General features: G+C 70.5%; 53 protein-coding genes, 1 tRNA gene and 1 pseudogene (2 of these 55 running past the window's edge). 20 read left to right on the forward strand and 35 right to left on the reverse strand.

The window, feature by feature from the left end; translation table 11 throughout:
- The 11 genes from HDC93_RS10145 to HDC93_RS10195 all read right to left on the reverse strand — a co-directional run.
- A protein-coding gene (locus HDC93_RS10145; protein WP_185009342.1) for a diacylglycerol kinase crosses the window boundary here: on the reverse strand, window positions 1-49 show its start. Its footprint begins 839 nt before the window's first position; only the first 49 of its 888 coding nucleotides appear in the window; the start codon lies at window positions 47-49; its stop codon lies off the left edge, out of view.
- Between the two features lie 31 nt (window positions 50-80).
- The gene (gene tatC / locus HDC93_RS10150; RefSeq protein WP_185009344.1) at window positions 81-1043 is read right to left on the reverse strand and encodes a twin-arginine translocase subunit TatC; all 963 of its coding nucleotides are present in this window, start codon (window positions 1041-1043) and stop codon (window positions 81-83) included.
- A gap of 47 nt (window positions 1044-1090) precedes the next feature.
- Entirely contained in the window at window positions 1091-1372 is a 282-nt protein-coding gene (gene tatA / locus HDC93_RS10155; RefSeq protein WP_185009346.1) for a Sec-independent protein translocase subunit TatA, read from the reverse strand.
- A 258-nt stretch (window positions 1373-1630) separates the two neighbouring features.
- Window positions 1631-1825, reverse strand: a complete 195-nt coding sequence (locus HDC93_RS10160; protein WP_185009348.1) for a hypothetical protein — start codon at window positions 1823-1825, stop codon at window positions 1631-1633.
- A gap of 45 nt (window positions 1826-1870) precedes the next feature.
- Window positions 1871-2167, reverse strand: a complete 297-nt coding sequence (locus HDC93_RS10165) for a hypothetical protein (protein WP_185009349.1) — start codon at window positions 2165-2167, stop codon at window positions 1871-1873.
- 102 nt (window positions 2168-2269) lie between these two features.
- On the reverse strand, window positions 2270-3346 hold the full coding sequence (locus HDC93_RS10170; protein ID WP_311774528.1) for a WYL domain-containing protein: 1077 nt from the start codon (window positions 3344-3346) through the stop codon (window positions 2270-2272).
- Between the two features lie 17 nt (window positions 3347-3363).
- Complete coding sequence (locus HDC93_RS10175; RefSeq protein WP_185009353.1) at window positions 3364-4341, reverse strand: YafY family protein; 978 nt, start codon at window positions 4339-4341, stop codon at window positions 3364-3366.
- Window positions 4342-4469: 128 nt separating this feature from the next.
- Window positions 4470-4841 (reverse strand): FKBP-type peptidyl-prolyl cis-trans isomerase, encoded by a 372-nt coding sequence (locus tag HDC93_RS10180; RefSeq protein ID WP_102910350.1) that lies wholly within the window; start codon window positions 4839-4841, stop codon window positions 4470-4472.
- A gap of 56 nt (window positions 4842-4897) precedes the next feature.
- Window positions 4898-5878 (reverse strand): FKBP-type peptidyl-prolyl cis-trans isomerase, encoded by a 981-nt coding sequence (locus HDC93_RS10185; protein ID WP_185009355.1) that lies wholly within the window; start codon window positions 5876-5878, stop codon window positions 4898-4900.
- Window positions 5879-6068: 190 nt separating this feature from the next.
- Window positions 6069-7430, reverse strand: a complete 1362-nt coding sequence (gene pafA, locus HDC93_RS10190) for a Pup--protein ligase (RefSeq protein ID WP_184913310.1) — start codon at window positions 7428-7430, stop codon at window positions 6069-6071.
- Window positions 7431-7439: 9 nt separating this feature from the next.
- Window positions 7440-8699: an MFS transporter gene (locus HDC93_RS10195; RefSeq protein WP_185009357.1), complete on the reverse strand. Its 1260-nt coding sequence runs from the start codon at window positions 8697-8699 to the stop codon at window positions 7440-7442.
- A 55-nt stretch (window positions 8700-8754) separates the two neighbouring features.
- On the opposite strand from HDC93_RS10195, the gene HDC93_RS10200 reads away from it, so the two are divergent.
- Window positions 8755-9807 (forward strand): LacI family DNA-binding transcriptional regulator, encoded by a 1053-nt coding sequence (locus HDC93_RS10200; protein WP_185009359.1) that lies wholly within the window; start codon window positions 8755-8757, stop codon window positions 9805-9807.
- A gap of 490 nt (window positions 9808-10297) precedes the next feature.
- Here the strand turns inward: HDC93_RS10200 and prcA are convergent, their stop codons facing one another.
- The 6 genes from prcA to arc all read right to left on the reverse strand — a co-directional run bounded on the left by prcA (window position 10298) and on the right by arc (window position 16471).
- Window positions 10298-11041, reverse strand: a complete 744-nt coding sequence (gene prcA, locus HDC93_RS10205) for a proteasome subunit alpha (protein ID WP_185009361.1) — start codon at window positions 11039-11041, stop codon at window positions 10298-10300.
- Window positions 11042-11108: 67 nt separating this feature from the next.
- The gene (prcB, locus tag HDC93_RS10210) at window positions 11109-11954 is read right to left on the reverse strand and encodes a proteasome subunit beta (RefSeq protein ID WP_184913302.1); all 846 of its coding nucleotides are present in this window, start codon (window positions 11952-11954) and stop codon (window positions 11109-11111) included.
- The gene (locus HDC93_RS10215) at window positions 11906-12517 is read right to left on the reverse strand and encodes an endonuclease VII domain-containing protein (protein WP_185009363.1); all 612 of its coding nucleotides are present in this window, start codon (window positions 12515-12517) and stop codon (window positions 11906-11908) included. Before HDC93_RS10215 ends, prcB begins: the two co-directional genes overlap by 49 nt.
- A gap of 44 nt (window positions 12518-12561) precedes the next feature.
- Entirely contained in the window at window positions 12562-12780 is a 219-nt protein-coding gene (locus HDC93_RS10220) for a ubiquitin-like protein Pup (protein ID WP_185009365.1), read from the reverse strand.
- A 178-nt stretch (window positions 12781-12958) separates the two neighbouring features.
- Entirely contained in the window at window positions 12959-14470 is a 1512-nt protein-coding gene (gene dop, locus HDC93_RS10225) for a depupylase/deamidase Dop (RefSeq protein ID WP_398984491.1), read from the reverse strand.
- Window positions 14471-14704: 234 nt separating this feature from the next.
- On the reverse strand, window positions 14705-16471 hold the full coding sequence (arc, locus tag HDC93_RS10230) for a proteasome ATPase (RefSeq protein WP_185009367.1): 1767 nt from the start codon (window positions 16469-16471) through the stop codon (window positions 14705-14707).
- 245 nt (window positions 16472-16716) lie between these two features.
- On the opposite strand from arc, the gene HDC93_RS10235 reads away from it, so the two are divergent.
- Window positions 16717-17022, forward strand: coding sequence for a ferredoxin (locus HDC93_RS10235; protein WP_185009369.1), 306 nt, complete (start codon window positions 16717-16719; stop codon window positions 17020-17022).
- Between the two features lie 59 nt (window positions 17023-17081).
- Here the strand turns inward: HDC93_RS10235 and HDC93_RS10240 are convergent, their stop codons facing one another.
- From HDC93_RS10240 to HDC93_RS39280, 3 genes are all read right to left on the reverse strand, one after another.
- Window positions 17082-17660, reverse strand: a complete 579-nt coding sequence (locus HDC93_RS10240) for a hypothetical protein (protein ID WP_185009371.1) — start codon at window positions 17658-17660, stop codon at window positions 17082-17084.
- A 318-nt stretch (window positions 17661-17978) separates the two neighbouring features.
- A complete protein-coding gene (locus HDC93_RS10245) occupies window positions 17979-18881 on the reverse strand; it encodes a tRNA (adenine-N1)-methyltransferase (RefSeq protein ID WP_031108685.1) in 903 nt (300 codons plus the stop codon).
- Between the two features lie 38 nt (window positions 18882-18919).
- Window positions 18920-20926, reverse strand: coding sequence for a site-2 protease family protein (locus HDC93_RS39280; protein WP_185009373.1), 2007 nt, complete (start codon window positions 20924-20926; stop codon window positions 18920-18922).
- 187 nt (window positions 20927-21113) lie between these two features.
- Here HDC93_RS39280 and HDC93_RS10255 point away from each other — a divergent pair, with 187 nt between their 5' ends.
- A complete protein-coding gene (locus HDC93_RS10255) occupies window positions 21114-22139 on the forward strand; it encodes a RecB family exonuclease (protein WP_260419509.1) in 1026 nt (341 codons plus the stop codon).
- 54 nt (window positions 22140-22193) lie between these two features.
- Window positions 22194-22865: a response regulator transcription factor gene (locus HDC93_RS10260; RefSeq protein ID WP_097215673.1), complete on the forward strand. Its 672-nt coding sequence runs from the start codon at window positions 22194-22196 to the stop codon at window positions 22863-22865.
- A 69-nt stretch (window positions 22866-22934) separates the two neighbouring features.
- On the opposite strand, the gene HDC93_RS10265 is transcribed toward HDC93_RS10260, so the two are convergent.
- From HDC93_RS10265 to metH, 4 genes are all read right to left on the reverse strand, one after another.
- Complete coding sequence (locus tag HDC93_RS10265) at window positions 22935-24518, reverse strand: ABC transporter substrate-binding protein (RefSeq protein ID WP_185009377.1); 1584 nt, start codon at window positions 24516-24518, stop codon at window positions 22935-22937.
- 108 nt (window positions 24519-24626) lie between these two features.
- A complete protein-coding gene (locus tag HDC93_RS10270) occupies window positions 24627-26231 on the reverse strand; it encodes an ABC transporter substrate-binding protein (RefSeq protein ID WP_185009379.1) in 1605 nt (534 codons plus the stop codon).
- Between the two features lie 409 nt (window positions 26232-26640).
- On the reverse strand, window positions 26641-27381 hold the full coding sequence (locus HDC93_RS10275) for an HAD family phosphatase (protein WP_185009381.1): 741 nt from the start codon (window positions 27379-27381) through the stop codon (window positions 26641-26643).
- 125 nt (window positions 27382-27506) lie between these two features.
- Entirely contained in the window at window positions 27507-31022 is a 3516-nt protein-coding gene (gene metH / locus HDC93_RS10280; protein ID WP_185009383.1) for a methionine synthase, read from the reverse strand.
- Window positions 31023-31324: 302 nt separating this feature from the next.
- Between metH and HDC93_RS10285 the strand changes: the two genes are divergently transcribed.
- The 6 genes from HDC93_RS10285 (at window position 31325) to HDC93_RS10310 (ending at window position 38345) form a co-directional block, all read left to right on the forward strand.
- Window positions 31325-32098: an IclR family transcriptional regulator gene (locus HDC93_RS10285; RefSeq protein WP_185009385.1), complete on the forward strand. Its 774-nt coding sequence runs from the start codon at window positions 31325-31327 to the stop codon at window positions 32096-32098.
- Window positions 32099-32360: 262 nt separating this feature from the next.
- Window positions 32361-33155, forward strand: a complete 795-nt coding sequence (locus HDC93_RS10290; protein WP_185009387.1) for an MIP/aquaporin family protein — start codon at window positions 32361-32363, stop codon at window positions 33153-33155.
- Window positions 33156-33240: 85 nt separating this feature from the next.
- Complete coding sequence (gene glpK, locus HDC93_RS10295; RefSeq protein ID WP_185009389.1) at window positions 33241-34779, forward strand: glycerol kinase GlpK; 1539 nt, start codon at window positions 33241-33243, stop codon at window positions 34777-34779.
- 7 nt (window positions 34780-34786) lie between these two features.
- Complete coding sequence (locus HDC93_RS10300) at window positions 34787-36403, forward strand: glycerol-3-phosphate dehydrogenase/oxidase (protein WP_185009391.1); 1617 nt, start codon at window positions 34787-34789, stop codon at window positions 36401-36403.
- A gap of 128 nt (window positions 36404-36531) precedes the next feature.
- Window positions 36532-37203: a FadR/GntR family transcriptional regulator gene (locus tag HDC93_RS10305; protein ID WP_185009393.1), complete on the forward strand. Its 672-nt coding sequence runs from the start codon at window positions 36532-36534 to the stop codon at window positions 37201-37203.
- 158 nt (window positions 37204-37361) lie between these two features.
- Complete coding sequence (locus tag HDC93_RS10310; protein WP_185009395.1) at window positions 37362-38345, forward strand: PAC2 family protein; 984 nt, start codon at window positions 37362-37364, stop codon at window positions 38343-38345.
- A 71-nt stretch (window positions 38346-38416) separates the two neighbouring features.
- Here the strand turns inward: HDC93_RS10310 and mshC are convergent, their stop codons facing one another.
- From mshC to HDC93_RS10330, 4 genes are all read right to left on the reverse strand, one after another.
- Window positions 38417-39646 carry a cysteine--1-D-myo-inosityl 2-amino-2-deoxy-alpha-D-glucopyranoside ligase gene (gene mshC / locus HDC93_RS10315; protein ID WP_185009397.1) on the reverse strand — a complete coding sequence of 410 codons (1230 nt, stop codon included), beginning with the start codon at window positions 39644-39646 and terminating at the stop codon, window positions 38417-38419.
- 95 nt (window positions 39647-39741) lie between these two features.
- Entirely contained in the window at window positions 39742-40572 is an 831-nt protein-coding gene (locus HDC93_RS10320; RefSeq protein ID WP_185009399.1) for an SCO1664 family protein, read from the reverse strand.
- Window positions 40536-41123 (reverse strand): DUF3090 domain-containing protein, encoded by a 588-nt coding sequence (locus HDC93_RS10325; protein ID WP_031103749.1) that lies wholly within the window; start codon window positions 41121-41123, stop codon window positions 40536-40538. Before HDC93_RS10325 ends, HDC93_RS10320 begins: the two co-directional genes overlap by 37 nt.
- Before the next feature lie 78 nt (window positions 41124-41201).
- Window positions 41202-41888, reverse strand: coding sequence for a histidine phosphatase family protein (locus tag HDC93_RS10330; RefSeq protein ID WP_031103748.1), 687 nt, complete (start codon window positions 41886-41888; stop codon window positions 41202-41204).
- Between the two features lie 61 nt (window positions 41889-41949).
- On the opposite strand from HDC93_RS10330, the gene HDC93_RS10335 reads away from it, so the two are divergent.
- On the forward strand, window positions 41950-42945 hold the full coding sequence (locus HDC93_RS10335; protein ID WP_185009401.1) for a magnesium and cobalt transport protein CorA: 996 nt from the start codon (window positions 41950-41952) through the stop codon (window positions 42943-42945).
- A gap of 10 nt (window positions 42946-42955) precedes the next feature.
- Here the strand turns inward: HDC93_RS10335 and HDC93_RS10340 are convergent, their stop codons facing one another.
- Together HDC93_RS10340 and HDC93_RS10345 are read right to left on the reverse strand one after the other, a co-directional pair.
- Complete coding sequence (locus HDC93_RS10340; RefSeq protein WP_185009403.1) at window positions 42956-43744, reverse strand: ferritin-like domain-containing protein; 789 nt, start codon at window positions 43742-43744, stop codon at window positions 42956-42958.
- A 264-nt stretch (window positions 43745-44008) separates the two neighbouring features.
- A complete protein-coding gene (locus HDC93_RS10345) occupies window positions 44009-45064 on the reverse strand; it encodes an LLM class F420-dependent oxidoreductase (protein WP_185009404.1) in 1056 nt (351 codons plus the stop codon).
- Between the two features lie 225 nt (window positions 45065-45289).
- Here HDC93_RS10345 and HDC93_RS10350 point away from each other — a divergent pair.
- The 3 genes and pseudogenes from HDC93_RS10350 to HDC93_RS10360 form a co-directional block, all read left to right on the forward strand.
- Window positions 45290-46390: pseudogene (locus tag HDC93_RS10350) on the forward strand (polysaccharide lyase family 1 protein); the annotation flags it as partial.
- A 160-nt stretch (window positions 46391-46550) separates the two neighbouring features.
- The gene (locus HDC93_RS10355; protein WP_097215692.1) at window positions 46551-47537 is read left to right on the forward strand and encodes an aldo/keto reductase; all 987 of its coding nucleotides are present in this window, start codon (window positions 46551-46553) and stop codon (window positions 47535-47537) included.
- Entirely contained in the window at window positions 47534-49975 is a 2442-nt protein-coding gene (locus HDC93_RS10360) for a helix-hairpin-helix domain-containing protein (protein ID WP_185009408.1), read from the forward strand. Before HDC93_RS10355 ends, HDC93_RS10360 begins: the two co-directional genes overlap by 4 nt.
- 63 nt (window positions 49976-50038) lie before the next feature.
- Here HDC93_RS10360 and HDC93_RS10365 read toward each other — a convergent pair whose 3' ends face one another.
- A complete protein-coding gene (locus tag HDC93_RS10365) occupies window positions 50039-50752 on the reverse strand; it encodes a hypothetical protein (RefSeq protein WP_185009410.1) in 714 nt (237 codons plus the stop codon).
- 47 nt (window positions 50753-50799) lie between these two features.
- On the opposite strand from HDC93_RS10365, the gene HDC93_RS10370 reads away from it, so the two are divergent.
- Window positions 50800-50988, forward strand: coding sequence for a DUF5703 family protein (locus HDC93_RS10370; RefSeq protein ID WP_185009412.1), 189 nt, complete (start codon window positions 50800-50802; stop codon window positions 50986-50988).
- A 78-nt stretch (window positions 50989-51066) separates the two neighbouring features.
- Here the strand turns inward: HDC93_RS10370 and HDC93_RS39285 are convergent, their stop codons facing one another.
- The 3 genes from HDC93_RS39285 to HDC93_RS10385 all read right to left on the reverse strand — a co-directional run bounded on the left by HDC93_RS39285 (window position 51067) and on the right by HDC93_RS10385 (window position 53803).
- Window positions 51067-51948, reverse strand: coding sequence for a chaplin family protein (locus tag HDC93_RS39285; protein WP_185009414.1), 882 nt, complete (start codon window positions 51946-51948; stop codon window positions 51067-51069).
- Between the two features lie 131 nt (window positions 51949-52079).
- Complete coding sequence (gene chpH / locus HDC93_RS10380; protein WP_185009416.1) at window positions 52080-52313, reverse strand: chaplin ChpH; 234 nt, start codon at window positions 52311-52313, stop codon at window positions 52080-52082.
- Window positions 52314-52477: 164 nt separating this feature from the next.
- Entirely contained in the window at window positions 52478-53803 is a 1326-nt protein-coding gene (locus HDC93_RS10385; protein WP_185009418.1) for a M20/M25/M40 family metallo-hydrolase, read from the reverse strand.
- 196 nt (window positions 53804-53999) lie between these two features.
- Between HDC93_RS10385 and HDC93_RS10390 the strand changes: the two genes are divergently transcribed.
- A tRNA-Leu gene (locus tag HDC93_RS10390) sits at window positions 54000-54084 on the forward strand.
- Window positions 54085-54146: 62 nt separating this feature from the next.
- The gene (locus tag HDC93_RS10395; RefSeq protein WP_185009419.1) at window positions 54147-54521 is read left to right on the forward strand and encodes a YchJ family protein; all 375 of its coding nucleotides are present in this window, start codon (window positions 54147-54149) and stop codon (window positions 54519-54521) included.
- 44 nt (window positions 54522-54565) lie between these two features.
- On the opposite strand, the gene HDC93_RS10400 is transcribed toward HDC93_RS10395, so the two are convergent.
- A complete protein-coding gene (locus HDC93_RS10400; RefSeq protein WP_185009421.1) occupies window positions 54566-55267 on the reverse strand; it encodes a FadR/GntR family transcriptional regulator in 702 nt (233 codons plus the stop codon).
- Window positions 55268-55405: 138 nt separating this feature from the next.
- Here HDC93_RS10400 and HDC93_RS10405 point away from each other — a divergent pair, with 138 nt between their 5' ends.
- The 3 genes in view from HDC93_RS10405 to HDC93_RS10415 are tightly spaced (at most 56 nt apart) and all read left to right on the forward strand, a layout consistent with a single transcriptional unit that may run on beyond the window.
- Window positions 55406-55924 carry a gluconokinase gene (locus tag HDC93_RS10405; protein ID WP_185009423.1) on the forward strand — a complete coding sequence of 173 codons (519 nt, stop codon included), beginning with the start codon at window positions 55406-55408 and terminating at the stop codon, window positions 55922-55924.
- A 56-nt stretch (window positions 55925-55980) separates the two neighbouring features.
- The gene (locus HDC93_RS10410; protein WP_185009425.1) at window positions 55981-57378 is read left to right on the forward strand and encodes a gluconate:H+ symporter; all 1398 of its coding nucleotides are present in this window, start codon (window positions 55981-55983) and stop codon (window positions 57376-57378) included.
- Window positions 57379-57391: 13 nt separating this feature from the next.
- Window positions 57392-57449: the 5' portion of an SDR family oxidoreductase gene (locus tag HDC93_RS10415; RefSeq protein WP_185009427.1), read on the forward strand. It continues 707 nt past the right edge of the window; only the first 58 of its 765 coding nucleotides appear in the window; its start codon is at window positions 57392-57394; the stop codon falls past the right edge of the window.

Genomic DNA, 57449 nt, shown 5'->3' on the forward strand with positions numbered 1-57449 from the left:
GGCCGCGGCCCGCGGTGGGGTTGACGAAGAGGGTGATCTCGCTGGTCACGGGGCCGACCCTATGAGCTGTCCGTCGAACTTCAGGTCACGTCGTCATAACCGTTGACCCGGTCCGAGCGGTCCGAGTTCGCCTGCTCGGGCAGGGCGGCCCGGCTGGTGGTCACGGGCTCGATCTCGCCGATGTCGTCGGGGGTGAGATCCAGCTCGGAGGCCTCGTCGTCGGCGGGGCCGAGGGCGTCGCGTCGGGCCTTGCGGCGATCGTTGACCAGGGAGAAGGCGACGGCTGCGAAGTACAGGATCCAGATCGGCGCCGCAAGCGCCAGCATGGTCAGCGGGTCGGTGCTGGGCGTGGCGATGGCCGCGAAGACCGTGATGCCCATGATCATGCCGCGCCACCAGCCGAGCATGCGCTTGCCGGTCAGTACCCCGGTGAGGTTGAGCATGACCAGCAGCAGCGGCAGCTCGAAGGACAGGCCGAAGACGAGCACCATCCGCATGACCAGGTCGAGCAGATCGTCCAGCGGAAGGAGGTTGGACGTGCCGCCCGGGGTGAACTCCAGGAGCACCTTGGCCGTGGTGGGAAGCACCGTGTACGCGAAGTACGCGCCGACGATGAACAGCGGGGCGCCGGTGGCGACGAAGGCGTAGGCGTACTTCCTCTCGTGCCGGTGCAGGCCCGGCGCGACGAAGGCCCACAGCTGGTAGAGCCAGACCGGGGAGGCCAGGACGACGCCGGCCATCAGGGAGACCTTCAGCGCCAGCGTGAAGGGGGTGAGCAGACCGTTGATGGTGATCTGCGCACAGGGCTTCGCGCCGGGCTGCGACTGGGCCAGCTCCGCGAAGGTCTTGTCACAGCCGACCGAGTCGAGGATCGGCTTGGTGATCAAGTTGATGATGTCGTTGTAGAAGAAGGCGGCGAAGACCGTGACGACGACGATCGCCAGCATCGCCTTGGCGAGCCGGTTGCGGAGCTCGCGAAGGTGCTCTGCGAGGGGCATGCGCCCCTCGGGATCCCTCTCCTGCTTGCGGGCAGACTTCAGCAACCCACGTTCCCATCTCGTGCGGCGGGCCGGAGGGCACCGGCCCTGCGTCAGCGCTTGGTCGTGTCCGTGGGCTCGCTGACCGGGCGCGAGCTGGTCACGTCACCGGGCGCTGCCTGGATGGTGCGCTGCGAGGACTCGTCGGCGTTGGGCGGGCCCGCCGGGGTCGTGGAGGACTTGTTCTCGTCCTTCATCGCCTTGGCCTCGCTCTTGAGGATGCGGGCGGACTTGCCGAGCGACCGAGCCATGTCCGGAAGCTTCTTCGCGCCGAACAGCAGGATGATGACGACGAGGATGAGAATGATCTCGGGGGCTCCGAGCCTTCCGAACATAAGTCTTTACCTTCTCACCGAGGCGGCTGTGGTGGGGTGCTGTCCGACCGGTCGGACACATGTCCGAACGATCGTGTTGGCAGCGATCGTAACGCTCGGGGGTGAACGTGAGGCAATCCCTCTGCATCCCCTGTGCGTACTCCCGTCCGCGACCAGTGCCTCGTTAACCGGGCCGCGACCAGCAGCGTACCTGTACGAACCGCCGAGGTGACAGGGCGAAGTGTCCCAAAAGCAACTCATGGCCGACGCCCGGCCGGCTCACAGAGCGTCCACGGATCGGGCCGCGGTCTGCGCCGCCCGCTCCAGGTCCTCGGCGGCCCGGTTGATACGGCGCGCCGAGTCCGTGACCTGCCTGCCCAGCCGCTGCGCCTCCACGAAGACCCGCACGGCGAGCACCCCGAGCACGACGAGACCCACGAAACCCACAGCAACCGCGAACATCGGCCAGAACATGACGCCGAGCCTAGACCTTCCTGAACGGGCGAACGCCCCGCCCTTCTAGACGGTGGAGTGCAGCCGCAGGGTCCGCACACCGCCGCCGGTGAGCAGCTCCACGATCCGCTCCCCCGCCGGCTTGCGGACCGACGCACCGCACTGCGGGCAGGTGAAGGAGTAGAAGGTGGTGCGGTTCGTGGCGCCGATGGCCAGGCGCAGGGCGCCCGCGGCGAGCTCGAAGGACCTGCGGCAGTCGGGGCAGCCCGCCCTGAACACGACCGGGGTCACGCTTCTCATTCCGGCGAACGCGGACTCCACCGTCATGCCCCCGACACCACCGGACGTCGCCGACTCGTTCAAGCCCTCGCTCCTCTTTCTGGGTCGTTCGCCTCCGGGGCGCCATGCCCGGTGCCGCGGTCCGGCGGCCCTGCCCGGCCGTGGCCCCCCAGGGACGCCCGCGGCTCACTCGGGTCCGTCGCCCGGCCCGTCCGGAACCGCGTGCGCCGCGTGCGGCCCGCGTGCGTCATCCTCCACGACCCGCGTCGTCCGCGCCGCCTCGATCCCGTCGTACGCCGCCAGCGCCTCGCGGGCCGCCTGGCGGGCGCTGTCGGCGAGGTCCGGCGGCGAGACGATCCGGCCGTCCCGCCCGAGCCGCAGTGCCAGGCGCCGCAGCGACGCCGGGTCGGGGGTCCGCAGAGTGATACGGAGTCCGCCGTCCGGCAGCTCATCCGCACTGTCGTGCGGGTAGTACTCCGCGACCCAGCGGCCGCCGGGCCCGACCTCGACCACGACCTCCGGGTCCTCGGCCGCGGGCTGCACCAGCGCTTCCGACAGGTCCCGCAGCTCGATCTCGGGCGGTGCCGACGGCTCGTCCAGGATCTTGATCTCGGCGACCCGGTCGAGCCGGAAGGTACGGCGCGCCTCGGAGCGGCGGCACCAGGCCTCGACATAGGTGTGCCCGACGCTGACCAGGCGGATGGGGTCGATCTCCCGCTCGGTGACCTCGTCGCGCGCGGGCGAGTAGTAGCGGATCCACAGCCTGCGGCGCTCGGCGATGGCCCGGTCGACGTCCGCGAAGACGCCGCCCTCGGACTCGAAGGTCACCGACAGGCGCGAGCTGGCGCCCGCCGCCTCGCCGGCCGCGGTCTCCACCTTGGCCGTCGCCCGCAGCAGCGCCTGCCGGTCGCTCTCGCGCAGTCCGGGCAGCGTGGACACCGCCCGGGCGGCGACGAGCAGGGCGGTGGCCTCGTCGGCTGCGAGTCTGAGCGGCTCGGCCGCTTCCGCCGCCAGGGCGGCCGGGTTGTGCCACCAGATGCGCTCGCCGTCGGTGTCGATGTCGAGCAGGTCGCCGCCGCGGAAGCTGGTGCCGCACATGGGCAGCACGTCGAGGTCGGAGACCAGCTCGTCCTCACTGATGCCGAAGGCGCGCGCGACGTCCTCGACCCGGGCTCCGGGGCGCTCCTTCAGATATGTCACCAGCGAGAGCATCCGCCGGGTCTGGTCGATGGCGTTCACGGGCCTGACCGGTTTGCCTGCCACTGTCTTTGCGCTCCCCCTCAGCCCTTGGCCACGGCCCGCAGCCGGTCCACCACGTCGGCCCGCAGCTCGGCGGGCTCCAGGACGACCACGTCCGGCCCGAACTCCACCAGCCAGGCGTCCAGCCCGTGGCCGTACGGAATCTCCAACTCGTCCCAGCCCTCGCCGAGTTCCCGGACGGAGGTGGCCTTCGCCCGAAGGGGGTACCCCGCGCCGGCACGCAGCCGGATCCGCGCCGAGCGGTCGGCGACCTCGCCTGCCCAGCTCGCCACGGTCTCCCGGACGGTGACGACGTCCGGTACGGGAGCGGTGTACCGGCCACCGCGCGAGCGGACCTTGCCGGTGATCCGCGACAGCCGGAAGACCCGCTCGGCGCCCCGGTCGCGGTCCCAGCCCGCCAGGTACCAGTGACCCCGCCAGCACTCCAGCGCCCACGGCTCCACGTGCCGCTGCTCGGGGTGGGCCGCGGTGGCCTTGCGGTAGTCGAAGGCGACGGGCCGGCGGTCCCGGCAGGCCAGCATCAGCGGCTCGAACGCGGCCTCGTGCACGGGGATGCGCGGCTCCAGCGCGCCGTGCGACCCGTACGGGTCGACGTCCTCGGGGAGTCCGGCCGCGCGCAGCTTCTGCAGGGCGCCGCTGGCCGCTCCGGCGAGCCGGGCCTGCTGCCACACCTTGGCGGCGAGCCCGAGGGCGGCGGCCTCCTCGGCGTCCAGGGTGATGGGCGGGAGGCGGTTGCTGTCACGGCGGGCCAGGTAGCCGACCTCGCCGTCGAGGTTCTCGACGGTCTCGATGACCAGCCCGAGTTCGCGCAGGTCGTCCTTGTCGCGCTCGAACATGCGGTTGAAGGAATCATCGGAGCCGGTCGCGCCGTTGCCCGGCCCGAAGGCCTCGACGTAGGCCTCGATGGAGTCGCGCAGCTCACGCTTGCTGAGCGGCCGGCGTGTCCCGAGCAGACACAGTGCCAGGTTCATCAGCCGCTCGGCCTTGGCAATGGCCATCGACGCGCTTCGCCTCCCTATGGTGCTTACGAGCGATGACCGTACCGCCACACGGTGGCACGGCAAAAGCCGAGGGCCCATGCCCGAACAGGCATGGGCCCGACATGATCGAGTCTGTCTGAGCTTGCTCAGACCCCGAGCAGGTCGACCACGAAGATCAGCGTCTCGCCGGGCTTGATCAGAGGGGTCGGGCTCTGGTTGCCGTAGGCGAGGTGGGCGGGGATGGTCAGCTGGCGTCGGCCGCCGACCTTCATGCCCTGCACGCCCTGGTCCCAGCCCTTGATGACGCGGCCGCCGCCCAGCGGGAAGCGGAACGGGGTGCCGCGGTTCCAGCTGGCGTCGAACTCCTCGCCCGTGCTGAAGGAGACACCCACGTAGTGCACGGTGACGGTCTGGCCGGCCTGCGCGACCGGACCGTCGCCCTCCCAGATGTCCTTGATCTCGAGGTCCGCCGGGGGCTCGCCGCCCGGGAAGTCGATCTCGGGCTTGTCGATGCTCACTTCATCTCTCCTTGTTACGTGACCTGCGTCGGGGACAGTCTCACAGACCGGACGGGTCAGACCGTGCCGAGGATGTCCACCGTGAAGACCAGTGTGTTCTTGGCCAGCTCGCTCTGGGGGCTCGCGCCGTAGCCCAGCGAGGGCGGGATCACCAGCAGCACCCGGTCGCCCACGTGCTTGCCGACGAGGCCCTTGTCCCAGCCTGCCACCACGGAGCCGTTGCCGATCTGGAAGGCGGTGGCGCCACCGTGGTCCCAGGAGGAGTCGAACTTCTTGCCGTCCTCCCACTTGACGCCGGTGTACTGGGCGATGAGTCCCTGGCCGGCCTCGACCTTCTTGCCGTCGCCCTTGATCAGCACCTGCTCCTTGAGGTCCTTCGGAGCCTTCTCGCCCTTGGGGACGGTGAGGACCGCGGCCTTCTGCGACGGGGACTTCACCTCGGGCATGCCCGGCTCGGAGGTCGCCTGCTCACCCTTGGCATCGGCCTTGGCGTCGACACTCGCGGCACCGACCGGGTCGACCACCCAGATCAGCACGTCCTTGGCGGAGATCCCGGAGGAGGTGTTCAGGCTCTGGCCGATCAGATCGCCCGCGGTGCCCTGCACCAGGATGCGGCTGCCGGGCTTCTTGCCCTTCACCGCGCCGAGGACCTTTTCGGGGAGCTGCTGGCTCGGCTTGCCGATCTGCTCGATGGACTGCCGGCGGGGCGCCTTGTCACCCGTAGCCCCCGCGGCCCAGGTGCCGCCGAGTTCCTGGTCACCGCCCCACTTCTCGACGGTCCAGTCCAGCCGGACGAAGTCGGAGCCCTTGATCGGGGTCCCGCTGCCCGCCGAGACCGTCTTGACCACGGTCTTGTCGGACGGCTTGCCGTCCTTGGGCACGGAGATCTCGGGCTTCGCCCCGACCTTCCCCTTGATCTCGGCGACGCCTCCGGCCGCTTCACCGTTGTTCCCGTCGTCCGATCCGCACGCGGCGGTGAACAACAGGGCGGGAACGGCCAGCAGCGCGGCCACGAGTCGTTTCGTGTTGTAGTTCATCAGTCCAACTGGGATCGGGAGTGGGGGGCAATGTCCGCCACTCTACGGCGTACACGCTCCGCGCTCGCCTCACCCCGCGACACGACGCCGTCCGGGCCGCTCCCCGCGGCCGGAGCCGGTCCGGAAAATGCCGATGCCCGAAGGTGTGAAAACCTCCGGACATCGGCATTTCGGAAGGGCCGGAGCAGGCTCACATTCCGGCGATCAGCTTCTCCACCCGCTCGTCCACGGAACGGAACGGGTCCTTGCACAGCACGGTCCGCTGGGCCTGGTCGTTGAGCTTGAGGTGGACCCAGTCGACCGTGAAGTCACGGCGCTGTTCCTGGGCCCGCCGGATGAAGTCGCCGCGCAGCCGGGCCCGAGTGGTCTGCGGCGGAACGGACTTGCCCTCGAAGATCTTCAAGTCGTTGCAGATACGGGCCGCCTGGCCCTTCTTCTCGAGCAGGTAGTACAGGCCACGACGCCGGTGGATGTCGTGGTAGGCGAGGTCTATCTGCGCGACCCGCGGGTGCGACATGGTCATGTTGTGCTTGGCCCGGTACCGCTCGATGAGCTTGTACTTCATGACCCAGTCGATCTCGGTGCCGATGCGGTCGAGGTCCTCGGCCTCGATCGCGTCCAGTGTGCGGCCCCACAGCTCCAGGACCTGCTCGACGGTGCCGGTGCGGATGCCCCGGCGCTCGCAGAAGTCCAGGGCCTTCTCGTAGTACTCGCGCTGTACCTCCAGGGCGGAGGCCTCGCGTCCGCTGGCCAGGCGCACCTTGCGGCGACCCGTGATGTCGTGGCTGACCTCGCGGATCGCCCGGATCGGGTTCTCCAGGGTCAGGTCGCGCATCACGGTGCCCGCCTCGATCATGCGCAGCACCAGGTCGGTGGCCCCGACCTTGAGCAGCATGGTCGTCTCGGACATGTTGGAGTCGCCCACGATGACGTGCAGGCGGCGATAGCGCTCGGCGTCCGCGTGCGGCTCGTCACGCGTGTTGATGATGGGCCGGGAGCGGGTCGTCGCCGAGGAGACGCCCTCCCAGATGTGTTCGGCCCGCTGGCTCACGCAGTACACGGCGCCGCGCGGCGTCTGCAGCACCTTGCCGGCACCGCACAGCAGTTGCCGGGTGACCAGGAACGGAATCAGAATGTCCGCGAGTCGGGAGAACTCCCCGTGCCGGGCGACCAGATAGTTCTCGTGGCAGCCGTAGGAGTTGCCCGCCGAGTCGGTGTTGTTCTTGAAGAGGTAGACGTCGCCCGCGATTCCCTCCTCGTGCAGGCGTCGTTCGGCGTCCACCAGGAGTCCTTCGAGAATGCGCTCGCCTGCTTTGTCGTGGGTGACCAGTTCGGTCACGTTGTCGCATTCCGGTGTCGCGTATTCCGGATGCGATCCCACGTCGAGATAGAGGCGGGCGCCGTTTCGCAGAAAGACATTGCTGCTGCGGCCCCATGACACGACACGGCGGAAGAGGTACCGCGCCACCTCGTCAGGAGACAGGCGGCGCTGTCCCCTGAACGTGCACGTGACGCCGTACTCGTTCTCCAGCCCGAAAATGCGGCGGTCCATGAGGGAACATTACGCCCGATCCCCTGAACTGAAACGGGGTTCGGGGGCACGGTTTGGATCATTTTCCGAACCGGACACAACAACCGCTCCCTGGCCGGGAGCTGCGACTACCCGTCCTGTGACGGTCAAAACCAGCAGAGACACGCCACCGGCGATGCCCGGCACTGCGAAGCCCCACAGGGCCCCGCCCGCCTCGACGACGGGCCCCGCGACGCCCGCTCCGACCGAGTGGCCCACGGTGAACGTCGTCACCAGCCAGGAGAACGCCTCGGTGACGGTGCCCCGCGGGGCATGACGGTCGACCAGGACGAACGCGCAGGCGATGGCGGGCGCGAGGAAGACCCCGGCGAGCGCGGTGAGCGCCACCATGGGCACCGCGTCCGGCATGAGCATCAGCGGGAGGTAACACACCACCAGAAGGCCCACCAGCACCTGGAGTCGCCGCGCGGGCTCACCGGCCCACTGCCGGGCCCCGTAGAGGGTGCCGCCGACCAGCGCACCGAATCCCAGGGCCGCCATCAGCCAGCCGTACACGACGTCGCCCCCGTGGGCGTCCGCGTAGGGCACCGAGGCGACCGTGATGGATCCGAGCGCCATCCCGATGAACAGGAACGCCGCCAGCAGCGCGAGCAGTCCCGCCGAGCGCAGCGCGCCGAGCCAGTGCGCCTCCCGTGGCGCGGACCGCCAGGCACGCGAGGGCGGCGACACGACGACGGACAGCGCCCCCAGCACCCCGATCACGTTCAGCACGAGCAGCGCGGCCTGGGCCGACCACAGGGACGTGCACAGCGTCACGAGCAGCGGCCCGACGGTGAACATCACCTCCTGGGCCACGGCGTCCATGGCGTACGCCGTGTGCACCTGGTCCTCCCGGCGCAGCACGGAGGGCCACAGCGCCCGCAGCCCGCCCTCCAGCGGCGGCGTGAAGAGCCCGGCTCCGGCGACGGCCGCGTAGGCGAGCGGCAGCGACCCGATGCCGGAGAAGGCGAAGAGGGCCATCGCGAGCGCGGAGAGGACGGCCGCCGGCAGCTGCACACGCGGCTGCCCGCGCAGGTCCACGATCCTGCCCAGCACGGGCTGCCCGACGGCGTTGGCGACGCCGTAGACGGCCGCCAGCGCCCCCGCCAGGCTGTACGTGCCGCCCTCCGCCCGGACGAACAGCACGATCGCGATGGCGGCTGTGGCGTTGGGCATCCGGCCGACCAGCGTGCCGACCAGCAGTCGGGCGGCGTGCCGCGCCCGAAGGATCTCCAGGTATCCCGTGGCCATGTCCCCGCCGCCCCCGCCTATGGTTGTACGTATAACTTCGGTTTCCATACGTACCATGTCCGCTGTTCACGAGTCCAGACGAAGGAGCAGGCCGACGGTGGCACGAGGCAGCACCCGCCCCACGAGCCGGGACGTCGCCCAGGCCGCCGGCGTCTCCCAGGCAGCCGTGTCCCTGGTCCTCGGCGACAAGTGGCGCGGCCGGGTCTCCGAGGCGACCGCCGAGCGCGTCCGCGAGGCCGCCCGCGACCTTGGCTACCGCCCGAACCTGGCCGCCCGCAACCTGCGCCTGGGCCGTACCCGCACGGTCCTCCTGGTCGTCCCCGCCCTCACCACGGAGTTCTTCGCCGGGGTCTACACCGGCGCCGCCCGCGTCGCGGCCGAGCACGGCTTCGGGGTGGTCCTGTATCCCTCCCCCGAGGGCATCGGTCCCGCCCGCGACCCCTTCGCCTCGGCGCAGACCGCGCTGGACGGCGTCATCGCCTCGTCCATGGCCGCCGACGCGCTGACCGCGATCCGCGGCGAGGCGCTCCCCCTGGTGATGCTGGACAGCGACCCGGCCGGGAGCCTGGGTGCGGCGACGGTGAACCTGGACATCGCCGACGGCGTCCGCCAGGTCGCGGAGCACCTGCTGTCCCTGGGCCACCGCCGCTTCCTCCACCTTGCGGCGGACGTCCCCTCCTGGACCTTCGAGGTACGCGCCCGGGAGCTGGCGGCGAGGCTGGCGGAGGTACCGGGCACGTCGGTCCGCACCGCCCGGGCCCCGATCTCCATCGAGGGAGCCGTGGTGTCCGCCGAGGCGGCGCTCTCGGCTCCCGGCGCTCGCCCCACCGCCGTGATCTGCGACGACGACCAGCTCGCGGCCGGCACGTACAAGGCGGCCCGCCGTCTGGGACTGCGCATCCCGGACGACCTGTCGGTCACGGGCGTCGACGACCTCGCCCTCGCGACGGCCATGGACCCGGAGCTGACCACGGTCCACCTCGACGCCGAGCTCTTCGGCGAGCACGGCATGCGGGCCCTGCTGGCCGTCCTGGAGGACCGCGCCCCCGAGAACGGGGACATCCCGGTCCAACTGATCGTACGAAGCTCCACGGCCCCACCTCGTTGACTGTGGGGGCCGTTGCCGCGGGGGCCGGGTGGTGCCGCAACCGGCGTCGCAGGGTGCCGCTGCGTTGGTGCTGAGGCCGGGCGAGCCCGCAGCCCGGCGGAACGGGGTGCCGCTGCGCCCACCCGAGCCGCCCCGCTGCGGGCACGCATGCCCGCAGCGGGGCGGGAGCGCGTGCCCGCGGCTGGACGGCTGCGCATGCCCGCAGCTGAGACCTCCCGCACCCGCGTACGGCGAGAAGGGGCCGTGTCGGGGGGTGTCCGCCCGCAGCGGTTGGCGCGTCAACGAACAGTCAGTCGGCGTCCGACCCCATCGCGCCGTTCCGAGGACGGACACCCCCCGGCACGGCCCCGACCCACACCCCACACCAAGGCGCAGGCACGCACCCCCACCCGCCGCAAGCCGAAACGGACGCGCACCCCACCGGCGCCGGACACAGCGGACGCGCCCCGGCCACGAACCACCGGCCGGAGCGCGTCACACCACGTCAGAACTACTCGGCGTCCTCCGACGCCTCCTCCTCATCACCGCCGGCGGCACCCGCATCGAGCAGCCGCGACAGCTGCCGCCCGCTGATCCGCTTGAACTTGCGCTTCTGCGGCCGGGTGCGGTCCAGCACCGCCACCTCGAGCCGCTCCGCGGGGATCTCCCGCTCGCTGCCGTTGGTGTCACGGGACAGCGCCTGCACCGCCAGCTTCAGCGCCTCCGCCAGCGTCATGCCCTCCTGGTGGCGCTGGTCCAGATAGCTGCTGATCTGCTCGGCATTGCCGCCCACCGCGACCGAGCCGTGCTCGTCCACGATGGAACCGTCGTGCGGCAGCCGGTAGATCTGGTCGCCCTCGGGCGTCTCCCCGACCTCGGCGACGACCAGCTCCACCTCGTACGGCTTCTCGGCCGCGCTCGAGAAGATCGTGCCCAGCGTCTGCGCGTACACGTTCGCCAGGCCCCGGGCCGTCACATCGTCCCGGTCGTAGGTGTAACCCCGCAGGTCGGCGTAGCGCACGCCGCCGATCCGCAGGTTCTCGTACTCGTTGTACTTGCCGGCGGCCGCGAAGCCGATCCGGTCGTAGATCTCGCTGAACTTGTGCAGCGCGCGGGACGGGTTCTCGCCGACGAACACGATGCCGTCGGCAAACTGCAGCACGACCAGGCTGCGACCACGGGCGATGCCCTTCCGGGCGTACTCCGCCCGGTCGGCCATGGCCTGCTGGGGTGAGACATAGAACGGCGTCGACACCGGTTATCCGTCCCTCTCTGGAAGATTCCGTCGGTTCACTGGACCACCCTCACGAAGACGATCGCCGCTACAGCAGCGCGGCCCGCGGCCCGTCGGGCTGCTCCAGCCGCCGCTCGAGAATCGAGCGCGCGATCTCGGACGCCTCGTTCTCGGTGAGCCGGCGGAAGCCGTCGTCGGTGATCACGGTGACGATGGGATAGATCCGGCGGGCGACATCGGGACCACCGGTCGCGGAGTCGTCGTCTGCCGCGTCGTAGAGCGCCTGGATCACCAGCGTGGTGGCCTCGGCCTCGCTGAGGTCGTCCCGGAAGAGCTTCTTCATCGCACCGCGAGCGAAGATCGACCCGGAGCCGGTGGCCGCGTAGTTGTGCTCCTCGGAGCGGCCGCCGGTGACGTCGTAGGAGAAGATCCGGCCCTTGCCGCGGTCCACGTCGTACCCGGCGAACAGCGGCACCACGGCCAGGCCCTGCATGGCCATGCCGAGGTTGGAGCGGATCATCGTCGACAGCCGGTTCGCCTTGCCCTCGAGGGACAGCTGCGCGCCCTCGACCTTCTCGAAGTGCTCCAGCTCCAGCTGGAACAGCTTCACCATCTCCACGGCCAGGCCCGCCGTGCCGGCGATGCCCACCGCCGAGTACTCGTCGGCCGGGAAGACCTTCTCGATGTCCCGCTGCGCGATGACGTTGCCCATGGTGGCCCGCCGGTCACCGGCGAGGACCACACCACCGGGGAACGTCACGGCCACGATCGTGGTCCCGTGCGGTGCCTCGATCACGCCCTGGGTGGGGGGCAGTTGCCGGTTGCCGGGCAGGATCTCCGGCTGGTGCTCGGACAGGAAGTCCATGAAGGAGGAAGACCCTGGCGTCAGGAAGGCAGCCGGTAGACGCCCGGTGCTACGAGTGTTGGCTTCCACGCGATTCCCTCCACATAAGCGGCAGCCCGCCTTATGGCATCGGGCCGATCCTTGAACTGCCCCAGTGCTGCGTTGCAGCTGAAGCACAGTACGCCTCGGACCCTACCCGTCTTGTGGCAGTGATCCACATGCTCGGGCACGGCCGCCAGACATATACAACACACGCCTCCTTGAGAGGCGATCAGACCATCGCGCTGGGCTTCCGTAATGCCGTACTGGCGCTTCAGATGCCCCTGCCGACTCTGCACCGCCCGGCATGCCTTGCACCGGGTCGACAGGCCGTCGGAAGCGGTGGCGTTGCGGTGCCATTCGCTGTGAGGCTTGATCTCGCCACACGTGCGGCAGAGCTTGTGTCCGGCTGGAACGACCACCTGCTCCCGGGCCGGCTTCCCCATGGCCTCCCGGCGACGCCGGTAGTGCGCGGCGCTGTACTTCGCCACGCACTCCCGGCAGTGCACCTGGAGGCCGTCACGCCGACTCTTGTCGCGGGCAAACGCAGAAGGAGGCAAATCCCGAAGGCACTTCCTGCATTGCTTCACGCTCGGCTCACTGACCGCTTCCATCCCCCGTCACCTTCAAATCAAAGGCTAGAGCGCGCCACTTGCCTTCACTGTCCGCCCTTTTGCACGAAGCTCCGCACGAAATCCTCGGCATTTTCCTCGAGTACGTCGTCGATCTCGTCCAGCACCGAGTCCACGTCGTCGCTCAGCTTCTCCTGACGCTCCTTGAGGTCCTCGGAGCCCTGCGTCTCCGCAGTCTGCTCCTCGACCTCCTCGGTGGACCGGGTGGCCTTCTGCTGTCCGCCGCCGGTGTCCTTGGTCGCCATATCCCTCACCCCGCTCGGTTCGCCCGACACAGTTGCTCGGTCAAGATCAGACCCTACTCGCCGGGTCTGACAATGGCCCCGCAGTTGCTCCAACGTACGGGGGCCACCTCGATGATTCCCGGACCAGGGCTTTTCCACCCTGTCCGGCCGGTTCCCGACGAGTACCCGCTCAACGCGTTCACCCGCCCGACAGGACCCTGACCAGGTCTTCCGCGGTGCGGCAGCGGTCCAGGAGCTCCTTGACGTGATTACGCGTTCCGCGAAGCGGTTCCAGGGTTGGGACCCGCTGCAGCGAATCCCGGCCCGGCAGATCGAAGATCACCGAGTCCCAGGAGGCCGCCGCGACGTCGTCCGCGTACTGCTCCAGGCAGCGGCCGCGGAAGTACGCCCGGGTGTCCTCCGGCGGCACCGTACGGGCCCGCTCCACGTCCGCGTCGGTCAGCAGCCGCTTCATGCGCCCGCGGGCCACCAGACGGTTGTACAGGCCCTTCTCGGGCCGTACGTCCGCGTACTGGAGGTCGACCAGGTGCAGTCGCGCCGCGTCCCAGTCGAGCTTGTCCCGGCGCCGGTAGCCCTCCATGAGCTCCCGCTTGGCGACCCAGTCCAGCTCCCCGGCCAGACTCATCGGGTCGTGCTCCAGACGGGTGAGGGTGTCCTCCCAGCGGGACAGGACGTCCTTGGTCTGGTCGTCGGCGTCGGCCCCGAACCGCTCCTCCACGTACTTGCGCGCCAGCTCGTAGTATTCCATCTGCAACTGGACCGCCGTGAGCGTGCGGCCGCTGCGGAGCGTGACCAGGCGCTTCAGCGAGGGGTCGTGCGAGACCTGGTGGAGCGTGCGGACGGGCTGGTCGACGGCCAGGTCGACGGCGATGAAACCGTCCTCGATCATCGACAGCACCAGCGAGGTCGTGCCCAGCTTGAGATAGGTCGAGATCTCCGAGAGGTTCGCGTCGCCGATGATCACATGCAGGCGCCGGTACTTCTCGGCGTCCGCGTGCGGCTCGTCGCGGGTGTTGATGATGGGGCGCTTGAGCGTCGTCTCGAGGCCGACCTCGACCTCGAAGTAGTCCGCTCGCTGGCTGAGCTGGAAGCCGTGCTCGTGCCCGTCCTGGCCGATGCCGACGCGGCCCGCTCCGGCGAAGACCTGACGGGAGACGAAGAACGGCGTCAGGTGGCGCACGATGTCCGAGAAGGGGGTCTCCCGCTTCATCAGGTAGTTCTCGTGCGTGCCGTAGGACGCGCCCTTGTTGTCGGTGTTGTTCTTGTACAGGTGGATCGGCTGGGCACCGGGCAGCTGAGCGGCCCGTTCCGCGGCCTCCGCCATGATCCGCTCGCCGGCCTTGTCCCAGAGGACGGCGTCCCGGGGGTTGGTCACCTCCGGGGAGCTGTACTCGGGGTGTGCGTGGTCGACGTAGAGCCGTGCACCGTTGGTGAGGATCACGTTGGCCAGGCCGATGTCCTCATCGGTGAGCTGGCTGGAGTCCGCGGCCTCGCGGGCGAGGTCGAAGCCTCGCGCGTCCCGCAGCGGGTTCTCCTCCTCGAAGTCCCAGCGGGCCCGGCGGGCCCGGTGCATCGCCGCCGCGTAGGCGTTCACGATCTGGGACGAGGTGAGCATGGCATTGGCGTTGGGGTGGCCGGGGACGGAGATCCCGTACTCCGTCTCGATGCCCATTACTCGCCGTACGGTCATGCGGCCCTCCTTGCCCGGCGGCACCCTCGGTCGTGGGCGCCACTCAGATACCGCTGGCGCTCGGTTGCGTGTGCGGTGCCCGTCCCCGCACTGCGCAACTCGGCGGTACGGAAGAGCCTAGAACGCCTTTGCGCTGGTGGGGAGATCATTTGCGTCATTGCGTTGCTCCAGCCGTGGCCTGAAAAACAGTCGGCTGCGGGTACCCGCCGAGGGCACCCGCAGCCGCCCTGCCTTTTACAGGTACTGACCGGTGTTCGCCACCGTGTCGATGGAGCGTCCGGTGTCCGCACCCTGCTTTCCGGTGATGAGCGTACGGATGTACACGATCCGTTCACCCTTCTTTCCGGAGATCCGGGCCCAGTCGTCCGGGTTGGTGGTGTTCGGCAGGTCCTCGTTCTCCTTGAACTCGTCCACGCAGGCCTGGAGGAGGTGGGAGACGCGGAGGCCCTTCTGGTTCTTCTCGAGGAAGTCCTTGATCGCCATCTTCTTGGCGCGTCCGACGATGTTCTCGATCATGGCGCCGGAGTTGAAGTCCTTGAAGTAGAGGACTTCCTTGTCACCGTTGGCGTAGGTGACCTCCAGGAAGCGGTTCTCCTCGGATTCGGCGTACATGTGTTCCACAGCCGTCTGGATCATGCTCTGGACCGTGGTGGTCTTGGAGCCGCTGTGCTCGGCGAGGTCGTCGCCGTGCAGCGGGAGGCGCTCCGTGAGGTACTTGCCGAAGATGTCCTTGGCCGCCTCGGCGTCCGGACGCTCGATCTTGATCTTCACGTCGAGCCGGCCGGGCCTCAGGATGGCGGGGTCGATCATGTCCTCACGGTTGGAGGCGCCGATCACGACCACGTTCTGCAGGCCCTCCACACCGTCGATCTCGGCGAGCAGCTGCGGGACGATGGTGTTCTCCACGTCCGAGCTGACTCCGGAGCCACGGGTGCGGAAGAGGGACTCCATCTCGTCGAAGAAGACGATGACGGGGGTGCCCTCGCTGGCCTTCTCACGGGCCCGCTGGAAGACGAGGCGGATCTGCCGCTCCGTCTCACCGACGTACTTGTTCAGGAGCTCGGGGCCCTTGATGTTGAGGAAGAAGCTCTTGCCGGCGGCCTGGCCGGTCACCTCGGCGACCTTCTTGGCCAGCGAGTTGGCCACGGCCTTGGCGATGAGCGTCTTGCCGCATCCGGGGGGCCCGTACAGCAGGACGCCCTTCGGCGGCCGCAGTTCGTGCTCCTTGAACAGGTCCGGGTAGAGGTAGGGGAGCTCGACGGCGTCCCGGATGGCCTCGATCTGGCCGCCGAGACCACCGATCTGCTCGTAGCCGATGTCGGGGACCTCTTCGAGGACGAGTTCCTCGACCTCGCTCTTCGGAACGATCTCGTAGACGTAGCCCGAGCGGGGTTCGAGCAGCAGGGCGTCACCGGGCCGGATGTTCACGTCCAGCAGCGGCTCGGCGAGCCGTACCACCCGCTCCTCGTCGGTGTGCCCGAGCACGAGGGCCCGCTCGCCGTCCTCGAGGATCTCCTTGAGGGTGACGATGTCACCGACGCGCTCGTACTCCATGGCCTCGACCACGTTGAGCGCTTCGTTGAGCATTACTTCCTGGCCGCGCCGGAGCTCCTCGAGCTCGACGCTGGGGCTGACGTTCACCCTGAGCTTGCGGCCGCCGGTGAAGATGTCGGCGGTGCCGTCCTCGTTCGCCGTCAGGAAGACCCCGAAGCCGGCCGGCGGCTGCGCGAGCCGGTCGACTTCCTCCTTGAGGGCCACGATCTGGTCACGCGCCTCACGGAGCGTGTTGGCGAGTCGCTCGTTCTGCGCGGACACGCCGGCCAGATTGGTCTGCAGCTCGACGATCCGCTCTTCGAGAATCCTCGTGTGTCGCGGAGAGTCGGCGAGCTTACGTCGCAGGACGGCGATCTCCTGCTCAAGGTAGGCGATCTGCCCGGACGGGTCGTCGGACCCGCGTCCCGGGCGGATGCCGCGGTTCATGTCGTCGTCGTGGGCTGCCACGGTCCTCACCTCCTCCAAGGGGAGCTGGACGCTTCCAGACCCTACCTGGGCGGGTGTCGATTGAAACCCCTAGATCACAAAGACGGTCGGGGTGTGTCCGATCTTCACCCTTGCGCTCTCCCTCACGCCAGGGGAATACCCAGCGAACATGATTGGAACCCAGCCGGAGGTAGGGTCGAACTGTTCAACACCCGCCAGAGCTGGCCGGATTCCCGATACGGCTCGGCGGAGAAACGGCAGGAGAGATGAGCGTGCAGCAGGTGGCCGGGGTCGAAGGCGGGGCGCTGGAGGTCTGGATCGACCAGGACCTGTGTACCGGCGACGGCATCTGCGCCCAGTACGCGCCCGAGGTGTTCGAGCTGGACATCGACGGTCTGGCCTATGTGAAGAGTGCCGACGACGAGTTGCTCCAGGACAGGGGTGCGACAACGCCCGTTCCGCTGCCGCTCCTCACGGACGTGATCGACTCCGCGAAGGAGTGTCCGGGCGACTGCATCCACGTGCGACGGGTTTCGGACAGGACCGAGGTCTACGGACCGGACGCGGAGTGACCACTTCTCTACGTTCCGTCACCACTGTCTGATATCTCACACGCGCCGTCGCACGCGCCTCACACACTGCGAGCTCCGGCCGGGGTCGAGCGGACGAACGAGCCGCCGTGCCAACGCCATTTCGCGTCGCTCTTCTCGTCGGGGCAGCAACGCGGCACGTCGGCCGACGAGTAGCCGAGGAGCGTGGCCGTGACGGCGCCGTGGCGCACGGCGAAGTCGCTGACGGTGGTGCCGTCCTTGGGGTCGAGCAGGGTGGCCACGACGCGGGGTTCGCCCCCGTCGGAGTCGCGCGTCAGGACGTACACGCCGTCCGGCGGAGTGCCCATCGGCGAGTCGCAGTGGACCACGGCCACCGTCTCGGGCCTGCCGTCGCCGTCGAGGTCGCCGGAAGCCCGCTTCTGCACGACGGCCTTCACCGGGCCGCACTCGATCGGGTACGTCACCGCCGCCGGGTCGGGCGGAGTCGTGAGCGCCGGAGCGCTCTTGGTCTCGGGAGCGGCCGGCTGGGCCGCCGTCGCCGCGCCGGGCTGCAGGATTGAGGAGAAGGCCACGACGCCCGCGACGGCGGTCGCGGTGGCGAGCCAGTGGATGGGACGGGTGTGGGTGTGGGCGAGCTCCGGGACGGCGGAAGACTGCACTAGGAGGGTCTCCTGAGGCTGTGCCGGTGGGGTGGCCAGCATGGTGCCACACGTCACACCGCGAGGGAACGGCGGGGTGTGCACGTCCTGCGCCGGGGAAGTCTGAAGGGTTGCGGTTCCTGCCGCTGTGTCAGCGGGCCTGCGCGGCCCCGGCTCCCGCGCACCGTGCCGTGGGCCGCCGCCGCCCGGACGGCAGGTCAACAGCCTCGGGTGCGGGTTCACCCGGGGCGGCAACGGAAAGGCGCCGTGGCGGAGTTCCGATACGGATCCGGGAACTCCGGCACGGCGCCGGTGCGTTGGACGCGGTGACGGGCCGCCTCAGCGGCCGGCGCCGCCGTCGGCGTTGGGACCTGCGTAGTCCTCGCCGTAGGCGCCCTTGGCGGGGCGGCGGCGGCGCATGGGCGGCTCGACGCCGTCGGCGAGGCGGCGCGCGGTGAGCAGGAAGCCGGTGTGGCCGATCATCCGGTGGTCCGGGCGGACGGCCAGGCCCTCGATGTGCCAGTTGCGGATCATCGACTCCCAGGCGCTCGGCTCGTTGAAGCAGCCGATCTCGCGGATGGACTCGACGGTCCGGGCGAGCTGGGTGGTGGTCGCCACGTAGCAGCACAGGATGCCGCCGGGGACGAGCGCCTTGGAGACGGCCTCCAGGCACTCCCAGGGAGCCAGCATGTCGAGGATGACGCGGTCGACGTCGGCGTCGGACAGGTTGTCCTGGAGGTCGCCGACGGTGAGCTGCCAGGCGGGGTGCGGGCCGCCGAAGTAGCGCTCGACGTTCGCCTGGGCGATCTCGGCGAAGTCGGCGCGGCGCTCATAGCTGTGCAGCATGCCCTGGTCGCCGATGGCCCGCAGCAGGAAGCTGCTGAGCGAGCCGGAGCCGACGCCCGCTTCCACGACGCGTGCGCCGGGGAAGATGTCGGCGAAGGCCAGGATCTGCCCCGCGTCCTTGGGGTAGACCACGGCGGCGCCGCGGGGCATGGACAGGACGTAGTCGGGGAGCAGGGGGCGCAGCGCGAGGTAGGCGACGTTCCCCGTGGTGCGGACAACGCTGCCCTCGGGAGCGCCGATCAGCTCGTCGTGGGGGAAGGAACCCTTGTGGGTGTGGAAGTTCTTCCCGGCCTCGAGCGTGAACGTGTAGTGGCGGCCCTTGGGGTCGGTCAGCTGAACCTGGTCCCCGACCTTGAAGGGCCCGCGCCTGCGGGCGGCACCGGTCGGTTCGGACATGTGACCAGCCTACCGGCCCCGGAGAGGGCCACCGACCACTAGGAGGGCCTCGCCATCGCCTTCACGAAGGCACGCTCCACGTCGGCCGCCGACAGGACGCCGTAGATCTCGCCGGTCGCCTCCACCACGAGGTATTCGGTGGCCGGGGTGGCGCGCAGGGCGTCCAGGAGTTCCTCGCCGGAGAGCTCCGCCGAGACGCGCATGCCGTCGGTGAGGTCCTGGGCGAGACCGCTGACGGCGACCCAGGGACGGCGGTGTTCGGGCACGCCGACGATGGCGGCCTCGCGGACGAGGGAGAGCGGCTTGCCGTCGGGGTCGACGACGACCAGGGCGCGGGCCCCGGCGGCGTTGGCGCGGCGCAGCGCCTCGGACAGCGGGGTGTCCGACTCGACGGGGACCGCGCGGCGGGTGAGCGCGCGGGCGCGCAGCTCGGGGAGGTGCTCGCGCAGGCGTGCCATGCGCAGGCTGTTGCCGGCGCCGGTCCAGATGATCGCGGCGAGGATCGCGGCGAGCAGGGCGTCGAGGACGGTGTCCATGCCCACGTTGTCGACGGCGTCGGTGCCGAGGGCGCCGGACTGGGTCAGCAGGGGCAGTCCGATGAGTACGGAGACGGCGAGGGCGCGGCCGACCCAGGCGGCGGCGATGGTGCCCTTCATCGGCTTGCCGGTGATCTTCCAGACGACGGCGCGGAGCATGCGGCCGCCGTCGAGGGGCAGGCCGGGCAGGAGGTTGAAGGCGGCCACGATGAGGTTGGAGATCATCAGGCCCGCGAGCAGGACGCCGGGGACGGTACCGGGTTCCACGGTCTGCGCAGCGCCGTAGAAGACGCCGGCGAGGACGAGGGAGAGCAAGGGCCCGACGAAGGCCAGGATGAACTCCCGGCCGGGGGTCTCGGCCTCCTTCTCGATCTCGGAGACGCCGCCGAAGAACTGGAGCTGAATGCGGCGGACCGGGAGCTTGAAGCGCAGGGCGGCGACGGTGTGCGCCAGTTCGTGGACGAGCACGGAGGCGTAGAAGGCGACCGCGAAGAAGAGGGAGACCAGGTAGCGGGCGGCGCCGAGCTCGGGCAGCACGCGCTCCAGCTGGCCGCCGAACACCCAGGTGATCAGCGCGGCGACGAGGAACCAGCTCGGCGCGACGTACACGGGCACGCCGAAGGGCCGGCCCATGAGCAGCCCGCCCCGGGGCTCCGGCCGGTGGGGGGCGGGGCCCTTGCCGTCGGAGTGGGCGAGGTGGCGGTCGCCGTCGGCGGGGGCGGACGGGGCGGGGTGGTGGTTCGGGTGGCCGGTGCCCGGGGCGGGGGCCGAGGGCTGCAGGGGGCGGTTCTGGTCACCGGAGCCGGGGGCCGGGGCGTGTGCCTTGTGCAGGCGGTCCGCCTCTGGCCCGCCGGGGACGGGTGCCGAGTGCGGGCCGCTGGCGTAGGCGCGGTCGGGGTGCGTGTCACCCTCCGGCGCGTCACCGCCGTCGCGCTCGCCGGGGGCGGGTGCCGCCTGCGGTACGGCGGCGTCGGCATCGGCGGGGACCGGTGCCGTGTGCCGGTCGTCGGCGTAGGCGCGGTCGGGGTGCGTGTCACCCTCCGGCGCGTCACCGCCGTCGCGCTCGCCGGGGGCGGGTGCCGCCTGCGGTACGGCGGCGTCGGTGGGGGCCGTGTGGGGGTTCTCGGCGTCGGGGCGGCCGGGGTGCGTGTCGCCCTCCGGAAGACCGTTCGCGTCGGGCTCGGCGGGCGCTTCGTCACCCCGCGTCGGGCGGTCCGCCGCCGAGTCGTCCCGCGCGGCGTCCGAAGGGGTCGCCGGGGTGTCCGCGGGCGTGGCCGGGCCGGTCGGCTCCGGGGCCGGGGAGGGCCGTTCCGGGGTGAAGGGGCGCTCGTCCGTGGGCTCGGCGGAGGTCGGCTCCGGGGCCGGGGAGGGCCGTTCCGGGGTGAAGGGGCGCTCGTCCGTGGGCTCGGCGGAGGTCGGCTCGGCGGCCCGGGCCGCGGGCCCCGCGTGGCGCTCGGCCGACTCGTCGTTGCCGGACCGCGGCCGCCCGCGCCCGCCGCTCTCGTCCACCGGTGTCCCCTCGATCGAAGCGTCTCCCGCGCCTGCCGGACGGGAGGTCTCGAGTCGATGGTATGCGTCCGTCGCGGTGCGTTCCGCCCCGGCACCCCTGTGTTTCCCGTACGTCGACCCCTTCTCCCGGCTTCCCCCACGCAACACGGCTGGGTCACTGTCAGTGGCGGGCCGTATGGTCTGGGACATGGAGACGAGCACCGAGGGCGCGCCGCGGCCCGACAGCGACCGGGCCGCGGTGGAGGAACCGCCGGTCCCGGCCGGGCCCGCGGAGACGGCAGTGGAGACGGCGGCGGACGCGCGGACGGTGGCGGAGGCGGCGGCCGAGACCGCCGCCGTGAGCGACCTCGTGACCGGGACCACCGCCATAGCGCCCGCCTCGCTGTCCCCCTCGCGTGCGAGTGACTTCATGCAGTGCCCGCTGCTCTACCGCTTCCGGGTCATCGACCGGCTGCCCGAGAAGCCGAGCGAGGCGGCGACCAGGGGCACGCTCGTGCACGCGGTCCTGGAGCGGCTCTTCGACGCCCCGGCCGCCGAGCGGACGCCGCCGCGGGCGAAGTCGCTGATCCCCGGCCAGTGGGACCGGCTGCGCGAGACGCGGCCGGAGGTCGTGGAGCTGTTCGCCGACGATCCCCAGGGCGAGCGGCTGGCGCGCTGGCTGGGCGAGGCGGAGCAGCTCGTCGAGCGCTGGTTCACCTTGGAGGACCCCAGCCGTCTGGAGCCGGCCGAGCGGGAGCTTTTCGTCGAGACCGAGCTGGAGTCCGGGCTGCGGCTGCGCGGCATCATCGACCGGGTCGACGTGGCTCCCACGGGCGAGGTCCGGATCGTCGACTACAAGACCGGAAAGGCACCCCGGCCCGAGTACTCCGAGGGCGCCCTGTTCCAGATGAAGTTCTACGCCCTGGTGGTGTGGCGGCTGAAGAACGTGATCCCCCGGCGGCTCCAGCTGGTCTACCTCGGCAGCGGTCAGGTGCTGACGTACGACCCGGTCCTCGCCGACCTGGAGCGGGTCGAGCGCAAGCTGCTGGCGTTGTGGGAGGCGATCCGGCTGGCCACCGAGACGGGCGACTGGCGGCCGCGCCCCACGAAGCTGTGCGGCTGGTGCGACCACCAGGCCCACTGCCCGGAGTTCGGCGGTACTCCCCCGCCCTATCCGCTGCCGGTGCGCGCGGCGGAGCTGCCGGTGCTGCCGGGGCCGGGTGAGGGCGGCTGAGTCGGGCAGGCCCGCGCAGGGCAGAATGGGGCCGGACTAGCGAAGGAGACTTACGTGGCCATCCGCGTCCTACTGGTCGACGACCAGCCGCTGCTCCGTACCGGCTTCCGGATGATCCTGGAGGCCGAGCAGGACATCGCGGTCGTCGGGGAGGCCGGTGACGGACTGCAGGCACTCGACCAGGTGCGTGCGCTTCAGCCCGATGTGGTTCTGATGGACATCCGTATGCCGCGGATGGACGGTGTGGAGGCGACCCGGCAGATCACCGGGCCGGGGCGGGACGGCCCGGCGAAGGTGCTGGTCCTGACCACCTTCGATCTCGACGAGTACGTGGTGGAGGCGCTGCGCGCCGGCGCCAGCGGGTTCCTGTTGAAGGACGCGCCGGCCAACGAGCTGGTGCAGGCGATCCGGGTCGTGGCCTCGGGCGAGGCGATGCTCGCGCCGAGCATCACGCGCCGGCTGCTCGACAAGTACGCCACGCATCTGCCCTCCGGCGAGGAGCCGGTGCCGGACACGCTGCACACGCTCACCGACCGCGAGGTCGAGGTGCTGAAGCTGGTGGCGCGCGGGCTGTCCAACGCGGAGATCGCCGCCGACCTGTTCGTCAGCGAGACCACCGTCAAGACGCACGTGGGGCATGTGCTGACCAAGCTGGGTCTGCGCGACCGCGTCCAGGCGGCGGTGTACGCCTACGAGAGCGGGCTGGTGCGCCCCGGCGCGCAGTAGCGGCCGCGAGCCGGCATGTGAGAGGGCGCCCCCCGCCGAGCGGGAGGCGCCCTTCTTCACATCGGTGCGTCAGGCGTCCTTGCTGAGCTCCCAGAAGCGGAAGACCGTCGACGCGTCGAGGCAGTACTCCAGGCCGTAGACGCCGTCGCGGACGACCGCGTACTGCTTGGCCTGCCACACGGGCAGGACGGGGAGTTCGTCGGCGACGATGTCCTGCAGCTCCCCGAACTCCTTGTCCGTGGCGGCCCGGTTGGTCAGGGCGGCGGTGCGCGGGATGAGCGAACCGGTGATCGTGCCGTTGTCGTAGTTGTTGCTCAGCACGTTGCCCTTGCCGAAGAAGGGGGCCGTGAAGTTGTCGGCGTCCGGGTAGTCCGGCACCCAGCCCTTCACGTAGACGCCGTACTTGCCGGCGGCGATGTCCTTCTCGTACTGGCCGAAGGAGACGGACTTGACGTCGGCGTCGAACAGGCCGCTGGCGTTGAGCTGGCCGGCGATGGCGTTCAGCTCCTGGTCGGTCGCGGGGCCGTAGCGGGACGGGGTGGACCAGAGGGTCAGCTTCACCTTGCCGGTGATGCCGTCCTCGCGCAGCGCGGCCTGGGCCTTCGCCTTGGACGGGCGGGCGCCGTAGGTGTCGAAGAAGGCCGTGTTGTGGCCCGCGATACCGGCCGGGATGATCGAGTACAGCGGGGTTGCGGTGCCCTGGTAGACGTCCTTGATGAGGGTTTCGCGGTCGAGCAGGTGGGCGATGGCCTTGCGGACGCCGAGCTTGCCGGCGACCGGGTCGTCCATGTTGAACACCAGGTGCTGGACCTCGGCGCTGCTGCCCTCGACGACCTCGACGCCGGTGCCGTCGTCGGACTTCTCGGTGTCGGCGATGTCGCCCGCGGTGAGACCGCGGTAGGCGATGTCGACGTCCCCGTTCTCGATGGCCTGCTTGAGGGCCGTCTGATCGCCGTCGAAGAACTTGAGCGTCACGCCGGTGTTGCTCACCTTGGCGGTGCCCTTGTAGTTCTCGTTGACGGAGAAGACCGCCTGGCCGTCGTCGAACGAGTCGAGCTGGTAGGGGCCGGAGCCGACGGCCTCGCCGTCCTTGCGGAGCCCGTCCGCGTCGTACTGGCCGTGGGCGACGATGGAGCCGGCACCGGAGGCGATCTTGCTCGGGAAGGTGGCGTCGGCCGTGTTGAGACGGAAGACGACCGTCTTGTCGTCCGGCGTCTCGACCTTGTCCAGCATGGGGAACATGATCGCGGGCCCGTCGGGGTCGTTGATCTTCAGCATGCGGTCGAAGGAGAACTTGACGTCCTCGGAGGTGAGCTCGTCACCGTTGCTGAACTTGAGGCCGTCCTTCAGCGTGCACTTGTAGACCGTGGTCTGCGTGTCGGTGAACGCGCAGCTCTCGGCCGCCTCGGGCTGCGGTTCCGTGGCGCCCTTGGGGAAGCTCAGCAGGGACTGGAAGACGTTGTTGAACAACAGCCAGGAGCCGGGGTCGTAGCCGGAGGCCGGGTCCGTGGCCAGGACGTCGTCGGACATCCCCACCACCACATTGGAGCCGTCCCCCGCGGAGTCTCCGCTCTCCGTGCCACAGCCGGTCAGCAGTCCGGAGGCGAGGCCCGCCACGATGGGCAGGACCGGCCACTGGTTGCGAATCTTCACGTGTGTGCCTTGTCGTCGGTTCTCGAGAACTCCCGGAGCGTGTCCCTGGCTCCGGGGCACGGCTCCCCGGGGGCCGCGGTCACAGGCCCCGGGGATCCAGCGGGTGCGTCAGCCGCTCACGCCCCGCCCGAGCTCCCACAGCTGGAGCGTCGAGGCGGAGTTGAGCGCGTAGGCGGTACCCGTGACGTCGTCGCGAGCGGCGACGTACTGCTTGCCCTGCCACAGCGGCAGCATCGGCACATCGCCGGCGACGATGTCCTGAATGTCCGTCAGGCTGGAGGAGGCGGACAGCCGGTCCGCCTCACGGCGGGATTCCGGGATCAGGGTGCCCCGGATCCGGCTGTTGTCGTACGGCGAGCCGAGGGTGTTGTCCGCGTCGAGGAACGGCGCCAGGAAGTTGTCGGCGTCCGGGAAGTCCGGGAACCAGCCCATGCCGTAGACGTCGTACTCGCCCTTCTTCTCGGCCGGGCGGAACGTGTCCCAGGGGGTGCCCTTGATGTCGACGTCGAACAGGCCGCTGGAGTTCAGCTGCTCGCGCAGGACCTCGAACTCCTTCTTGGTGGCCGGACCGTAGTGGTCGGTGGTGTAGTGCAGCGTCAGCTTCACGGGCGTGGTGACGTTCGCCTGGGTGAGCAGGGAACGGGCCTTGGTGACGTTCGGCTCACCGTACTTGTTGAAGAACGAGTTGGAGTGGCCGGTGACGCTGGCCGGGACAAGCGAGTACAGCGGCTCGGCCTGGGAGCCATAGACCTTGGAGATCAGTTCGCTGCGGTTGACGATCTGGGCCATGGCCTGGCGCACGGCCTTGGACTTCACCGTCGGGGCGTCGGTGTTGAAGCCCAGGTAGCGGATCTCGAGGCCGGGCATCTCGACGAGGTCGACGTCGGTGTCCGCGTCGGCCGAGAGCTTGCGGATCTGATCCGGCGACATGGCGCGGGTCATCAGGTCGATGTCGCCCTTGTCCAGCGCCTCGCCCATGGCGTCGGCGTCCTTGAAGGAGACCATGTCGACCTTGTCGTTGTTCACCTTGAGGGTCCCCTTGTAGTCGGGGTTCTTGGTGAACTCGGCCTTGACCAGCTCGCCGTCCTCGACGTCGGCCTTGAGGGTGTACGGGCCGGAACCCTCCAGGTCGAAGCCGTCGCGCAGCTTGTTCTTGGGGTAGTCGTCGGGGTCGACGATGCCGGCGACCGGGGTCGACAGCTTGTACGGGAACGTCGCGTCGGCCGTCTTCAGATGAAAGATGACCTCGCGGTCGCCCTGCGTCTCGACGGTGTCGATGGTGGACAGCAGCGCGAACACGCCGCTGTCGGCCTTGAGGGACCGGGCGCGGTCGATGGAGTACTTCACATCGCCCGCCGTGACAGCGTTGCCGTTGGCGAACGTCAGGCCGTCGCGCAGGGTGCAGGCGTAGCGCTCGTTGCCGGTGTCGGTGAAGCCGCACCGCTCGGCGGCCTCCGGTACGGGCTCGCCCTCGCCGCGCGGCTGGATCATCAGGGTCTGCACGGTCTGGCGCAGGATGTTCCAGGTGCCGACGTCGTAGGCGTAGGCGGGATCGAGGGGCGCGGGGGCGTCCTTCGAGGCGGTGAACCGGTCCGTGGTGCCGACGACGATCGCGCCGCTGTCGCTGCTCCCGCTGTCGGACCCACCGCAGGCGGCGAGCACCGGCGCGAGCAGGCCGATCACGGCCGGCAGCACCAAAGTCTTGCGGTTCATGCTCGAGTTTCTCCAGAGCTGTCGACTCCGTGTACCCGGCATGCAGGGGTGGCGCAGCGGATCACGGGGGTGGGGCGAGGTTCTCGCGACGAGATTAGTCGGGGCCGGCAGGAGGGTTCACAGCCAGCGGAGTTGAGCACCCATCACGCTGCGGAACCGGGCGTGGACAGACCGAAGGCCCGACAGCGGAAGCTTTGGTGCAGCGCTCCATCAATCGGGACACAAGGGCACGCCGACGGACCCCTGAAGGGGGTGTCCAGCACACGCGGGATCTGCTGTCGACCGCGGACTGCGTGGGGAACGTCACACGCGTAAACGGGTTCGAAGGTACGGGAATTCGATCGTCCGTCGGGGTTTGAATTCGCCTTCGGAATTTCCGTCCAAACACCGCTGCACGCTGGGTGAACGCCTAGCGCATTTCCGTCATCAGCCCGTGCAGAAATGTCAGGTCGACCTCTTCGAGGGAGCTCACGACCGTGCGGCGCAGAGCCGGGGCGATGGGGGCCACGGAGGGCACGGCCACGACCTGGCAGCCCGCGGCCTCGGCCGCGGCGACCCCCGTCGCGGTGTCCTCGATGACGGCGCACCGGGCCGGGTCCGCGCCGAGCCCGGAGGCGGCGGCCAGATACGGGTCGGGGTGCGGCTTGGTGCGCGGCACCTCGTCGCCGGCCACCGTCAGGCTGAAGTGGTGGGCGCCGAGCGAGGTCAGCACCCGGTCGATGATGCGCCGGTGGGAGGCGGAGACGAGGGCGGTGGGGATCTCGTACTCGTACAGCTCGGCGAGCAGCCGTCCGGCGCCCGGCATCAGCGGCAGGGCGCGGTCGATGCGGGCCTCGAAGCCGTTGTTCAGGAGCACGGTGAGCTCGTCGAGGGGGATGTCGGCGCCGGTGGCCTCGATGAGGAAGCCCGCGCTGCGGGTCATGGGGCCGCCGACCACGACGTGCCGCCAGGACTCGTCGAGTGTGTGGCCGAGGGAGGCGAAGACCTCGACCTCGACGTCCCACCAGAAGCCCTCGGTGTCCACCAGGGTGCCGTCCATGTCGAGGAGCACGGCTTGGAGGGCCGATCCTTCGGCGGTTGGGGTATCCCCTGCTCGAGCGGAGCCGAGAGCTTGGGGAAGGGTTCCGAGCGCGGGGACCGTACTGGTCATCCACGTACCTCCTTGAGGGACGTTCAGGCCGGCTCCCACGAGGGGAACCGGCCTGCGGTGGACCGACCAGTCTACGTCGTGCGCGCTCGAAGCGCCTCTTTTGGCCCGTGTGCCCGGTGGGAGGCTCAGCGGGCGTTGAAGTACTTCGCCTCCGGGTGGTGGATCACGATGGCGTCCGTGGACTGCTCGGGGTGCAGCTGGAACTCCTCGGACAGCTCGACGCCGATGCGCTCCGGTTCGAGCAGGTCGGCGATCTTGGCCCGGTCCTCCAGGTTGGGGCAGGCGCCGTACCCGAGAGAGAAGCGGGCGCCCCGGTACTTCAGCTCGAACATGCCCTGCATCTCGTCGGGGTCCTCGCCGGCGAAGCCGAGCTCGGAGCGCACGCGTGCGTGCCAGTACTCGGCGAGCGCCTCGGCCAGCTGTACGGACAGTCCGTGCAGTTCGAGGTAGTCGCGGTAGGCGTTGGCCTCGAAGAGCCGCGCGGTCTCCTCGCCGATGCGCGAGCCGACGGTGACGACCTGGAGGCCGACGACGTCGGTCTCGCCGGACTCCTCCGGGCGGAAGAAGTCGGCCAGGCACAGACGGCGGCCGCGGCGCTGGCGCGGGAAGGTGAAGCGGGTGCGTTCGTTGCCCTGCTCGTCCAGGATGATCAGGTCGTCGTCCTTGGAGACGCACGGGAAGTAGCCGTAGACCACGGCCGCCTCCAGCATGTTCTCCGTCTGGAGCCGGTCCAGCAGGCCGCGCAGCCGGGGCCGGCCCTCGCTCTCGACGAGCTCCTCGTAGGACGGGCCCTCGCCGGTGCGGGCCTGCTTCAGGCCCCACTGGCCCTTGAACAGGGCGCCCTCGTCGAGCCAGCTCGCGTACTCCTTGAGCTGGATGCCCTTGATGACGCGGGTGCCGCGGAAGGGCGGCTCGGGGACGGGATTGTCGGTGGCGACGTCGGAGCGGACGTGCCCCTCCTCGGGGCGCTCCTCGGTAGCGGCCGGGGCCGTGGCCCTGACCCGGCGCTGCTTGAGTTCGGGCAGCTTCGCGCCGGGCACGCCGCGCTTGACGCCGATGAGGGCGTCCATCAGACGCAGGCCCTCGAAGGCGTCGCGGGCGTAGCGGACCTCGCCCTGGTAGATCTCGTGCAGGTCCTGTTCGACGTAGGCGCGGGTGAGGGCGGCGCCGCCCAGGATGACCGGGTAGCCGGAGGCCAGGCCGCGCTGGTTGAGCTCCTCCAGGTTCTCCTTCATGATCACCGTGGACTTCACCAGCAGCCCGGACATGCCGATGACGTCTGCCTTGTGCTCCTCGGCGGCTTCCAGGATCGCGGAGACCGGCTGCTTGATGCCGAGGTTGACGACGTTGTAGCCGTTGTTGGACAGGATGATGTCGACGAGGTTCTTGCCGATGTCGTGCACGTCGCCGCGCACGGTGGCCAGCACGATGGTGCCCTTGCCGGCCTCGTCGGTCTTCTCCATGTGGGGTTCGAGGTGGGCGACGGCCGTCTTCATGACCTCGGCGGACTGCAGGACGAACGGCAGCTGCATCTGGCCGGAGCCGAACAGTTCACCGACGACCTTCATGCCGTCCAGCAGGGTCTCGTTGACGATGTCGAGCGCGGGCCGCTCCCGGAGGGCCGCGTCGAGGTCCGCCTCGAGGCCGTTCTTCTCGCCGTCGATGATGCGCCGCTTGAGGCGCTCGTCCAGCGGCAGGGCGGCCAGTTCCTCGGCCTTGCCGGCTTTGAGGGACTTGGCGGTGGCGCCCTCGAACAGCTGCATGAGCTTCTGCAGCGGGTCATAGCCCTCGGCGCGGCGGTCGTGGATGAGGTCCAGGGCGGTCTGGACCTCCTCCTCGCTGAAGCGGGCGATCGGGAGGATCTTCGACGCGTGCACGATCGCCGAGTCCAGTCCGGCCTTGACGCACTCGTCGAGGAAGACGGAGTTCAGCAGGATGCGGGCGGCCGGGTTGAGGCCGAAGGAGATGTTGGACAGGCCGAGCGTGGTCTGCACCTTCGGGTGGCGCCGCTTGAGCTCGCGGATGCCCTCGATGGTGGCGATGCCGTCCTTACGGGACTCCTCCTGGCCGGTGCAGATGGTGAAGGTCAGGCAGTCGACGAGGATGTCCTCCTCGTGGATGCCCCAGTTGCCCGTCAGGTCCTCGATGAGCCGTTCGGCGATCTCGACCTTCTTCTCGGCGGTGCGGGCCTGGCCCTCCTCGTCGATGGTGAGCGCGATGAGGGCGGCGCCGTGCTCCTGGGCCAGGGCCGTGACCTTGGCGAAGCGGGACTCGGGGCCGTCGCCGTCCTCGTAGTTCACCGAGTTGATCACCGCGCGGCCGCCGAGCTTCTCCAGACCGGCCCGGATGACGTCGACCTCGGTGGAGTCCAGCACGATCGGCAGGGTGGAGGCGGTGGCGAAGCGGCCGGCCAGTTCCTCCATGTCGGCGACGCCGTCGCGGCCGACGTAGTCCACGCACAGGTCGAGCATGTGCGCGCCCTCGCGGATCTGGTCGCGGGCCATCTCCACGCAGTCGTCCCAGCGGCCGTCCAGCATGGCCTCGCGGAACTTCTTCGAGCCGTTGGCGTTGGTGCGCTCGCCGATGGCCAGGTAGGAGGTGTCCTGCCGGAACGGCACGGACTGGTACAGGGAGGCCGCGCCCGGCTCGGGCTGCGGGGCACGCTCCGTCGGGGCGGTGTCCCGGACGCGCTCGACCAGCTGCCGCAGGTGTTCCGGGGTGGTGCCGCAGCAGCCGCCGACGAGCGAGAGGCCGTAGTCCCGGACGAAGGTGCCCTGGGCCTCGGCCAGCTCGGGCGCGGTCAGCGGGTAGTGCGCGCCGTCCTTGGTCAGCACCGGCAGGCCCGCGTTGGGCATGCAGGACAGCGGGATGCGCGAGTGCCGGGACAGGAAGCGCAGGTGCTCGCTCATCTCGGCCGGGCCCGTGGCGCAGTTCAGGCCGATCATGTCGATGCCGAGCGGCTCCAGCGCGGTCAGGGCAGCCCCGATCTCGGAGCCGAGCAGCATGGTCCCGGTCGTCTCGACGGTGACGGAGACGATCAGCGGTACGGACTGGCCGGTGGCCTCCATCGCCCGGCGGGCGGCGATGACGGAGGCCTTGGTCTGGAGCAGGTCCTGGGTGGTCTCCACGAGCAGCGCGTCGGCGCCGCCGGCGAGCAGGCCCTCGGCGTTCTGCTGGTAGGCGTCCCGGATGGCACCGAAGGTGGTGTGGCCGAGGGTGGGCAGCTTGGTGCCGGGGCCCATCGAGCCGAGCACCCAGCGCTGCTGCCCGGTGCTGCGGGTGAACTCGTCGGCCACCTCGCGCGCGATCCGGGCACCGGCCTCGGACAGCTCGGTGACGCGTTCGGGGATGTCGTACTCGCCGAGGGCGGTGAGGTTGGCGCCGAAGGTGTTGGTCTCCACGCAGTCCACACCGACGTCGAAGTACTCGGAGTGGACCGAACGGACGATGTCCGGGCGCGTCAGATTGAGGATCTCGTTGCAGCCTTCGAGATTCTCGAAGTCCTCGAGCGTGGGGTCCTGCGCCTGGAGCATGGTGCCCATCGCTCCGTCGGCCACGACCACACGGGTGGCCAGGGCTTCTCGGAGCGCGGACACACGGGCCCGGCTGTCTGCGGAAGGGGTCGGCGGCAACGAGGCCATGAAAAGGGCTCCCTCGGATGCGACGGCTGTCGGCTTTGCGGCTTCCCGGACAGCCGGAGGGCATCCGGGATGGGCGCACCGCGCCAGCGTAACCGGGAGTGGGCTTGGATGGGCAGCACGTCCACGGGGCGGACTCCGGTGGTGCCGGATCGGCCGCCGGGCGACGTGTCGGCCACCCGTGGCGCAAAAATGGCGTCCTGCCATTAGCGAGAGGTCGACATCGACCGGTAGTGTTCGACATTGCCGAACGACGGCTGTGGTGCCGCTTGTCGGCGGTCGAAGGGGACGGAGGCAGTACGGCGATGGCACGGAACATCCAGTCGCTCGAACGGGCGGCCGCGATGCTGCGGCTCCTCGCGGGCGGCGAGCGGCGGCTCGGCCTGTCGGACATCGCCTCGTCGCTGGGCCTGGCCAAAGGCACCGCCCACGGCATCCTGCGCACCCTCCAGCAGGAGGGTTTCGTGGAGCAGGACGACGTCTCCGGGCGCTACCAGCTGGGCGCCGAGCTGCTGCGCCTGGGCACCACCTACCTCGATGTGCACGAGCTGCGGGCGCGCGCCCTGGTGTGGACCGACGACCTGGCCCGCTCCAGCGGCGAGAGCGTCTATCTGGGCGTCCTGCACCAGCAGGGCGTACTGATCGTGCACCACGTCTTCCGGCCCGACGACAGCCGGCAGGTGCTGGAGATCGGCGCCATGCAGCCGCTGCACTCCACGGCCCTGGGCAAGGTGCTGTCCGCCTACGACCCGGTGGCGCACAGCGAGGCGCTGGAGGCCGACCGCAAGGCGTTCACCGATCGGACCGTGTGCGAGCCGGAGGGCTTCGAGCACATCCTCGACGTCACGCGGGCGCGGGGGTACGCGGCGGACGTGGAGGAGACCTGGGAGGGCGTGGCGTCCCTCGCCGCCCCCATCCACGACCGGCGGCGCATGCCGGTCGGCTCGGTCGGCATCACCGGCGCCGTGGAGCGGCTGTGCCGGTCCGACGAAGAAGGAGCGCTGCGGCCGGAGCTGATCGCGGCGGTGCGGGACTGCGCCCGCGCGGTCTCGCGGGACCTGGGCGCCGGGCGGTTCTGACGGCACACGAAAGGACCGGGGCGCCGTACGGCGCCCCGGTCCTCGGCATGTCCGCGCCCACCTGCGGCAAAGATCCTTGGGACCGCAGCGATCAGTAACGATCGTATTTTCGACAACACAGCTCTTGACGTGTTCGTAACGCCGAAGCAAGACTCCCGTCCATCGGTCGACATTGTCGAACAGCTACCGGCAATACGCGCTAGAGTGTGACAACGCCAGGCCGGTATCGAACTTCCCTGGACGTATGACAAAGGAGTCGCGGGTGTCCAGCTCCGACATCTTCATCGGCGAGACCATCGGTACCGCCATACTCATCCTCCTCGGCGGCGGCGTCTGTGCCGCCGTCACGCTGAAGGCCTCCAAGGCTCGTAACGCCGGCTGGCTCGCCATCACCTTCGGGTGGGGCTTCGCGGTACTCACGGCGGTCTACACCTCGGCGCCGCTCTCCGGCGCCCATCTGAATCCGGCCGTGACGCTGGCCATCGCCATCAAGGACGGCGACTGGAAGAACGTCCCGGTCTACTGGGCCGGTCAGGTCCTCGGCGCCATGATCGGTGCCGCTCTGGTCTGGATCGCTTACTACGGTCAGTTCCACGCCCACCTCACCGACCGCGAGATAGTCGGCGGTCCGGGTGCGCAGGACACCACGGTCAAGGCCGTCGAGGCCCAGGAGAAGGGCGCCGGCCCCGTGCTGGGCGTCTTCTCCACCGGCCCCGAGGTCCGTGTCGCCTGGCAGAACATCGCCACGGAGGTGATCGGCACCATCGTGCTGGTGCTCGCCGTGCTCACCCAGGGCCTGAACGACAAGGGCAACGGCCTGGGCACCCTGGGCGCCCTGATCACCGCGCTCGTCGTGGTCTCCATCGGCCTGTCCCTCGGCGGCCCGACGGGGTACGCGATCAACCCGGCCCGTGACCTCGGTCCGCGCATCGTGCACGCCCTGCTGCCGCTGCCCAACAAGGGCGGCTCCGACTGGGGCTACGCCTGGGTTCCGGTGGTCGGCCCGCTCATCGGCGGGGCCATCGCCGCAGGCATATACAACGTCGCGTTCGCCTAGGAGCGGCATTTACCGCCGCTTCGCGAAACTCTCGGCACGCGCCGTACGTAAAGCCCCATAAACACGGAACTTTCCAGGAGACACAGTGACCGACGCGCACACCGCCGGCCCCTTCATCGCCGCCATCGACCAGGGCACCACCTCCAGCCGCTGCATCGTCTTCGACCGGGACGGCCGGATCGTCTCCGTCGACCAGAAGGAACACGAGCAGATCTTCCCGAAGCCGGGCTGGGTCGAGCACAACGCCACCGAGATCTGGACCAACGTCCAGGAGGTCGTCGCCGGGGCCATCGAGAAGGCCGGCATCACCCGGGACGACATCAAGGCCATCGGCATCACCAACCAGCGCGAGACGACCGTGCTGTGGGACAAGAACACCGGTGAGCCCGTCCACAACGCCATCGTCTGGCAGGACACCCGCACCGACGCCCTCTGCCGCGAGCTCGGCCGCAACGTCGGCCAGGACCGCTTCCGCCGCGAGACCGGCCTCCCCCTCGCCTCCTACTTCGCCGGCCCCAAGGCCCGCTGGCTGCTCGACAACGTCGACGGCCTGAAGGAGCGCGCCGAGGCGGGCGACATCCTCTTCGGCACCATGGACACCTGGGTCATCTGGAACCTGACCGGTGGTGTCGACGGCGGCAAGCACGTCACGGACGTCACCAACGCCTCGCGCACGATGCTGATGAACCTGCACACCATGCAGTGGGACGACAAGATCTGCGAGTCGATCGGCGTCCCGAAGCAGATCCTGCCCGAGATCCGCTCCTCCGCCGAGGTCTACGGCGAGATCACCGGCGGCAAGCTGGGCGACCTGCTCGGCGGCATCCCGGTCGCCTCCGCGCTCGGCGACCAGCAGGCCGCCCTGTTCGGCCAGACCTGCTTCGCCGAGGGCGAGACCAAGTCGACCTACGGCACCGGCACCTTCATGGTGATGAACACCGGTGACAAGATCATCAACTCCTACAGCGGCCTGCTGACCACCGTCGGCTACAAGATCGGCGACCAGAAGACGGTCTACGCCCTGGAGGGCTCGATCGCGGTCACCGGTTCGCTGGTGCAGTGGATGCGCGACCAGATGGGCCTCATCTCCACCGCCGCCGAGATCGAGACCCTCGCCCTGTCGGTCGAGGACAACGGCGGCGCCTACTTCGTGCCGGCCTTCTCGGGCCTGTTCGCCCCGTACTGGCGCTCCGACGCCCGCGGTGTGATCGCCGGTCTGACCCGGTACGTCACCAAGGCGCACCTCGCGCGCGCCGTCCTGGAGGCGACCGCCTGGCAGACGCGGGAGATCGCCGACGCCATGACCAAGGACTCCGGCGTGGAGCTGGCCGCCCTGAAGGTCGACGGCGGCATGACCTCCAACAACCTGCTGATGCAGACCCTCGCCGACTTCGTGGACGCCCCCGTGGTGCGCCCGATGGTCGCCGAGACCACCTGCCTCGGCGCCGCCTACGCCGCCGGTCTCGCCGTCGGCTTCTGGAACAGCACCGACGACCTGCGCGCCAACTGGCGGCGGGCCGCCGAGTGGACCCCCCGCATGGACGCGGAGACCCGCGCCCGTGAGTACAAGAACTGGCTCAAGGCCGTCGAGCGGACCATGGGCTGGCTCGAGGACGAGGAGTAAGAACAGCATGACCACCAAGTCCACCCTGCAGTCCGTGCCTGCCCTGGGGACGCACCCGGCCTCCGGCTCGAACCCGAGCCGAGCCGAGACCAGGGAGCAGCTCTCCAAGGCGTCGTACGACCTTCTCGTGATCGGCGGCGGCATCCTGGGCATCTCCACCGCCTGGCACGCCGCGCAGTCCGGCCTCAGGGTGGCTCTGGTGGACGCCGGCGACTTCGCCGGCGCCACGTCCTCCGCCTCCTCCAAGCTCCTCCACGGCGGTCTGCGCTACCTGCAGACCGGCGCGGTGAAGCTGGTGGCGGAGAACCACTTCGAGCGCCGTGCGGTCTCCCGCCAGGTGGCTCCCCACCTGGCGAACCCGCTCACGTTCTACCTCCCCGTGTACAAGGGCGGGCCGCACGGCGCGGCGAAGCTCGGCGCGGGCGTCTTCGCCTACTCCGCGCTCTCCGCGTTCGGCGACGGCGTGGGACACCTGCTCTCGCCGGCCAAGGCCGCGCAGGACGTGCCCGAGCTGCGCACCGAGAACCTCAAGGCCGTGGCCGTCTACGGCGACGACCAGATGAACGACGCCCGCATGGCGCTGATGACGGTCCGCGGGGCCGTCGAGGCGGGTGCGGTCGTCCTGAACCACGCCGAGGTGACCGGCCTGCGCTTCACGCAGGGCCGAGTCACCGGCGCCGACCTGAAGGACCGCCTGTCCGGCGACGAGTTCGGCGTCAGCGCCCGGCTGGTGCTGAACGCGACCGGCCCGTGGGTCGACCACCTGCGCAAGATGGAGGACCCGAACGCGGCGCCGTCCATCCGCCTGTCGAAGGGCGCGCACCTGGTCCTCAAGCGCACCTCCCCCTGGAAGGCCGCGCTCGCCACCCCGATCGACAAGTACCGCATCACCTTCGCCCTCCCCTGGGAGGACATGCTGCTGCTCGGCACCACCGACGAGGTGTTCGAGGGTGACCCGGCGGACGTCTCGGTCACCGAGCAGGACATAACCCAGATTCTCGACGAGGCCGCCTTCTCGGTCCGCGACCAGCAGCTCAGCCGCGACCTCATCACCTACTCCTTCGCCGGCCTGCGGGTGCTGCCGGGCGGCCCCGGCGACACCGCCAAGGCCAAGCGCGAGACGGTGGTGACCGAGGGGCGGGGCGGCATGCTGTCCATCGCGGGCGGCAAGTGGACCACCTTCCGGCACATCGGCCGCACGATCATGAAGAAGCTGGAGACGCTGCCGGGCCACCCGCTGGGCGACGACTTCGAGCCGATCAGCGCGCTGCCGAAGAAGCTGCCGCTGCCCGGCATCGCCAACCCGCGCGCGGTCGCCCACCGGCTGCTCACCGACCGGCCGGCGCCCGGCCCGCGCATGGCGGCCGACACGGCCAGGCACCTGGCCACGCACTACGGCTCGCTGGCCTTCGACATCGCCCGCATGGCCAACGAGAGCCCCGAGCTCGCCGAGCGCGTCCACCCCGACGCCCCGGAGATCTGGGCGCAGGTCGTCTGGGCCCGGGACCACGAGTGGGCCGAGACGCAGGACGACGTGCTACGCCGCCGCACGACGCTGACGATCCGCGGCCTCGCCACGGACGACGTCCGCGCCAAGGTGCAGGACCTGCTCGACAAGAAGTAGGCACGGGGCCGGGGGATCCATGATCCGGAAGGGGCGGTTCCACGCCGACGGAGCCGCCCCTTCCGCGTTCCCTCGCCCGCATAATGACCGGATACGTCGGAGGTCTTGAACGCACTGGGAGGCCGGTCATGGCAGTCACCGACGAGGCGATCGAAAAGATCAAGGGAATGATCGTCTCCGGCGCGCTGCGCCCGGGCGACCGGCTGCCCAGGGAGAGCGAACTCGCCGCCGACCTCGGGCTGTCCCGCAACTCCCTGCGGGAGGCGGTGCGCGCCCTGTCACTGATCCGGATCCTGGACGTACGGCAGGGCGACGGCACCTACGTCACCAGCCTCGACCCGCAACTGCTGCTGGAGGCGCTGAGCTTCGTCGTCGACTTCCACCGCGACGACACGGTCCTGGAGTTCCTCGCCGTGCGCCGCATCCTGGAGCCGGCCGCGACCGAGATGGCGGCCGTGCGGATCAGCGAGCAGCAACTGGACGCGCTGACGGCCCAGCTGGACAAGCTCGGTGAGGCCCCGTCGGTGGAGGATCTGGTCGCCTGCGACCTGGAGTTCCACCGGGGCATCGTGCACAGCTCGGGCAACTCCGTGCTGTGCTCGCTGCTCGACGGGCTGTCGGGCCCCACCACCCGGGCGCGGATCTGGCGCGGCCTCACACAGGAGGACGCCGTCGCCCGCACCCTGCGCGAGCACCGGGCGATCCTCGCCGCCCTGCGCGACCGGGACGCCGAGGCGGCTCGCTCATGGGCGACCGTGCACATCGCGAGTGTGGAGCAGTGGCTGCGCTCCACGCTGTGACCAGGGCATCACGGACCGCTCGGATGAATCCCGGGTGTTCAGGGGCGGATCGCGGGGCAGTGATGGGGGCACTCCCCCTGCAAGGGGGCTGCGGGCGCCCCCGCGGCACGCCGTAAGGTTGGGTGGTCAAGCGAGGGCACGTCGGAAGGAGGCGCTGGGTGATCGAGCTCGAGGGGGTTCCCGAGCTGGTCGACCCGGTCATGGTGGCCGCGTTCGAGGGCTGGAACGACGCCGGCGACGCCGCCTCCACCGCGGTCGCGCATCTGGACAGGGAATGGAAGGGTGAGGTCTTCGCGGCGCTGGACGCCGAGGACTACTACGACTTCCAGGTGAACCGCCCCACGGTGTTCATGGAAGCGGGCGTCCGCAAGATCACCTGGCCCACGACCAGGCTGTCGGTGGTCCGGGTCGGCGGCGAGAAACCGCGCGACCTCGTCCTGGTGAGGGGCATCGAACCCTCCATGCGCTGGCGGTCGTTCTGCAACGAACTGCTCGGCTTCGCGCACGAACTGGGCGTGGAACTGGTGGTCGTCCTGGGCGCCCTGCTCGGCGACACCCCGCACACCCGTCCGGTCCCGATCAGCGGCACCACGTCCGACCCGGACCTGGCCCGCCGCATGGATCTGGAGGAGACCAAGTACGAGGGCCCCACGGGCATCGTCGGCGTTCTCCAGGAGGCGTGCACGCACGCGGGCGTCCCGGCCGTGTCGCTCTGGGCGGCGGTGCCGCACTACGTGTCGCAGCCGCCCAACCCGAAGGCGACGCTGGCCCTGCTGAACCGCCTGGAGGACCTGATCGACGTGCGCGTCCCGCTGGGCGAGCTGCCCGAGGACGCGCGCGCCTGGCAGGTCGGCGTGGATCAGCTGGCCGCCGAGGACAGCGAGGTCGCCGAGTACGTCCAGTCGCTGGAGGAGGCCCGGGACACCGCCGAGTTGCCGGAGGCGTCCGGCGAGGCCATCGCCCGGGAGTTCGAGCGCTATCTGCGGCGCCACGACGGCGGCGGACCGCCCGCGCCGGGCGGTCACGCCACGGCGGACGGCAGCGACAGCACGTCGTACCTGCGGGACAACCCCAGCGGCCGCACCCGCCCGCCCAAGCCGCCGAAGCCGGGCACGGACGACGACGAGTCGTCGGACGACTGAGGGCACGGCGGCAAAGCCAAGAGGGGCGTCTCCCGGCCGGGAGACGCCCCTCTGCGTACTTCTCGCGGTGGCTACAGCGCTACACCCAGCAGCGCGTCCACCGCCCGGGAGACCACCCCGGGCGCGCCGATGTCCGTACCGCCGCTCTGCTCCTGAAGCGCGACCCAGCGGTCGACCGCGGTGAGCGCGGCCGGCGCGTCCAGGTCGTCGGCGAGGGCCTCGCGGATCTCGTCGACGAGCGCCTCCGCCGGGGGCCCGTCGGGCCGGGACACGGCGGCCCGCCAGCGGCCGAGCCGTGCGACGGCGTCCGGAAGGACCTGGTCGGTGTACTCCCAGTCGGCGCGGTAGTGGTGGGCGAGCAGCGCGAGCCGGATGGCGGCCGGGTCGACGCCGTCGTGCCGGAGCTTGGAGACGAAGACCAGGTTGCCCTTGGACTTGGACATCTTCTCGCCGTCCAGGGCGACCATGCCGGCGTGCACGTACGCCTTGGCCATGGGGAACTCGCCGGTGAGGGCCTGGGCGTGCGAGGCGCCCATCTCGTGGTGCGGGAAGGCGAGGTCGGAGCCGCCGCCCTGGATGTCGAAGCCCATGCCGAGGTGGTCGAGGGCGATGGCCACGCACTCGATGTGCCAGCCGGGCCGTCCGCGCCCGAGCGATCCGCCGTCCCAGCTGGGTTCGCCCTCGCGGGCCGCCATCCACAGCATCGGGTCGAGCGGGTTCTTCTTCCCGGGGCGGTCGGGGTCGCCGCCACGCTCGGCGGACAGCAGCCGCATCGCGGCGGCGTCGAGGTTCGAGACCTTGCCGAAGTGCGGGTCGGACTCGACGGAGAAGTAGACGTCCCCCTCCAGTTCATAGGCCGCGCCCATGTCCCGGAGCCGCTCGACGAGCGGGACGATCCCGGGTATGGCCTCGACGGCGCCTATGTACTGCCGCGGCGGCAGCATCCTCAGGGCCGTCATGTCCTCGCGGAAGAGGGCCGTCTCCTTCTCGGCGAGCGCGGCCCAGTCGAGGCCGTCGCGCTGCGCCCGCTCCAGGAGCGGGTCGTCGACGTCGGTGACGTTCTGGACGTAGTGAACCTGCCGCTTGGTGTCGAGCCACACGCGCTGCACGAGGTCGAACGCGTTGTAGGTCGCCGCGTGTCCCAGGTGCGTGGCGTCGTACGGGGTGATGCCACAGACATAGATACGGGCGACGGGACCGGGGTCGAGAGTGACGAGGCCGCCGGTCGCGGTGTCGTGGATCCTCAGGTCGCGGCCCTGACCAGGCAGGGCGGGGACCTCGGAAGCGGGCCAGGCATGCATGCCATGAGCCTAACCGGACTGAAGTTCCATCTACGAATGGGAGCGGGCCACTCGGCCGAGAAGGCCCTCTTGCGGTGTTCCGGGTGCCTGTGCTGCTACACGGGTGGCCAGGGAATCGCCGGCCACTCACCGCTCGGCTCCGGATGGGTCCCCGAGGCGAGCAGGGCGCCGACCCGTGCGCGGGTGGCGTCGATCTCGGCGCCGGTGATCAGCGGTTGGAGCCGCGCGGCGAGCGGGCCGCCCTCGGTCAGACCCTTTTGGAGGCCTTCGAGGACCTTGACGGCCTCCTCGGTGAGGGCCTCCCCCGCCCAGCCCCACAGCAGGGTCCGCAGTTTGTTCTCGGCGTTGAACGTGACTCCGTGGTCGATGCCGTACAGCCGGCCTTCGCCGGTGGGGAGCAGGTGCCCGCCCTTGCGGTCGGCGTTGTTGATGACCGCGTCGAGGACCGCGAGCCGCCGCAGCCGCTCGTCGTCGGCGTGCACGAGCAGCGCGGTGCGCCCCTCGCCGACCTCGGCGAAGCCGATCGCCTTCCAGCCCGGCTCGGGCTCCTCGCCGTCGACCAGGGCGAGCAGTTCCGCCTCGGGCGTCACCTCGACCCACAGCTGGCACATGCCCTCGCCGTAGGGACCCTCGCGCAGCACGGTGGGCGGCACGAGGCCCCAGCCGGTGGCCTCGGAGACCTCGTACGCGGCGACCTCGCGCTGGGCCAGCGTCCCGTCGGGGAAGTCCCACAGCGGCCGCTCCCCCGCGACCGGCTTGTAGATGCAGGCCGCGTCCTGGCCGTCGTAGGACACCGTGCAGTACAGGGCCGCGTTGGAGGCCTCACGGATGCGTCCGCGGACGGCCAGTTCGCCGCGGGCGAGCAGCCCGGCGGCGTCCGGTGGGGGCGTCACGCTCCGCGGCGGTATCCGTTCTGGCGCGGACATACGTGTCCTTCCGGGTCGAGCGGGAGGCTGCACAGCGGGCACGGCGGCCGCCCGGCGTTGACGACGTCGAGGGCGCGCTTGGCGAAGGCCCGGGCCTGGGTGCCGGTGAGCCGGACCCGCAGCATCGGCGGCCCGTTCTCCTCGTCCTGGAGCAGCCGCTCCTCGGCCTCGGCGAGGTCCTCCTCGGACTCCGCGTCGAGCTCCACGAGCGCCTGCGCCTCGACGATCATGAGCTGCTCGTCGCCGTCCCAGGCCAGCGCCATGGTGCCGACCCGGAACTCCTCCTCGATGGGGGTGTCCAGCGGCGCCGTGTCGGTGTCCGACGGCGCGACGGCGGGGACGTGGGCGCTGCCGCCGCTACGGCGTACGACCTCGTCGAGCAGTTCGTCCATGCGTTCGGCGAGCGCTGCGACCTGCGTCTTCTCCAGGGCCACGCTGGTCACCCGGGAGCCTGCGGTGGCCTGGAGGAAGAACGAGCGGCGCCCGGGCAGTCCGACCGTACCGGCCACGAAACGCTCCGGATGGTCGTAGAGGAACACCTGACGGGACACGTCCTGTCTCCATTGGGATCGTGGGAACCGTGGGACCACGGCACTGCTGCGACCGCTTCACCCTACTGCGGCGAACGATCACGGTGCGCCCGCACCACCCCCGACTTCGGCCTCGCCCCCCGGCGGTTCCTCGCGCGGCGCCAGGGACGTGAAGTCGCCCGTGTCACCGAGGCGGACGAGAAACGGTCGCAGTCGTGTGTAGCGGATCGCGGTGATGGAACACGGTTCAACGGAAATTCGCTGGAAGAGGTCCAGGTGAAGTCCGAGTGCGTCGGCGACGAGCGACTTGATGATGTCGCCGTGCGAGCACATGAGGTAGACGGCGTCGGCGCCGTGGTCGCGTTCCACGCGCGCGTTCCACTCGCGTACGGCCTCGGCGGCGCGCGTCTGCATGGCCCGCATGGACTCCCCGCCGGGGAACGCCGCCGCGGACGGATGGGCCTGCACCACCTCCATCAGGGGCTCGTCCTTGAGCTCGGCGAGCTTGCGTCCGGACCAGTCGCCGTAGTGGCACTCTCCGATGCGCTCGTCGGTGTGCGGGCTCAGGTCCGGCCGGGCCTCCAGCAGCGGCCGGAGGGTTTCCTGGCAGCGCTGGAGCGGGCTGGTGACGATTTCGGCGAGGGGCAGTTCGGCCAGCCTCCCGGGGAGCGCGGCGGCCTGGGCGGCGCCGCGCTCGTCGAGGGCGACGCCGGGCGTCCAGCCGGCGAGGAGTCCCTCGGTGTTGGCGGTGGAGCGTCCGTGCCTGACCAGGATCAGCGTGGGCATGCGCTCCAGCGTAGGCGCACGCGCGCGTGCAATGTCGTTCGAGTGACGGGAGACTCGCTTCGTGATCGTCGACTGTGCCATCTACCGCGACGGACAGCGGACGGAAGGGCCCGAGGACCTCTCCGACGCCCTGGGTGAGGCCCGCACGGCGGACGGGTTCGTGTGGATCGGGCTGCACGAGCCGACGGAGGCCGAGTTCGACCATGTGACCCGGGAGTTCGGGCTGCACCCGCTGGCCGTCGAGGACGCCCTGAAGGCCCACCAGCGGCCCAAGCTGGAGGTGTACGACGACTCGCTCTTCGTGGTGCTCAAGCCGGTGGCGTACGAGCCGCGCAGCGACACCGTCTCCTCCGGCGAGATCATGATCTTCCTGGGCGACTCGTTCGTGGTGACCGTCCGGCACGGCGAGGGCGCCCCGCTCAAGGCCGTGCGGCACCGGCTGGAGCACGAGCCGGAGCTGCTCGGCAAGGGCCCCACGGCCGTGCTGTACGCGGTCGCCGACGCGACCGTCGACCACTACCTGGACGTGGCGACCGAGTTGCAGACCGACCTGGAGGGCCTGGAGGCGGAGGTGTTCTCACCGGACGGCGGGGGCTCACGGAACACGGCGTCCCGGATCTACGACTTCAAGCGGCAGGTCCTGGAGTTCCGCCGGGCGACCGGGCCGCTGGCCCCGCCGATGAGCCGGCTGGCGGGGGCGGCGTCGGCCGGTGTGGCCGTACCGTTCGTGGACGACCGGGCCCGGCCGTTCTTCCGCGACGTCAGCGACCACCTGACGCGTGTGAACGACTCCGTGGAGAACCTGGACCGGCTGGTGTCCGACATCCTCTCGGCGCACCTGGCGCAGATGAGCGTCCGGCAGAACGACGACATGCGGAAGATCTCCGCGTGGGCGGCCATGGCCGCGATCCCCACGATGCTCGCGGGGATCTACGGCATGAACTTCGAGCACATGCCCGAGCTGCGCTGGGTCTGGTCCTATCCGGCGCTGATCGCCCTGATGGCCGTCCTGGAGTTGATGGTCTTCCGGCTGTTCAAGCGCCGGGGGTGGCTGTAACCGGGCCGGCTCAGGCGAAGTCGGGCTCCGGGGTCGCGGGACCACCGAGGGCGTTGCGGCGCTCGGGCGTCCTCAGCGACACCATCCGGCGCCAGCCGCCCAGGCGTTCGTAGGCGTACGCCGCGTGGATGCCTGCCGTGAGCACCGCCGACTTGGCCTTGGACCAGCCGAGGATGCGGCCCATGTGTGCCATGACGGCGAGGCTGACGTCGCGGTAGATCCGGATCTCGGCCAGCGCGCACTCGCGCAGGGTGCGCTGGATGACCCGGCCGTGGCCCGCGTGGGCGAAGCGCAGCAGTTCCTCGTGGCAGTAGGCGAGGTGGTTGTCCTCGTCGTCGGAGATCTGCTTGACCGCGCGGCCGATGTCGGGGTGGTCGGCGAAGTGCTTACGCAGCAGGACCATCTGATCGGTGGCGCGCTGTTCGGTGACCCTGCTGTGCGAGAGGTAGGTGACGATGTCGTGGACCGTGAGCCGCTCGTCGCGGTTCAGCTGCTCGTGCGCGAGGCCGATGCCGTTCTTCTCCAGGAGCATGGTGTAGTCGGTCTCCGGCGGGACCGGCACGGGGTCGAGGCCGCGCTTCTTCATCAGGGCGTTGAAGATCCGGCCGTGCTTGTCCTCGTCGGCGCCGTGCCGGCTGATCTTGGGGGCGAGGTCGCGCTCGGCCTCGGGCACGAGCGCGGCGATACGGGCGTTCTCCCAGCCACCCTGGGACTCGCCGCTCGCGGCGAGGGAGCAGAACAGGGCGAAGGACTCGTCGTTGTCGAGGATCTCCTGGAACAGACTCTTGGCCGAAAGCATCGTGGGCACCTCTCCCGCGCGCGTGGGCGTACCGCGGCCTTCCCGCAGGTTCCCCGAACAACGAGTCAAGTGCGGGGCGGAGGGTGCTGCAACAGGTGTGGGGGACAACTCCGCCGAATGGAGGACGCGGGGGGGAGGCGTGCCGGGCCGGGTGGGGGCCTCTGTGCCGTAACCGCAGGGGGCCCCACGCGTTGTTCTGCGTGACGGCCGTGGCGGGGAAGACCCCCGAGCCCCCACCACGGCCGCTGAAGACTCCCGGTCGGTTCAGGCGAGCCCGGCGCGCTCCAGGGCCTCGGTGCCGGCCCGCAGGGACGCGAGCCGCTCGTCGAGCGTGAAGCCCGCCGGCGCGAGGGACAGGGTGGTGACCCCGGCTGCGGCGTAGGCCTTCATCCGGTCCGCGATCCGGTCCACGGAACCGAGCAGGGTCGTCTTGTCGATCAGGTCGTGCGGTACGGCGGCCGCGGCGCCCTGCTTGTCGCCGGAGAGGTACTTGCTCTGGATCTCGGCGGCTTCCTGCTCGTAACCCATGCGCCGGGCGAGCTGGTTGTAGAAGTTCTGCTTGGGGCTGCCCATGCCGCCGACGTACAGCGCGGTGTACGGGCGGAAGGTGTCGGCGAGCGTCGCCACGTCCTTGTCGTCACCGACGGCGAGCGGGAGGGTCGGGCAGACGTCGAACCCGTCGAGGGTCCTGCCGGCCTTCTCGCGCCCGGCGCGCAGGTACGAGATCGTCGTGTCCTCGAGGTGCTCGGCGGACGGGAAGATCAGCAGGGCGCCGTCGGCGATCTCGCCGGTCTGCTCGAGGTTCTTCGGGCCGATCGCGGCGATGTACAGGGGGATGTGCTCGCGCTGCGGGTGCACGGTCAGCTTGATCGGCTTGCCGGGGCCGCCGGGCAGGGGCAGCGTCCAGTGCTGCCCCTCGTAGGACAGCCGCTCGCGGGTCATGGCCTTGCGGACGATCTCGACGTACTCGCGGGTGCGGGCGAGCGGCTTGTCGAACTTGACGCCGTACCAGCCCTCGGAGACCTGCGGGCCGGAGACGCCGAGGCCGAGGCGGAAGCGGCCGCCGGAGAGGGAGTCGAGGGTGGCGGCGGTCATGGCCGTCATCGCGGGCTGGCGGGCCGGGATCTGGAAGATGGCGGAGCCGACGTCGATGCGCTCGGTCTGGGCGGCGACCCAGCTCAGTACCGTGGCGGCGTCGGAGCCGTAGGCCTCGGCGGCCCAGCAGACGGCGTATCCGAGCCGGTCGGCCTCCTGGGCGACGGCCAGGTTGTCCGCGTCCATTCCGGCACCCCAGTAGCCGAGGTTGATACCGAGCTGCATGCCGCATCCCCTTACTGATCAGTAACGTGCCTTGTGCGGGCACCTTAGCGCGGAGGCCGGGCGAGGTACACGGCCGCAGCCGGTCGGTCATGCCGGTCAGTCGTTTAGATGAGTGAACAGGAATCATGGACGCGACCATTGACGCGTGCATGGCCCGTCCATACCTTTCATTGGAAAGCGCTTTCCATCTCTCCCCACCTTCCGCAGCCGAACGGAGAGCCACCGATGAAGCGAGCACTCCCCCTGCGACTCCCCACGGCCTTGGCCACGATGGCCCTCGCCGCCGCGACCGGCACCCTCGTGTCGATGCCCGAGGCGTCGGCGGCCACCGGCAGCGCCACCGGCTACGCGACCCAGAACGGCGGAACCACCGGCGGCGCCGGAGGCCAGACGGTCCGGGCGACGACCGGAACGGCGATCCACCAGGCCCTCTGTGGCCGGGCGAGCACCAGCACCCCGATCACCATCGAGGTCACCGGGACCATCAACCACGCCAACACCAAGAAGGTCTCCGGCACCGGATGCGACACCGCCGACGGCGTGATCGAGTTCAAGAAGGTCAGCAACGTGACTCTCGTCGGGGTCGGCAGCGGCGCCGTCTTCGATCAACTGGGCATTCACATCCGCGAATCGCAGAACATCATCGTCCAGAACGTGACCGTCCGGAACGTCAAGAAGTCGGGCTCCCCCACGTCCAACGGCGGGGACGCCATCGGCATCGAGCGCAACGTCCGCAACGTCTGGATCGATCACACCACCCTGGAGGCGTCGGGCGGCGAGTCGGAGGGCTACGACGGCCTGTTCGACCTCAAGGACAACACCCAGTACGTCACCCTGTCCTACAGCGTCCTGCGCAACTCCGGCCGCGGCGGCCTGGTCGGCAACAGCGAGAGCGACCGGTCGAACGGCTACATCACGTACCACCACAACCGGTACGAGAACATCGACTCCCGCGCCCCGCTGCTGCGCGGCGGCATCGCGCACCTCTACAACAACCACTACGTGCGCCTCAACGAGTCCGGCATCAACTCCCGCGCCGGCGCCCGCGCCAAGGTGGACAACAACTACTTCGAGGACTCCAAGGACGTCCTCGGCACCTTCTACACCGACGAGGCCGGGTACTGGCAGGTCGGCGGCAACATCTTCGACAACGTGACCTGGTCCGCTCCCGGCAGCGAGAACCATCCGGCCGGACCGGACCCGAAGTCGAACACCACCGTCGCCATCCCGTACGAGTTCGGGGCGGACGCCGCCGCCTGCGTGCCGGCCGTCGTGAGCCGAACCGCGGGCGCCGGAAAGGGCCTTCAGGTGTCGGACGGCAGGTGCTAGCCGAGCGCTCCCGGCACCACCGGCCGGCCCGGCTCACCTTCGCGCCGGAGCCCCCGCGGACCGCGCGGGGTCACGGTCCCGCCCCCGTCCCGTCCTCGGAAAATCCGTGGTCCGCAGCCACCCACACCGTAGGTTCTGGCCAGTAATCTCGGCGTTCATGGAGCAGAGGCATCTCGGCCGCACCGGCCTTCGTGTGTCCCGGATCGGGCTCGGCACCCTGACCTGGGGGCGGGACACCGACGAGCATGACGCCGCGGACCTCATGAAGACGTTCTGGGAAGCGGGCGGGACCCTCGTCGACACCGCGGACGTGTACGGCGACGGTGAGGCCGAGTACCTCCTCGGCAGGCTCATGGACGGCCTGGTGCCGCGCCGTGACCTGGTCATCTCGACCAAGGCCGGCAGTGTGCCGGACCCGGACCGCCGCTTCGACGGCTCCCGTGGCCATCTGCTCTCCGCCCTGGACGCCTCGCTGGCGCGGCTCGGCACCGACTACGTCGACCTGTGGCATGTGCACGCGTACGACCCGGACACCCCGCTGGAGGAGACCCTCCAGGCCCTCGACCTGGCGGTCTCCAGCGGGCGTGCCCGCTACGCCGCAGTCTCCAACTTCTGCGGCTGGCAGCTGGCCAGGGCTGCGACCTGGCAGCTGGCGGCTCCTGGCATCCGGACCCGGGTGGCCGGTACGCAGCTGGAATACTCCCTGCTCCAGCGCGGTGTCGAGCGTGAGGTGCTGCCGGCCGCGCTGGACCTGGGCATAGGCCTGCTGCCGTCCTCGCCGCTCGGGCGCGGGGTGCTGACGGGCAAGTACCGGGGCGACACGATGCCGCCGGACTCACGCGGTGCGTCGGAGCATCTCGCGCCCTTCGTCGCGCCGTACCTCGACGACACGGCGAGCCGCATCGTGGACGCCGTGGCGACCGCGGCCGACGGGCTCGCGGTGACGCCGCTCCACGTCGCCCTGGCGTGGGTGCGCGACCGGCCCGGCGTGACCGCCCCGATCGTCGGCGCGCGCAACGCACTGCAGCTCACGGCGGCATTGTCAGTGGAGACCCTTAGTCTTCCTGACGAGATCTGCCGGGCGCTCGACGATGTGTCGGCGCCCGTGCACCGCTATCCCGATCACGACTGGAGCACGCTGTGAGCACGGAGCCCGAGACCACGGAGGACACCGAGCCGGGGACGCCGGGCACCGGGCAGGTACCCGACACCGTGGGCGGGGGCGCGGGAGCCGGGGAGACCTCCGCGGCGGAGGGCGCCGGGGAGGCGGCTGGGGCGGAGGATGACGGGCAGGGCCCCGAGGCGGAAGCGGCCGACGCGGACGCCGGGCAGACGTCCGAGACCGAGGGCACTGGAGCGGGCGTCCCGCAGAAGTCCGAAGCCGAGGCCGCCGACGCGGACGCCGGGCAGACGTCCGAGACCGAGGGCACTGGAGCGGGCGTCCCGCAGCAGTCCGAAGCCGAGGCCGCCGACGCGGACGCCGGGCAGGTGTCCGAGAGCCCTGAAGCGAGTGTCGGGCAGGTGTCCGAGGCCGAGGCCGAGCTGCGGGCCCAGCAGGCCGAGCGGGAGCGCATCGAGCAGCGCAAGGCCGAGAAGAAGGCGCCGATCGAGAGCGGCACCAAACTGAGCGGCAAGGCCGCCGACCTGCTCGCGGCCGTACGGGCCGTCGAGAGCGGCGAGAAGCCCGTGGCCACGGTGTTCGAGGAGTCCCGGCCGGCCCCCCGCCGCTCCGCCCCCGAGCCGGAGCGGCGCCCGCAGCCGGTGGTACCCCAGCCCGCCGCCGCGTCGGCGGCTCCCGCGCCGGCGGCGGTCCAGGCCGTGCGGCAGGTGCTCGCCGAGGGCGGTGCCCCGGAGGTGCTCGCACCGCAGATCGCCGCGGCACTCGGCGAGGGTGCGGACGACCAGTTGCGCGCCGACCCCTGGCAGTTGCTGCGGACCGCCGGCGTGCGGCCGGAACAGGCCGACGGATTCGCGCGTTCCCTGCTCGGTGCCGAGTGCGGGCCGGACGACGAGCGGCGCGGCCGGGCCGTCACCGGCTGGCTCCTGGAGCAGGCGGCGCTGGTCGGGCACACGGCCCTGGAGATGCCGGCGCTCCTCGCGGCCCTGGCCCAGCGCGGTGTTCCCGAGCCCGAGAGCGCCGTGCAGGACGCGATCGCGGAGGGGGAGGCACTGGTCTTCCAGGACGCCCTGGAGGAGCCCGGCACCCCGACGGCCGCGGAAGGGGACGAGGAGGACGTGGAACGTCCGGTCCGTGTCCTGGTCGGCCTCGAGCGGTTCGCGCTGGCGGAGGAGAGCCTGGCCGACGGCCTGGGCCGACTCGTCAACTCGGCGCCCAAGCAGGACGGTTCGGCCGAGGACTGGGAGCGGGCGGCCGCCGCGGCCCAGGGGTCGACGGCGGAGCTGATCCGCGCGGTGGCCGGCCAGGGCCTGGTGCTGCACACCGGCGGGGAGGCGTCCCTGGCCGAGCCCGCGGCACTGCTGAACGCCGCGAGGACCCTCGGACTGCGGGCCTGGGCTGCCGCGCACGGCCCGAGCGGCCGCAGCCGTTTCGCGGCCCTGCTGCGGCGGTCCGGCCAGGCGGCGGACGGTCCCGGGCGAGCGGACGCGCCCCCGGCCGGACCGGGCGACTCTCCCGTCGTCACCGTCTCCGGGCTGCTCGCCGGCACCGAAGGGCCCGGCCGGGACGCGGACGGGACCCTCGATCTCGATCTGCTCGTCGTGCTCGACGCACCGCAGCTGGATGTCGAGACGGCGGCTCTGCTGACGGAGTCGCTGCCGGACGGGGCACGGCTGGTGCTGGCCGGGGATCCGGCGGTGCTGTGGTCCGTGGGGCCGGGGCGGGTGTTCGCGGATCTGCTCGCGGCGCGGATCTGCCCCCAGGTGGCCTCGCGGCGTCCGGATCCGGGGCCGCTGGGCGAGCTGGTCTCCGGTATCGGCATCGGCGAGCTGAACCAGGTCGAGGCCCCCGGCAAGGAGGTCGTGATCGTGCCGGTGCGGGACGCGGGCGAGGCGGTGCACCGGACGGTGCAGCTCGTCGCGGACTCGGTGCCCCGGGCGATCGGTGTGCCGGCCGAGGAGACCCAGGTGATCACCCCCGGGCACGGCGGCGCCGTCGGGACGCGTGCGCTCAACGCGGCCCTGAAGGAACGGCTCAATCCGGGCCCGGGCCGCTTCGGCGGCTTCGACCCCGGTGACCGGATCGTCCACTCCCCCGCCCCGGGTCGTGCGCTGCCGGGCCGGGTGGTGACGGCGGACGCCGAGGGACTGCACCTGTCGTGCGAGGGCGAGACCGTCGTCGTACCGAAGGAGCGGGTGGAGCAGTCGGTGCGGCACGGATGGGCGCTGACCGCGCACCAGGCCGTGGGGAGCCGGTGGCCCGCGGTGGTCGTGGTGCTGCCCGGCGATGCGGCACAGGCGCTCAGCAGGCCGTGGGTGTACACGGCGTTCGGGCGGGCCGACCGGCATCTGTCCGTGGTGCACGGGGTGGAACAGGCACTGCCCCGGGCCGTGGCCGAGGTCCCGGCGAAGCCGCGGACGACCCGGCTTCCGGTGCTGCTCGCGCCGCAGGTCAGCGGCAGGTGACGGGGGTGGTGGTCAGGGGCCCGGGCCGCTGACCACCACCCCCGTGGTCGCCGTCGTGCGTGCTCAGCGGCGGTCCGCGTCCAGCGGTTCCAGGTCCTCGTCCTCGTCCAGGTCGCCTACGAGCTCGTCCTCGAGATCGTCGCCGTCCGCGTCGTCCTCGTCGTCGACGTCGTCGATCTCGTCGTCGAATACGGCGCTGACGTCGAAGCGGCAGACCACCTGCTGCGGATCGACCTGCTCGAACGGCGCCTCCAGCCACTCGCCGGGGTCGGCCGGTTCGTCCGCCGCCGTCACCCAGAGCGTGGAGTCGCCCTCCTCCAGCCCGAACTCCTTGTGCCGGGACGCGATCTCGTCGGGCTCGAACTCGCCGAACAGCAGCCCCAGCGCGCCGTGCACGGTCCCGGAGGCCGGGGAGCCGTCATCGCCCTCCGCCGCCTCGATCCGCTCGGCGTGCGCCAGCAGGCGCTGCGGCTCGGCGACGGCGTAGTCACGACGGATCAGCACACTCAGCGCGTTCGGTTCCTCGGGTCCCGTGTACGGGGGCAGCGCGTCCTCCGCACCGGGGATCTCGAAGGGTGTGACCTCGTCGTAGCGGTCGTAGAGCAGTTCGTCGTACACCTCTGCGGCCGCGGCCAGCTGGTTGAACGCCTCGAACACGGCCGGGTCGTCCTCCCCCGACCTGCGTTCGACCGCGGCCAGGTGGCGGTCGAGCGCGGTCTTGACCGCCTCGGCGGCGGCGCGTACCTCAGCAGCGGTGGGCTGCGCAGCATCAGACATAGTGCAGACGCTATCCGTACCGGGCCCCAGCCCGCACAATAGATGCGATGCCGGAATACGAATTTGTCGACGTGTACGTCCCCCGCGGGGTCTCCCGCAACGAGACGGCACGTCTGCTGACGGACCACGCGGAGTACGGACACTGGGAGTTGCACCGTCTGACCCTGCTGCGCGACGGCAGCCGCAAGGTGCGGTTGCGCCGGCGGATCATCCGCCAGGTGCGGGCCACGTGGTGAGCGGGGACGGGGCACCGGGAGAGCACACATGACGGAGCGGGCCCCGCGGCAGCGGGGCCCGCTCCGTGTGCGGGGATGTCAGGCTGAGGCGCGGGCCTTGCGGTAGAGGACCGCACCCGCGAGCAGCGCGCCCGCGCCGGCCGGCAGGGCGAGACCGAGCGGCAGATCGCTGCCGGTGCTGGCGAGCTGGGCGTCACCGTCGGGCTGCGTGACGAACTGGCCGCCCGGCTTGTTGCCGTGCGAGGAGCCGCCCGGGGTCTCACCGCCCGTGGAGGGCGGGGTGCCCGGGGTGCCGGGGTGACCGGGCTCACCGGGGTTGCCCGGGTGACCAGGGTTGCCGGGATCGCCCGGGTTGCCGGGATCGCCCGGGTTGCCAGGCGTGCCGGGATCGCCCGGGTTACCGGGGTTTCCCGGCTGGCCCGGGTTCCCCGGGTTCCCCGGGTTCCCGGGGTTCCCCGGCTGGCCCGGGGTCTCGTGGCCGCCGCCCGGCGGGGTGCCGTGGTGGCCGCCGCCGTTGGAGCATTCGTTGCCCGTGCTGGGGTTGCCGACGCCGATGACGTCGACGCTGTTGCCGCAGACGTTCACCGGCACGTGGACCGGCGCCTGGACGTGGTTGCCCGAGCCGACGCCGGGCGAGTCGGTGGCGTGCCCACCGGCGTGGGAGCCGCCGTGACCGCCCTGGCCGCTGTTTTCGCCGTATCCCCCCGACGATCCACCGCCCTTGTTGGCACACGAGTTGCCCACCGACGGGTTGAGCACGCCGACGACGTTGACCGTGTTCCCGCACACGTTGACCGGCGCGTACACCGGCACCTGCACCGAGTTTCCGGACAGCACGCCGGGCGAGCCCGACGTCGAACCCTGGGCGCCCGAGTCGGCGTGAGCGGAGCCGCCCGCGGCGGCGATCACGCCGGTCGCGGCCGCCACGGTCATCAGACCCTTGCGGGTAGCCTGTCGCATGTGATGAATACCTGCCTTCGACCCTGTCTCGAATTCTTCTCGAATTCCTCGAAAGAAGCGTTCGGTCCCGGATCGCATGGCACGCGCTCCGGGACCGATGGCTTCGAACTCCCCTCAGCGAGGGGAAAGCATCACTTGTTGATGCAGGTGTTGCCGAAGGCGGGGTTCAGCAGCCCGATCACGGAGACCGTGTTGCCGCAGACGTTCACCGGGACGTGAACGGGCGCCTGGACAACGTTGCCGGACAGGACGCCCGGGGAGTGCACGGCGGCACCCTGAGCACCCGAGTCGGCGACGGCCAGGCCCGCGCCCGCGAGAACCAGCCCACCGGTGGCAGCCGCAGCAGCGACGACCTTCTTGATCATTATTCCTCCTAGTTGGCAAAGCGACCCATCTTGCGATCGCATTACCTGTAACGAGGAGGGAGTAATGAGGCTACGAGCTTATGGTCGCATTCACTCTTCCCAGTCGATTCCGTACGCGCGATCGAATACCGGCCTTTCCAGGGGGCTCAGAACAGCAGGGGAGCTCAGGACAGGTCGATGAAGCGGTCGAGCACCCGCACGCCGAACTGCAGGCCCTCCACCGGCACCCGCTCGTCCACACCGTGGAACATGCCGGCGAAGTCAAGCTCCGGCGGCAGCTTCAGCGGCACGAAGCCGAAACCGCGGATGCCCAGGTCGTCGAAGGACTTCGCGTCCGTGCCGCCGGAGAGCATGTAGGGGACCGCCTTGGCGGTCGGGTCCTCGGCCAGCAGCGCGGACTGCATCGCCGCCACGAGCGCCCCGTCGAAGGTGGTCTCGACGGCCTTGTCGGCGTGGACGTCCTCGCGCCGCACGTTCGGGCCGAGGATCCGGTCGAGGTCGGCGAGGAACTCCTCCTCGTGGCCGGGCAGGAACCGTCCGTCGACGTGGGCGGTCGCCTCGCCCGGGATGACGTTGACCTTGTAACCGGCACCGAGCTGCGTGGGGTTGGCCGTGTTGCTCAGCGTCGCGCCGATGAGCTTGGCGATGCCGCCGAGCTTGGCGAGGGTCGACTCCATGTCCTCCGGGTCGAGCTCGGTGCCCAGCGCGTCACCGAGTTCGTCGAGGAAGGCGCGGGTGGTCTTGGTGACGCGCACCGGGAACTTGTGCCGCCCGAGCCGCGCGACGGCCTCCGACAGCTCGGTGATCGCGTTGTCCCGGTGGATCATCGACCCGTGCCCGGCCGTGCCGGCCACGGTGAGCTTCATCCAGTGCATGCCCTTCTCGGCCGTCTGGATCAGATAGAGCCGCCGCTGCTCGCTCACGGTGAACGAGAAACCGCCCACCTCGCTGATCGCCTCGGTGACGCCCTCGAACAGGTCGGGGTGGTTGCGCACGAGGTGCTTGGCGCCGTACGTGCCGCCGGCCTCCTCGTCGGCGAGGAACGCGAGGACGATGTCGCGCGGGGGCTTGCGCCCGCTGCGCAGCCGGTCGCGGACGACCGCGAGGGTCATCGCGTCCATGTCCTTCATGTCGACGGCCCCGCGGCCCCACACGCAGCCGTCGGCGACCTCGCCGGAGAAGGGGTGGTGGGTCCAGTCGTCCGCGTTGGCCGGTACGACGTCGGTGTGGCCGTGGATGAGGAGCGCGGGCCGGGAGGGGTCCTCGCCCTCGATCCGGGCGACCGTGGAGGCGCGGCCCGGGTGGGACTCGAAGATCTGGGGTTCGAGCCCGACCTCGGCGAGCTTCTCGGCGACGTACTCCGCCGCCTTGCGCTCGCCCGGACCCGAGTGGTCGCCGTAGTTGCTGGTGTCGATCTGGATCAGCTCGCGGCAGAGGTCCACGACCTCGTCCTCGCCGGTGACGCTCCTGGCCGTGTCCGTCTCGCTCACGTGCTTCCTCCCGGTGTCACTGCTGGTGGGTCCCCCTCATCCTCTCTCTCCCGGGCCCGCACCCCAAGAGCGCTCCCGGCCCGTCACACGCCGTTCACGCCCCACCGGGGTGCGGACGGGGGGTGATCGGCCACCCCGGAAAGCCTGGTAATGTTTACGTCGTCGCCGCGGGGAGAACCCGCGCGACAGACACCTTGTCCGGGTGGCGGAATGGCAGACGCGCTAGCTTGAGGTGCTAGTGCCCTTTATCGGGCGTGGGGGTTCAAGTCCCCCCTCGGACACATGAGCCTGAGGGCCGTGACCGTGAGGTCACGGCCCTCAGGCGTTTCCCGGAGAGGTGACCATGACCACCCGTTCCTGCCCGTGCGGGCTCCCCCAGGCCTACGACGCGTGCTGCGGCCGGTTCCATTCCGGGGACGCCGCCGCGCCGACCGCCGAGGCGCTGATGCGGTCGCGGTACTGCGCGTTCGTGAAGGGGGACGTCGCGTATCTGCTGCGGACGTGGCATCCGCGGACGCGGCCGGGGCGGCTGGGGCTGGATGCGGGGATGCGGTGGACCGGGCTGGAGGTCCTGGGGACGAGCGAGGGGTCCGCTTTCCACACCACCGGCACCGTGGAGTTCCGGGCGTCGTACCGGGGCGGCTCCCTGCACGAGCTGAGCCGGTTCGAGCGGGTCGACGGGGCCTGGGTGTACGTCGACAGGGAGTTTCCGGCGTAGCGGGTACCACGGCGGCAGACGCGGAGCCCTCGGCACTGCGGGTGCTACGGCGCCAGGATGTCGAGTTCCTGGAGGGCGCCGACCGTGATCTCCCTGGTCAGTTCCTCCGCCCGGGCGGCGTCGCCTTCGCGGATGGCCTCGGCGACCTGGACGTGCAGGGTGACGGCGGCAGGGTCGGGGTCCTCGAACATCACGTCGTGCTGGGTGCGGCCCGTCAGGACCTCGGCGACGACGTCGCCGAGGCGGGCGAACATCTCGTTGCCGGAGGCCACGAGGACGACGCGGTGGAAGGCGACGTCGTGGTGGAGGTACCCCTTTAGTTTGTGACCGCGTGAGTGGGCGACCATGCCGAGGGCGCACTCGGTGAGCTCGGCGCACTGCTCGGCCGTGGCGTGCCGGGCGGCGAGGCCGGCCGCGACCGGTTCGACCGCCGAGCGCAGCACCGTCAGGGACCGCAGCTGCCCGGGGCGGTCGGCTCCGGCCAGGCGCCAGCGGATGACCTGCGGGTCGTAGACGTTCCACTCGGACTTCGGGCGGACCGTCACGCCGACGCGGCGGCGGGACTCGACCAGGTACATGGACTCCAGCACACGGACCGCCTCGCGCATCACGGAGCGCGACACGTCGAAACGCTGGGCGAGTTCGTCCGTGCGCAGAACGCTGCCTGGCGGGTACTCACCCGCCGTGATCTCGGGGCCGAGGGTGTCCAGTACCCGGCCGTGCAGCCCCCGGCCCGTTGCGTTCATGCACTCAGCGTACGGGGTAGATCACGGAGACAAAAAGTCAGACTTAATCATCACGATCTCTTGAATTCGTCGTACCTAATGGGTTTCAGTGGCGTCGACATCATGTGTCGACCTCGGACAGCAGACAGTGAGGCAGCGATGAACACCCCCCATGTCGTCGTGGTCATGGGCGTAGCGGGCACCGGCAAGACCACCATCGGTCCCCTGCTCGCGGCCCGGCTCGGCGTTCCGTACGCCGAGGGCGACGACTTCCACCCGCAGGCCAACATCGCCAAGATGTCGGCCGGGGCCCCGCTCACCGACGAGGACCGCTTGCCCTGGCTCGACGCCATCGGCGCGTGGGCGCACGGGCGGGCCGGGCTCGGCGGGGTCGTCAGCTGCTCGGCACTGAAGCGGTCGTACCGCGACCGGCTGCGGGCCGCCGCGCCGGGCGTGGTCTTCGTGCACCTCACGGGTGACCGCGCGCTGATCGAGGACCGGATGTCGCACCGGCAGGGGCACTTCATGCCCACGGCGCTGCTCGACTCCCAGTTCGCCACGCTCCAGCCCCTCGCGGCGGACGAGGCGGGAGTCGGGGTGGATGTCGCGGGCGGCCCGGAGGAGATCACCGAGCGGGCGGTGCACGCCTTGCAGGACCTCCCCGAGCCCGTCCAGTAGCCCCTGGCGGATTCCCCCTCCCCTCTCCCCTTCTCCCCAACGCAAGGGAACCCACCGTGACCAGACTCAGCGTCGAGATGCTGGCAGCGGACGCACCCGAGCCGATCACCTCGGCCGGCCACGCTCAGCTGGGCATCGCCGTCCTGGCGGGCATCGCCGTCATCGTCCTGCTCATCACGAAGTTCAAGCTGCACGCCTTCCTGTCACTGACCATCGGGTCACTGGCGCTCGGCGCGATCGCCGGGGCACCCCTGGACAAGGTGCTGCTCAGCTTCAGCGCCGGCCTCGGCTCCACGGTCGCCGGCGTCGGTGTGCTGATCGCCCTCGGGGCGGTCCTCGGCAAGATGCTCGCCGACTCCGGCGGTGCCGACCAGATCGTCGACACCATCCTCGCCAAGGCCGGCGGGCGGTCGATGCCGTGGGCGATGGTGCTGATCGCCTCCGTGATCGGGCTGCCGCTGTTCTTCGAGGTCGGCATAGTGCTGCTGATCCCCGTCGTGCTGATGGTCGCCAAGCGCGGCAACTACTCGCTGATGCGCATCGGCATCCCGGCGCTCGCGGGCCTGTCCGTGATGCACGGCCTGGTGCCGCCGCACCCCGGTCCGCTGGTCGCGATCGACGCCGTCGGGGCCGACCTCGGCGTGACGCTGGCGCTCGGCGTTCTCGTCGCCATCCCGACGGTGATCATCGCCGGGCCGGTGTTCTCCAAGTACGCGGCTCGCTGGGTCGACGTCCCGGCCCCCGAGAAGATGATCCCGCAGCGCGCCTCCGAGGACCTCGAGAAGCGTCCCGGCTTCGGCGCCACGCTCTTCACCGTGCTGCTCCCGGTGATCCTCATGCTCGCCAAGGCCCTGGTCGACATCGTCGTGGACGATCCCGAGAACCCGGTGCAGCGCGTCTTCGACGTCATCGGCGCCCCGATGATCGCCCTGCTCGCCTCGGTGCTGGTCGGCATCTTCACGCTGCTGCGGCCTGCCGGGTTCTCCAAGGAGCGGATCTCGCCGCTCGTCGAGAAGAGCCTCATGCCGATCGCGGGCATCCTGCTGATCGTCGGCGCGGGCGGCGGCTTCAAGCAGACGCTCATCGACACGGGCGTGGGGCAGATGGTCCTGGACGTCTCCGAGGACTGGGCCGTCCCCGCGCTGCTGCTGGCCTGGCTGATCGCGGTGGTGATCCGGCTCGCGACCGGTTCGGCGACGGTGGCCACGGTCTCGGCGGCCGGTCTGGTCGCTCCGCTCGCGGCGGACATGTCCACCACGCACGCCGCTCTGCTCGTCCTGGCCATCGGTGCCGGCTCGCTGTTCTTCAGCCATGTCAACGACGCCGGGTTCTGGATGGTGAAGGAGTACTTCGGGCTGAGCATCGGTCAGAACATCAAGACCTGGTCCGTCATGGAGACGATCATCTCGGTGGTCGCCGGCGGTCTGGTCCTGCTGTTGTCCCTCGTGATCTAGGAGCGCCGCGGCGATGACGGCTCATCCCCTCTTCGACATCGGCGGCCGTACGGCCCTGGTCACCGGCTCCA

This window comes from Streptomyces sp. AK010 (assembly GCF_014207295.1).
In the GTDB taxonomy this organism is placed as follows: Bacteria; Actinomycetota; Actinomycetes; order Streptomycetales; family Streptomycetaceae; genus Streptomyces; species Streptomyces massasporeus.

Coding starts and splice junctions, on each gene's coding strand:
- HDC93_RS10405 (WP_185009423.1), top strand. CDS start 55,406: ATGAACACCCCCCATGTCGTCGTGGTCATGGGCGTAGCGGGCACCGGC.
- HDC93_RS10285 (WP_185009385.1), top strand. CDS start 31,325: ATGGCACGGAACATCCAGTCGCTCGAACGGGCGGCCGCGATGCTGCGG.
- HDC93_RS10235 (WP_185009369.1), top strand. CDS start 16,717: ATGAGCGTGCAGCAGGTGGCCGGGGTCGAAGGCGGGGCGCTGGAGGTC.
- HDC93_RS10195 (WP_185009357.1), bottom strand. CDS start 8,699: ATGGCCACGGGATACCTGGAGATCCTTCGGGCGCGGCACGCCGCCCGA.
- HDC93_RS10245 (WP_031108685.1), bottom strand. CDS start 18,881: ATGTCCGAACCGACCGGTGCCGCCCGCAGGCGCGGGCCCTTCAAGGTC.
- HDC93_RS10340 (WP_185009403.1), bottom strand. CDS start 43,744: ATGCTTTCGGCCAAGAGTCTGTTCCAGGAGATCCTCGACAACGACGAG.
- HDC93_RS10185 (WP_185009355.1), bottom strand. CDS start 5,878: ATGAACTACAACACGAAACGACTCGTGGCCGCGCTGCTGGCCGTTCCC.
- HDC93_RS10275 (WP_185009381.1), bottom strand. CDS start 27,381: ATGACCAGTACGGTCCCCGCGCTCGGAACCCTTCCCCAAGCTCTCGGC.
- HDC93_RS10355 (WP_097215692.1), top strand. CDS start 46,551: ATGGAGCAGAGGCATCTCGGCCGCACCGGCCTTCGTGTGTCCCGGATC.
- pafA (WP_184913310.1), bottom strand. CDS start 7,430: ATGGACCGCCGCATTTTCGGGCTGGAGAACGAGTACGGCGTCACGTGC.
- tatA (WP_185009346.1), bottom strand. CDS start 1,372: ATGTTCGGAAGGCTCGGAGCCCCCGAGATCATTCTCATCCTCGTCGTC.
- HDC93_RS10160 (WP_185009348.1), bottom strand. CDS start 1,825: ATGTTCTGGCCGATGTTCGCGGTTGCTGTGGGTTTCGTGGGTCTCGTC.
- metH (WP_185009383.1), bottom strand. CDS start 31,022: ATGGCCTCGTTGCCGCCGACCCCTTCCGCAGACAGCCGGGCCCGTGTG.
- chpH (WP_185009416.1), bottom strand. CDS start 52,313: ATGATCAAGAAGGTCGTCGCTGCTGCGGCTGCCACCGGTGGGCTGGTT.
- HDC93_RS10400 (WP_185009421.1), bottom strand. CDS start 55,267: ATGAACGCAACGGGCCGGGGGCTGCACGGCCGGGTACTGGACACCCTC.
- dop (WP_398984491.1), bottom strand. CDS start 14,470: ATGACCGTACGGCGAGTAATGGGCATCGAGACGGAGTACGGGATCTCC.
- HDC93_RS10395 (WP_185009419.1), top strand. CDS start 54,147: ATGACCACCCGTTCCTGCCCGTGCGGGCTCCCCCAGGCCTACGACGCG.
- HDC93_RS39285 (WP_185009414.1), bottom strand. CDS start 51,948: ATGCGACAGGCTACCCGCAAGGGTCTGATGACCGTGGCGGCCGCGACC.
- HDC93_RS10215 (WP_185009363.1), bottom strand. CDS start 12,517: ATGGAAGCGGTCAGTGAGCCGAGCGTGAAGCAATGCAGGAAGTGCCTT.
- HDC93_RS10305 (WP_185009393.1), top strand. CDS start 36,532: ATGGCAGTCACCGACGAGGCGATCGAAAAGATCAAGGGAATGATCGTC.
- HDC93_RS10330 (WP_031103748.1), bottom strand. CDS start 41,888: ATGCCCACGCTGATCCTGGTCAGGCACGGACGCTCCACCGCCAACACC.
- HDC93_RS10270 (WP_185009379.1), bottom strand. CDS start 26,231: ATGAACCGCAAGACTTTGGTGCTGCCGGCCGTGATCGGCCTGCTCGCG.
- HDC93_RS10370 (WP_185009412.1), top strand. CDS start 50,800: ATGCCGGAATACGAATTTGTCGACGTGTACGTCCCCCGCGGGGTCTCC.
- HDC93_RS10200 (WP_185009359.1), top strand. CDS start 8,755: ATGTCCGCTGTTCACGAGTCCAGACGAAGGAGCAGGCCGACGGTGGCA.
- HDC93_RS10345 (WP_185009404.1), bottom strand. CDS start 45,064: ATGCAGCTCGGTATCAACCTCGGCTACTGGGGTGCCGGAATGGACGCG.
- mshC (WP_185009397.1), bottom strand. CDS start 39,646: ATGCATGCCTGGCCCGCTTCCGAGGTCCCCGCCCTGCCTGGTCAGGGC.
- HDC93_RS10320 (WP_185009399.1), bottom strand. CDS start 40,572: ATGTCCGCGCCAGAACGGATACCGCCGCGGAGCGTGACGCCCCCACCG.
- HDC93_RS10175 (WP_185009353.1), bottom strand. CDS start 4,341: ATGGCCATTGCCAAGGCCGAGCGGCTGATGAACCTGGCACTGTGTCTG.
- HDC93_RS10220 (WP_185009365.1), bottom strand. CDS start 12,780: ATGGCGACCAAGGACACCGGCGGCGGACAGCAGAAGGCCACCCGGTCC.
- HDC93_RS10255 (WP_260419509.1), top strand. CDS start 21,114: ATGGAGACGAGCACCGAGGGCGCGCCGCGGCCCGACAGCGACCGGGCC.
- HDC93_RS10300 (WP_185009391.1), top strand. CDS start 34,787: ATGACCACCAAGTCCACCCTGCAGTCCGTGCCTGCCCTGGGGACGCAC.
- HDC93_RS10365 (WP_185009410.1), bottom strand. CDS start 50,752: ATGTCTGATGCTGCGCAGCCCACCGCTGCTGAGGTACGCGCCGCCGCC.